This is a genomic window from Rhodococcus sp. P-2, from assembly GCF_016598535.1.
Classification (GTDB): Bacteria; Actinomycetota; Actinomycetes; order Mycobacteriales; family Mycobacteriaceae; genus Rhodococcus_F; species Rhodococcus_F baikonurensis.
In genome coordinates, this window is the sequence record NZ_CP066779.1 from 2,690,671 (window position 1) to 2,748,341 (window position 57,671).

The 57,671-nt window shown below is 62.7% G+C and carries 51 protein-coding genes and 2 tRNA genes (2 of these 53 only partly in view); 35 read left to right on the forward strand and 18 right to left on the reverse strand.

Annotated features, from left to right (window positions below; translation table 11 throughout):
- The 3 genes in view from I7X09_RS12910 to I7X09_RS12920 are tightly spaced (at most 23 nt apart) and all read left to right on the forward strand, a layout consistent with a single transcriptional unit that may run on beyond the window.
- Positions 1-469, forward strand: partial view of a TetR/AcrR family transcriptional regulator gene (locus I7X09_RS12910; RefSeq protein WP_095973475.1) — the 3' portion only. It extends 155 nt beyond the left edge of the window; 469 of the gene's 624 nt are visible here — the last part of the coding sequence; the start codon falls outside the window, past its left edge; its stop codon occupies positions 467-469.
- Positions 453-2,090 carry an acyl-CoA dehydrogenase family protein gene (locus tag I7X09_RS12915; RefSeq protein WP_200317157.1) on the forward strand — a complete coding sequence of 546 codons (1,638 nt, stop codon included), beginning with the start codon at positions 453-455 and terminating at the stop codon, positions 2,088-2,090. The genes I7X09_RS12910 and I7X09_RS12915 overlap by 17 nt, the downstream gene beginning before the upstream one ends.
- A 23-nt stretch (positions 2,091-2,113) precedes the next feature.
- A complete protein-coding gene (locus I7X09_RS12920) occupies positions 2,114-3,421 on the forward strand; it encodes an MFS transporter (RefSeq protein ID WP_200317159.1) in 1,308 nt (435 codons plus the stop codon).
- On the opposite strand, the gene I7X09_RS12925 is transcribed toward I7X09_RS12920, so the two are convergent.
- Complete coding sequence (locus tag I7X09_RS12925) at positions 3,411-4,856, reverse strand: CCA tRNA nucleotidyltransferase (RefSeq protein ID WP_095973478.1); 1,446 nt, start codon at positions 4,854-4,856, stop codon at positions 3,411-3,413. The two genes, I7X09_RS12920 and I7X09_RS12925, sit on opposite strands and share 11 nt — an antisense overlap.
- A 111-nt stretch (positions 4,857-4,967) precedes the next feature.
- Between I7X09_RS12925 and I7X09_RS12930 the strand changes: the two genes are divergently transcribed.
- From I7X09_RS12930 to I7X09_RS12950, 5 genes are read left to right on the forward strand one after another with little or no spacing between them, the layout of a single operon-like run.
- Positions 4,968-5,540 (forward strand): NUDIX hydrolase, encoded by a 573-nt coding sequence (locus I7X09_RS12930; RefSeq protein WP_166810406.1) that lies wholly within the window; start codon positions 4,968-4,970, stop codon positions 5,538-5,540.
- Complete coding sequence (locus I7X09_RS12935; protein WP_095973480.1) at positions 5,537-7,891, forward strand: DUF6049 family protein; 2,355 nt, start codon at positions 5,537-5,539, stop codon at positions 7,889-7,891. The genes I7X09_RS12930 and I7X09_RS12935 overlap by 4 nt, the downstream gene beginning before the upstream one ends.
- The gene (locus I7X09_RS12940; RefSeq protein WP_200317161.1) at positions 7,888-11,886 is read left to right on the forward strand and encodes a lipid II flippase MurJ; all 3,999 of its coding nucleotides are present in this window, start codon (positions 7,888-7,890) and stop codon (positions 11,884-11,886) included. The genes I7X09_RS12935 and I7X09_RS12940 overlap by 4 nt, the downstream gene beginning before the upstream one ends.
- Positions 11,887-11,933: 47 nt before the next feature.
- Complete coding sequence (gene sigM / locus I7X09_RS12945) at positions 11,934-12,560, forward strand: RNA polymerase sigma factor SigM (protein WP_166810403.1); 627 nt, start codon at positions 11,934-11,936, stop codon at positions 12,558-12,560.
- 53 nt (positions 12,561-12,613) lie between these two features.
- Positions 12,614-13,330, forward strand: coding sequence for a hypothetical protein (locus tag I7X09_RS12950; RefSeq protein ID WP_200317163.1), 717 nt, complete (start codon positions 12,614-12,616; stop codon positions 13,328-13,330).
- A gap of 5 nt (positions 13,331-13,335) precedes the next feature.
- Here the strand turns inward: I7X09_RS12950 and I7X09_RS12955 are convergent, their stop codons facing one another.
- Positions 13,336-13,902, reverse strand: coding sequence for a helix-turn-helix domain-containing protein (locus tag I7X09_RS12955; protein WP_200317165.1), 567 nt, complete (start codon positions 13,900-13,902; stop codon positions 13,336-13,338).
- Between the two features lie 99 nt (positions 13,903-14,001).
- On the opposite strand from I7X09_RS12955, the gene nox reads away from it, so the two are divergent.
- The 4 genes from nox to I7X09_RS12975 all read left to right on the forward strand — a co-directional run bounded on the left by nox (position 14,002) and on the right by I7X09_RS12975 (position 18,033).
- Positions 14,002-15,213 (forward strand): 4,4'-dithiodibutanoate disulfide reductase, encoded by a 1,212-nt coding sequence (nox, locus tag I7X09_RS12960; RefSeq protein ID WP_200317175.1) that lies wholly within the window; start codon positions 14,002-14,004, stop codon positions 15,211-15,213.
- Between the two features lie 131 nt (positions 15,214-15,344).
- On the forward strand, positions 15,345-16,352 hold the full coding sequence (trxB, locus tag I7X09_RS12965) for a thioredoxin-disulfide reductase (RefSeq protein WP_003942521.1): 1,008 nt from the start codon (positions 15,345-15,347) through the stop codon (positions 16,350-16,352).
- Between the two features lie 38 nt (positions 16,353-16,390).
- The gene (trxA, locus tag I7X09_RS12970; protein ID WP_003942530.1) at positions 16,391-16,714 is read left to right on the forward strand and encodes a thioredoxin; all 324 of its coding nucleotides are present in this window, start codon (positions 16,391-16,393) and stop codon (positions 16,712-16,714) included.
- A 128-nt stretch (positions 16,715-16,842) separates the two neighbouring features.
- Positions 16,843-18,033, forward strand: coding sequence for an N-acetylmuramoyl-L-alanine amidase (locus I7X09_RS12975; RefSeq protein WP_124566988.1), 1,191 nt, complete (start codon positions 16,843-16,845; stop codon positions 18,031-18,033).
- A 20-nt stretch (positions 18,034-18,053) separates the two neighbouring features.
- Here the strand turns inward: I7X09_RS12975 and I7X09_RS12980 are convergent, their stop codons facing one another.
- The 4 genes from I7X09_RS12980 to rsmG all read right to left on the reverse strand — a co-directional run bounded on the left by I7X09_RS12980 (position 18,054) and on the right by rsmG (position 21,798).
- Positions 18,054-18,737 carry a hypothetical protein gene (locus I7X09_RS12980; protein WP_007729135.1) on the reverse strand — a complete coding sequence of 228 codons (684 nt, stop codon included), beginning with the start codon at positions 18,735-18,737 and terminating at the stop codon, positions 18,054-18,056.
- A gap of 255 nt (positions 18,738-18,992) precedes the next feature.
- Positions 18,993-20,033 carry a ParB/RepB/Spo0J family partition protein gene (locus I7X09_RS12985; RefSeq protein WP_200317177.1) on the reverse strand — a complete coding sequence of 347 codons (1,041 nt, stop codon included), beginning with the start codon at positions 20,031-20,033 and terminating at the stop codon, positions 18,993-18,995.
- 1 nt (position 20,034) lies between these two features.
- Entirely contained in the window at positions 20,035-21,036 is a 1,002-nt protein-coding gene (locus I7X09_RS12990) for a ParA family protein (protein ID WP_003942510.1), read from the reverse strand.
- A gap of 81 nt (positions 21,037-21,117) precedes the next feature.
- On the reverse strand, positions 21,118-21,798 hold the full coding sequence (rsmG, locus tag I7X09_RS12995; protein ID WP_019746204.1) for a 16S rRNA (guanine(527)-N(7))-methyltransferase RsmG: 681 nt from the start codon (positions 21,796-21,798) through the stop codon (positions 21,118-21,120).
- 572 nt (positions 21,799-22,370) lie between these two features.
- Between rsmG and I7X09_RS13000 the strand changes: the two genes are divergently transcribed.
- On the forward strand, positions 22,371-22,604 hold the full coding sequence (locus I7X09_RS13000) for a hypothetical protein (protein ID WP_200317179.1): 234 nt from the start codon (positions 22,371-22,373) through the stop codon (positions 22,602-22,604).
- Positions 22,605-22,963: 359 nt separating this feature from the next.
- On the opposite strand, the gene I7X09_RS13005 is transcribed toward I7X09_RS13000, so the two are convergent.
- The 7 genes from I7X09_RS13005 to rpmH form a co-directional block, all read right to left on the reverse strand.
- Positions 22,964-23,455 carry a DUF6301 family protein gene (locus I7X09_RS13005; RefSeq protein WP_200317181.1) on the reverse strand — a complete coding sequence of 164 codons (492 nt, stop codon included), beginning with the start codon at positions 23,453-23,455 and terminating at the stop codon, positions 22,964-22,966.
- 257 nt (positions 23,456-23,712) lie between these two features.
- Positions 23,713-24,039, reverse strand: a complete 327-nt coding sequence (locus I7X09_RS13010; RefSeq protein WP_200317183.1) for a hypothetical protein — start codon at positions 24,037-24,039, stop codon at positions 23,713-23,715.
- 121 nt (positions 24,040-24,160) lie between these two features.
- Positions 24,161-24,724 (reverse strand): Jag family protein, encoded by a 564-nt coding sequence (locus I7X09_RS13015; protein WP_003942504.1) that lies wholly within the window; start codon positions 24,722-24,724, stop codon positions 24,161-24,163.
- Positions 24,725-24,744: 20 nt separating this feature from the next.
- On the reverse strand, positions 24,745-25,851 hold the full coding sequence (gene yidC, locus I7X09_RS13020; RefSeq protein ID WP_003942570.1) for a membrane protein insertase YidC: 1,107 nt from the start codon (positions 25,849-25,851) through the stop codon (positions 24,745-24,747).
- 4 nt (positions 25,852-25,855) lie between these two features.
- The gene (gene yidD / locus I7X09_RS13025; RefSeq protein ID WP_007729147.1) at positions 25,856-26,236 is read right to left on the reverse strand and encodes a membrane protein insertion efficiency factor YidD; all 381 of its coding nucleotides are present in this window, start codon (positions 26,234-26,236) and stop codon (positions 25,856-25,858) included.
- Positions 26,233-26,613, reverse strand: a complete 381-nt coding sequence (gene rnpA / locus I7X09_RS13030; protein WP_003942450.1) for a ribonuclease P protein component — start codon at positions 26,611-26,613, stop codon at positions 26,233-26,235. The genes yidD and rnpA overlap by 4 nt, the downstream gene beginning before the upstream one ends.
- 26 nt (positions 26,614-26,639) lie before the next feature.
- Positions 26,640-26,783 (reverse strand): 50S ribosomal protein L34, encoded by a 144-nt coding sequence (rpmH, locus tag I7X09_RS13035; RefSeq protein ID WP_003942540.1) that lies wholly within the window; start codon positions 26,781-26,783, stop codon positions 26,640-26,642.
- A 780-nt stretch (positions 26,784-27,563) separates the two neighbouring features.
- Here rpmH and dnaA point away from each other — a divergent pair.
- The 16 genes from dnaA (at position 27,564) to I7X09_RS13115 (ending at position 47,876) form a co-directional block, all read left to right on the forward strand.
- Positions 27,564-29,126, forward strand: a complete 1,563-nt coding sequence (dnaA, locus tag I7X09_RS13040; protein WP_095969313.1) for a chromosomal replication initiator protein DnaA — start codon at positions 27,564-27,566, stop codon at positions 29,124-29,126.
- Between the two features lie 584 nt (positions 29,127-29,710).
- On the forward strand, positions 29,711-30,895 hold the full coding sequence (dnaN, locus tag I7X09_RS13045) for a DNA polymerase III subunit beta (protein WP_007729165.1): 1,185 nt from the start codon (positions 29,711-29,713) through the stop codon (positions 30,893-30,895).
- Positions 30,896-30,939: 44 nt separating this feature from the next.
- Positions 30,940-31,848, forward strand: a complete 909-nt coding sequence (gene gnd / locus I7X09_RS13050) for a phosphogluconate dehydrogenase (NAD(+)-dependent, decarboxylating) (protein ID WP_124566984.1) — start codon at positions 30,940-30,942, stop codon at positions 31,846-31,848.
- Positions 31,849-33,078 (forward strand): DNA replication/repair protein RecF, encoded by a 1,230-nt coding sequence (gene recF, locus I7X09_RS13055; RefSeq protein WP_124566983.1) that lies wholly within the window; start codon positions 31,849-31,851, stop codon positions 33,076-33,078.
- A complete protein-coding gene (locus I7X09_RS13060) occupies positions 33,071-33,616 on the forward strand; it encodes a DUF721 family protein (RefSeq protein WP_003942471.1) in 546 nt (181 codons plus the stop codon). The genes recF and I7X09_RS13060 overlap by 8 nt, the downstream gene beginning before the upstream one ends.
- Before the next feature lie 124 nt (positions 33,617-33,740).
- On the forward strand, positions 33,741-34,652 hold the full coding sequence (locus I7X09_RS13065; protein ID WP_003942578.1) for a metal-dependent hydrolase: 912 nt from the start codon (positions 33,741-33,743) through the stop codon (positions 34,650-34,652).
- Complete coding sequence (locus I7X09_RS13070) at positions 34,652-35,773, forward strand: PDR/VanB family oxidoreductase (RefSeq protein ID WP_095969667.1); 1,122 nt, start codon at positions 34,652-34,654, stop codon at positions 35,771-35,773. The genes I7X09_RS13065 and I7X09_RS13070 overlap by 1 nt, the downstream gene beginning before the upstream one ends.
- 27 nt (positions 35,774-35,800) lie before the next feature.
- The gene (locus I7X09_RS13075; protein WP_007729179.1) at positions 35,801-36,724 is read left to right on the forward strand and encodes an alpha/beta fold hydrolase; all 924 of its coding nucleotides are present in this window, start codon (positions 35,801-35,803) and stop codon (positions 36,722-36,724) included.
- 197 nt (positions 36,725-36,921) lie between these two features.
- Positions 36,922-38,958, forward strand: coding sequence for a DNA topoisomerase (ATP-hydrolyzing) subunit B (gene gyrB, locus I7X09_RS13080; protein WP_003942515.1), 2,037 nt, complete (start codon positions 36,922-36,924; stop codon positions 38,956-38,958).
- Between the two features lie 87 nt (positions 38,959-39,045).
- Complete coding sequence (gene gyrA, locus I7X09_RS13085) at positions 39,046-41,577, forward strand: DNA gyrase subunit A (RefSeq protein WP_095969316.1); 2,532 nt, start codon at positions 39,046-39,048, stop codon at positions 41,575-41,577.
- Positions 41,577-42,953 carry a DUF3566 domain-containing protein gene (locus I7X09_RS13090; RefSeq protein WP_200317185.1) on the forward strand — a complete coding sequence of 459 codons (1,377 nt, stop codon included), beginning with the start codon at positions 41,577-41,579 and terminating at the stop codon, positions 42,951-42,953. The genes gyrA and I7X09_RS13090 overlap by 1 nt, the downstream gene beginning before the upstream one ends.
- Positions 42,954-43,028: 75 nt before the next feature.
- A tRNA-Ile gene (locus I7X09_RS13095) sits at positions 43,029-43,102 on the forward strand.
- Positions 43,103-43,278: 176 nt separating this feature from the next.
- A tRNA-Ala gene (locus I7X09_RS13100) sits at positions 43,279-43,351 on the forward strand.
- A gap of 283 nt (positions 43,352-43,634) precedes the next feature.
- Entirely contained in the window at positions 43,635-44,744 is a 1,110-nt protein-coding gene (locus I7X09_RS13105; protein WP_200317187.1) for a baeRF11 domain-containing protein, read from the forward strand.
- Positions 44,745-44,806: 62 nt separating this feature from the next.
- On the forward strand, positions 44,807-46,471 hold the full coding sequence (locus tag I7X09_RS13110; RefSeq protein ID WP_200317189.1) for an alpha/beta hydrolase: 1,665 nt from the start codon (positions 44,807-44,809) through the stop codon (positions 46,469-46,471).
- Positions 46,472-46,598: 127 nt separating this feature from the next.
- Positions 46,599-47,876 carry a lipase family protein gene (locus tag I7X09_RS13115; protein WP_095969319.1) on the forward strand — a complete coding sequence of 426 codons (1,278 nt, stop codon included), beginning with the start codon at positions 46,599-46,601 and terminating at the stop codon, positions 47,874-47,876.
- A 57-nt stretch (positions 47,877-47,933) separates the two neighbouring features.
- On the opposite strand, the gene I7X09_RS13120 is transcribed toward I7X09_RS13115, so the two are convergent.
- Entirely contained in the window at positions 47,934-48,386 is a 453-nt protein-coding gene (locus I7X09_RS13120) for a hypothetical protein (protein ID WP_206029279.1), read from the reverse strand.
- A gap of 90 nt (positions 48,387-48,476) precedes the next feature.
- On the opposite strand from I7X09_RS13120, the gene I7X09_RS13125 reads away from it, so the two are divergent.
- Both I7X09_RS13125 and I7X09_RS13130 read left to right on the forward strand, forming a co-directional pair.
- Entirely contained in the window at positions 48,477-49,004 is a 528-nt protein-coding gene (locus tag I7X09_RS13125) for a peptidylprolyl isomerase (RefSeq protein ID WP_007729190.1), read from the forward strand.
- Between the two features lie 17 nt (positions 49,005-49,021).
- Positions 49,022-49,966 (forward strand): rhomboid family intramembrane serine protease, encoded by a 945-nt coding sequence (locus I7X09_RS13130; protein WP_200317192.1) that lies wholly within the window; start codon positions 49,022-49,024, stop codon positions 49,964-49,966.
- Positions 49,967-50,016: 50 nt separating this feature from the next.
- Here the strand turns inward: I7X09_RS13130 and I7X09_RS13135 are convergent, their stop codons facing one another.
- Entirely contained in the window at positions 50,017-50,544 is a 528-nt protein-coding gene (locus I7X09_RS13135; protein WP_095969323.1) for a lipoprotein LpqH, read from the reverse strand.
- Between the two features lie 304 nt (positions 50,545-50,848).
- On the opposite strand from I7X09_RS13135, the gene I7X09_RS13140 reads away from it, so the two are divergent.
- Positions 50,849-52,192, forward strand: coding sequence for an MFS transporter (locus I7X09_RS13140; RefSeq protein ID WP_095969324.1), 1,344 nt, complete (start codon positions 50,849-50,851; stop codon positions 52,190-52,192).
- Here the strand turns inward: I7X09_RS13140 and I7X09_RS13145 are convergent.
- Complete coding sequence (locus I7X09_RS13145) at positions 52,183-54,048, reverse strand: helix-turn-helix domain-containing protein (RefSeq protein ID WP_166810388.1); 1,866 nt, start codon at positions 54,046-54,048, stop codon at positions 52,183-52,185. The genes I7X09_RS13140 and I7X09_RS13145 overlap by 10 nt on opposite strands.
- Positions 54,049-54,161: 113 nt before the next feature.
- On the opposite strand from I7X09_RS13145, the gene I7X09_RS13150 reads away from it, so the two are divergent.
- Complete coding sequence (locus I7X09_RS13150) at positions 54,162-55,529, forward strand: FAD-binding oxidoreductase (RefSeq protein ID WP_024487653.1); 1,368 nt, start codon at positions 54,162-54,164, stop codon at positions 55,527-55,529.
- A 109-nt stretch (positions 55,530-55,638) separates the two neighbouring features.
- Positions 55,639-56,487, forward strand: coding sequence for a TauD/TfdA family dioxygenase (locus I7X09_RS13155; protein ID WP_200317201.1), 849 nt, complete (start codon positions 55,639-55,641; stop codon positions 56,485-56,487).
- Between the two features lie 7 nt (positions 56,488-56,494).
- Here the strand turns inward: I7X09_RS13155 and I7X09_RS13160 are convergent, their stop codons facing one another.
- Complete coding sequence (locus I7X09_RS13160; RefSeq protein ID WP_166810385.1) at positions 56,495-56,986, reverse strand: PH domain-containing protein; 492 nt, start codon at positions 56,984-56,986, stop codon at positions 56,495-56,497.
- Positions 56,987-57,093: 107 nt separating this feature from the next.
- Complete coding sequence (gene crgA / locus I7X09_RS13165) at positions 57,094-57,357, reverse strand: cell division protein CrgA (protein ID WP_003942576.1); 264 nt, start codon at positions 57,355-57,357, stop codon at positions 57,094-57,096.
- Between the two features lie 102 nt (positions 57,358-57,459).
- On the opposite strand from crgA, the gene I7X09_RS13170 reads away from it, so the two are divergent.
- Positions 57,460-57,671 carry the 5' portion of a DUF881 domain-containing protein gene (locus I7X09_RS13170; protein ID WP_020967993.1) on the forward strand. The gene runs 502 nt beyond the window's last position, so only the first 212 of its 714 coding nucleotides appear in the window; its start codon is at positions 57,460-57,462; its stop codon lies beyond the right edge, outside the window.

Consider the following 57,671-nt stretch of genomic DNA (forward strand, 5'->3'; position numbering starts at 1 on the left):
GTATCGACATTTCGACGGCAAGGGCGAACTGTTCGCCGAAGTATTCCAATCAGTCTGCAGCCGTGAGGTATCCGCGGCTCGGGACGCCGGAGACAGCGCCCGAATCCTGGAAGGCAACCATCGCTCCGCCGTATCAGCGTCGGTTCGCACGTTCGCCGAACGCGCCATGCGTGCACCGGTTCTCGCCTATGCACTGCTGGTGGAACCGGTGGATCCACTCGTCGACGAACAGCGACTCATGTTTCGCGAATCGTTCCGCGATTGCCTGGCCACCGCAATCCGCTCGGCCGTAGACACCGGTGAGATACCTCCGCAGGACGCCACTCTGACGGCAGCGTGCATCGTCGGGGCAATCGGTGAGGCCCTGATCCTTCCGTTGCGCGGCGGCACCACGGATCCCGCTGCGATCGATGCCATCCTCGCCTTCACCCTTCGATCGTTAGGGAGTTTCGATGACACCCACGCATGAAGTCACCAATCAGGTGCCGCCCCTGATCGATTACGATGCAGCCGAATACGCGCCGATCCTCGAGGCACTGCACCGTGAGGGAGCATCGGACGCGCTCGAAGAGGTTCATCGCGTCGGGGTCCGCGCCGGAAGCGCGCAAGCCCAGGAGTGGGGCGATCTGGCCGAGGAGCACCCGCCCGTCCTGCGAACCCACGACCGCTACGGCAACCGTATCGACGAGGTCCGCTACGACCCCGCCTATCACCAACTCATGAGCACCGCAGTCGAATTGGGACTGCACGGTGCTCCGTGGGCTGACCCGGACCCACACGCACACCTCGTCCGAGCCGCGAAGATGGCCGTGTGGGGTCAAACCGACGCCGGCCACGGCTGCCCCATCTCGATGACGTACGCGGTGGTGCCCGCGCTGCGGCACAACACCGAGCTGGCAGAGCAGTACGAACCACTCCTGACCGCCCGGCACTACGATCCAGAGCTGAAAGCTCCCCTCACCAAGCCCGGATTGATCGCCGGTATGTCGATGACGGAAAAGCAGGGCGGTTCGGACGTTCGTGCCGGAACCACAAGAGCGGTACCACAATCCGACGGCAGCTACCTGCTGACGGGTCACAAGTGGTTCACCTCCGCGCCGATGTCGGACGTGTTCCTCGTCCTCGCCCAGGCACCGGGTGGCCTGTCGTGCTTCTTCCTTCCGCGGATCCTGCCGGACGGCTCGCTCAACAACATGTACCTACAGCGCCTGAAGGACAAGTTGGGGAATCATTCCAACGCGAGCAGCGAGGTCGAGTACCGCGACGCTCTCGCGTGGATGGTCGGCGAGGAAGGCCGGGGCGTGCGCACCATCATCGAGATGGTCAACATGACCAGGCTGGACTGCACGATCGGCACGGCCACCGGCATGCGCGTCGGCACTCTGCAGGCAGTTCACCATGCGAATCACCGAAGTGCGTTCGGCGCCAACCTGATCGACCAACCTTTGATGCGCAATGTTCTGGCTGATCTGGCGGTGGAATCGGAGGCGTCGACTACCGTCGCGATGTGGCTGGCCGCTCTGACCGATCGCGCAACCGCAGGCGATCCCCACGCCACCGCACTACGACGCATTTCGTTGGCCGTGAGCAAGTACTTCGTCTGCAAGCGCGGACCGATCCACGCTGCCGAGGCACTCGAATGTCTGGGCGGAAACGGATACGTGGAGGAATCCCGGATGCCGCGCCTCTATCGCGAGGCTCCGCTGCTCTCGGTGTGGGAGGGGTCGGGCAACGTCGCGGCGCTCGACACACTCCGGGCGATGGCGAAGCAACCCGAAACACTGCAGGTGTTCTTCGACGAACTGAAAGAAGCGAGCGGCGTGGACGCCCGCTTCGATCAGGCAGTGCGGGATCTCGAAGCGGCATTCGGCGATTTCGGCGACATCGAATACCGGGCGCGAAAGATCGTCGGTGACATGGCACTCGCACTGCAAGCCTCGCTGCTGCTCCGCTACGGGCACCCCGCGGTGGCCGACGCGTTCTGTGCGAGTCGACTCGGAAGCGACTGGGGGAGCGTGTTCGGAACGCTGCCGAGGGGAATCGACATCGCGCCGATCCTCGAGCGGGCGACCGTCAAGATCGGCGCCTGACCCACCCACTACAGTTTCCGCTTATGAACCGAGCCTCGAACCGCCGCGAGGCCTGGCAGCGCGTACTGCACACCCTGCGTGAATCACCCGGCCTCGGAAGGCTGGCGCTCGTCCGCTTTTCCAGCCAGTTCGGCGACGGAATGTTCCAGGCCGCGCTCGGCGGCGCAATCCTCTTCAACCCGGAACGCGAAACCGATCCGGTGGCGATAGCTGCCGGCTTTGCCGTACTGCTCCTTCCCTATTCGGTGATCGGCCCCTTTGCCGGGGCCCTGCTGGATCGTTGGGACCGCCGCCTGGTGCTCCTGTGGGCGAGCGCGCTCCGCGGGCTCTTCATTCTGACCACCGCGGTGTTGTTGGTGGCCGGCGGCGGTGACACTCTGCTGTTGACGTGTGCGCTTGCTGCCATCGGAGTCAGCCGCTTCGTCGGGGCAGGGGTATCCGCAGCCCTGCCGAAGGTCGTCCGACAATCGTGGCTGGTGGCAACCAATTCCGTTCTCACAACGGCTGGTTCGGTGGTAGCTGCTCTGGGCGCTTCGGCTGCGGTGGCGATCATCGGTGTGATCGGCGCCGTGGATCGAGCGTCGGGCGCAGCCGTGGCGATCGCAGCGCTGGGGTCGGTGATTGCTGCCCTCGCCGCGGCCAGGTTCACGGCCCGCTCGCTTGGTCCGGTGGCCGACGAGGTGGTCCGCGCCAGCGCCGTTCGTTCGGTAACAGCCGGACTGCGCACCGGTGCAACCGCTGTCTGGGAGGCGCCCGGCGTCACCACGGCAATGATCGGAATCGGCGCACACCGCATCTGCTTCGGCATAAACACCCTCATCATGGTGCTGGTCCTACGCGACACCTCGAACGGCTCCCAATTACCTGGAGGGATGGCCGGATTCGGCGTCGCCGTCGGTGCCACGGCCATCGGAATGCTGATCGCGGCCTTGATCACACCGTTCCTCATTCCGCGGATCGGCCGCTCACGGACGATCACGTACGCCCTGGTGTGCGCGGTTCTCGTCCAGCTCGTCTTCGTGACCACCCTGACGCAAGGCTCGCTGCTGATCGCCGCATTCCTGCTCGGCATCGCCGGCCAGTCCGTGAAACTCAGCGGCGACGCGGCCATGCAGATCGACATCGACGACGACCGTCGTGGCCAGGTATTCGCCTTGCAGGACACCGTGTTCAACGTCGCGTTCATCGGTGCGATCGCGGCGGCGTCGACGGTGATCGCGCCCGACGGCAAGAGCGTCGGCCTTGCCCTTGCCGGCGCGGGCGTCTACGCCGCGGGGTTGTCGGCGGTACTGATCAACCGCAAGAAACGAGAAACCAGCCCTACTGGGTAGCCCACCACTTCAGCAGTTCGGCTTCGGCCTCGTCCCGTTCGAGCGGCCCGCGATCCAGACGTAGTTCCTTGAGGAACGTCCATGCCTTGCCCACCTGCGGGCCGGCCGGGATGCCGAGCAGTTCCATGATGGCGTTGCCATCGAGATCCGGACGCACTCGAGCGAGGTCTTCCTGCTCCGCGATGCGCGCGATCCGCTCTTCGATGTCGTCGTACGTGGCCTGCAACTGCGCGGCGCGGCGCTTGTTGCGCGTGGTGCAGTCGGCCCGGACGAGCTTGTGCAGTCGGGGGAGCAACTCGCCCGCGTCGGTGACGTACCGCCGCACCGCCGAATCGGTCCACTGCCCCTTGCCGTAGCCGTGAAAACGCAAGTGCAGGAACACGAGCTGCGAAACGTCGTCGACCATCTGCTTCGAGAACTTCAAGGCCCGCATGCGCTTGCGCACCAGCTTGGCACCGACCACCTCGTGGTGGTGGAAGCTGACGCCGCCGCCCGGCTCGTTGCGCTTGGTGTCCGGCTTTCCGATGTCGTGGAGCAGTGCAGCCCAACGCAATACGAGGTCGGGATCGCCTTCTTCGAGGTCGATCGCCTGCTGGAGCACGGTGAGAGAGTGCTGGTAGACGTCCTTGTGCTGGTGATGCTCGTCGATCTCGAGCTTCATCTGCGGAACCTCGGGCAGCACGTACGCGGCCAGCCCGGAGTCGACCATCATGTTGATGCCGTCCACCGGGTACATGCCCAGCATCAGTTTGTTCAGCTCCACCTGCACGCGCTCGGCGGTGATCCGCTCGATCTGCGACGCCATCTCCTTGATGGCCTCGAAAACACGATTGTTCAACGTGAAACCAAGCTGCGAGACGAACCGGGCTGCGCGCAGCATCCGCAACGGATCGTCGTTGAACGAGTTCTCCGGCGCCGACGGCGTATCGAGCTCTCCGGCCAGCAGGGCGTCCATGCCGTTCAGCGGATCGACAAAAGTGTAGGAACCGTCCGCGCCGATCTTCATCGCCATCGCGTTGACGGTGAAATCGCGGCGCACCAGATCGTCGGCCAACGTCGTGCCGTACTCGACTATCGGATTGCGGGAGACGCGGTCGTAAGCGTCGGCCCGGAAGGTCGTGATCTCGATCTCCTGGCCGTGCTTGATGGCGCTGATGGTCCCGAACTCGATGCCGGTGTCCCACTGCTTGTCCACCCAGCCCTTGAGCAGAGCCTGAACCTTCTCCGGCCTCGCGTCCGTCGTGAAGTCCAGATCGCCACTGAAGCGGCCGAGGATCGCGTCGCGAACACTGCCACCCACCAGGAACAGCTCGTGACCGGCCGCAGCAAAACGCTCACCGAGCGGGTTCAACACGTCGGACAACGTGCCGAGCGTTGCAGTGGCGTCGGCAAGCAGTCGTAGGCGGCGATCAGCGTCGGAGGTAGGGACAGTCACGTGAAAGGAGCTTACTTAAGGTGCGCAAATAGCAGAACGCGCATACGAACGCGATAGACCGCTTTGCGCGGGTTACCGGGCAACGCAGCAAGGCCAACTAGTATCGATGAGGTGTCTGGTGCCGAACGAACAAACAGGAGTCGCCGCAACCCGCGGCGTCGACCTGCCGTCGGCAACCCCGATAAACCTTTGATGCGAACCGTCCGTGAAACTTCTGCGGGCGGCTTGGTCGTCGATGGCTGGGGAGGACCCCCGGAACGCCTCTGCGCTGCACTGATCGGCCGTACCGACCGCCGTGGACGCTTGCTCTGGTCGCTACCCAAGGGCCATATCGAGCAGGGTGAGACCGCCGAGCAGACCGCGATGCGTGAGGTCGAAGAAGAAACCGGCATTCAGGGAACTGTCCTGGCACCGCTGGGCAGCATCGACTACTGGTTCGTGACCGAAGGTCGACGCGTCCACAAGACCGTGCACCACTATCTCCTCCGCTTTCTCGGCGGTGAACTCTCCGACGAGGACATCGAGGTCACCGAAGTCGCCTGGGTGCCACTGACGGAACTGCACTCGAGACTCGCGTACGCCGACGAGCGCAAGCTGGCCGAACTCGCATCGCAGATGATCGCCGAAATGCCGCGAACGGAAATACGACAAGAACAGCACCCGAAGGAACCGGACGCCGGATGAGAATGGCTCTGCGGCGGGCCGGTGTGGCCGCTCTGGTGATGGCCGCTGTCGGTTTCGGGCCTGCAACGACTGCCGTCTCCTGGGCCGCTCCGTCCAGCCAGCCCAGTGAGCGCGCCCCGGCGCGAAACACCAACGATGCCAAATTTCTGCAGCTGACCATCGACTCCACCGCACCGACCACGGTGACGACCACCAGTGACCGCAACGTCGTGGTCAAAGGCACGGTGAAGAATGTCGGTGACCGTCCCGTCGAGGACGTCGGAGTGAGGCTGCAACGCGCTCCCGCGATCGACTCCAGTTCGGACGTGCGCGCAGCACTCGATTTCGATCAGGCTGTTTTCGACACGGTCGGCGAATTCGACACCGTTGCCACCACCCTCGACACCGGACAATCCAAACAGTTCACTCTTACCTTGCCGCTCCGAAGCACCACCGGTCTGTCTCTCGACATCACCGAACCCGGCGTGTACCCGATGCTCGTCAACGTCAACGGCACCCCCGAGTACGGCGGTGCCGCCCGGCTCGACGACGCACGCTTCCTGCTCCCCGTCCTCGGTGTGCCGGCCGCAGCCGAATCGAACGCCACATCCGGAACACCCAGTTCGTCGGCGACGGCCGTCGTTCCCCCCGACACGTCCGCCCCGATCGGCGTCACGCTCATGTGGCCGCTGGCCGACTCTCCCCGACTCGTCGGCGGAATCCCCGGCTCGGTCAACGAGCCCGTCCGCCTGATCGACGACGAACTTGCCACCGAACTTTCCGACGGCGGCCGCCTGGACGCGTTGGTAGATGCGGTGGAGAGCGCCACCAAGCCCGAGAGCGACACCGATCGCCGCGTCACCGACGCCCTCTGCTTGGCAATCGACCCGGATCTTCTGATCACCGTCGAGAACATGACTCGCGGATACCTCGTGGCCGACAACTCGTCCGATCCCACCGGGCCGTCGCACGAAGGCCGTGGCAGCGACGCCGCCAACCAATGGCTCGGCCGAGTGAAGACTCTCGCGTCCTCGATGTGCACGACGGCGGTTCCGTTCGCGCAGGCCGATCTCGCCGCGGTCACCTCGGTGGCCAATCCGGAACTGACGGCTACCGCGCTCGCACGCCCGGCAGACATCGTCGACAACATCCTCGGCGTGACTTCACTGCGAGATTTCGTCTGGCCCGATTCGGGTGTCCTCGACTCGGCCACCGCAGAGGTGCTGAGCGTGAATCCCACCACAGCGATGGTGGCTGACACCTCCGTCGACTCGGCAGCCCCGCAACTGTCGTCGCGGATAACCGGCTCACTCGACGCACTTGCCTTCGACACCTCGGCAGCCGCAGCATTGGCAGCCACCGGCTCGGAACCGCAGGTCCCGTCGTACATCCCCGACGACACCGCGCCGACCATCGACATCGAATCGCGCAGCGCCCGGCGTCAGGACGCGCTGGGAGCGATGGCCTGGGCGGCGCTGACGCCGACGTCGCTGCCGCGGAATCAGATCTTCGCGCCGCCGCAGTTGTGGACCGCAGACAGCAACGACGCCACCGCGGTGCTCTCGATGCTCGCGACCCTCATCCGCTCCGGTCTCGCCTCACCGCAGGCCCTGCCGGCGCTGCTCGGCAGACAACCGGGCGCCACGGACGCAGCCACGCTCGACTACCCGGACCGAGCTACCCAGGACGGCCCGCAGACGTCCGTCGTCGAGACCGCAACCACCCAACTTCCGCGTATCGACGGGCTCGAAGCTTCGCTCGTGGACGATCCGGCGGTGTTGCTCACCCCCCGGGGATTCACGGCGCCGCTCCGCGAAGATCTACTCCGCTCGATGACTTTGGCCGATCGCCGCAACGTCGACTCCGCCTCGGTCAATCGGGCGGAGCGCGCCGCGACCATCCGCGCCGACAACGTCACCGAAGCCGTAGACGGGATGTACCGGGCCGTAAGTGTCGTGTCGCCGGGCGGCGTCTACACCCTCGCGTCGGGGCAGAGTCCGCTCCTGCTGGTGGCGCGCAACGAGCTGCCCATCGCCATCAACGTCGACCTGCGTGTGGAAGCGCCACCCGAGATGCAGATCAGTGACATCGGTCCCAAACAGCTGCCGCCGCGAGGTAGCCGACAGTTGACTGTGCCCGCGGAAATGAACGATTCTCGCAAGCTGGAAGTCAACTTCTCGCTGACCACGACAGATGGCCGCCAATTGGGTACGCCGACCAGCGTGACCGTACGGTCGAATGCGTACGGTCGTCCCCTGGCCGCCGTGACGGCGACAGCGGGAGGGTTGCTGCTGTTCCTGGCAGGGCGACGGCTGTGGCATCGATTCAAGGGTCAGCCGGACCCAGCAGATGAAGGGTACGAACGCTCATGACCGGGAATCCACCCGAGGAGGGTCGCCGCTCGGCGATCACCCGCAAGAGTGCCACGACCCGCTCGCATCCTCGGATGCCACCGTGGGAGCGCGGTTACCCGATTCAGCCGGTCAACCCGGACGCACGTTTCGACGACGCACCCACCATGACCATCCCGGTGATCCGCGACTACCCCAGGTACCGCGAAGCCGAGATGGAGTTCGCGGACCGGCAGACCACCAAGTCGGACGAGTTCGACACCGACGCCCATGTCCAGGTCGGGGAACGCAAGGAGACGAACTCTCGACTCCTCGCGGCAACGGGTTCCATCGCGATCGCGACGCTGACGAGTCGCATCACTGGATTCGCCAAGCAATTGATGATCCTGATGGTCCTCGGTCCGGCCATCGCCAGCTCGTTCACCGTCGCCAGCCAGATCCCGAACATGATCGCGGAACTGGTTCTGGGCGCCGTGCTCACCGCCATCGTCGTCCCCGTGTTGGTTCGCGCCGAGCGGGAGGACGCCGATCACGGCGAAGCGTTCGTCCGACGCCTCTTCACGGCGTCGCTAGTTCTACTCGGCATGGCCGCGCTGCTCGCGACCCTGGCAGCACCCGTACTCACCAAATACGTCTTCCTGTCCGAAGACGGCAAGGTCAGCACCGACCTGACCACCGCGCTGTCGTATCTGCTTCTGCCGGCGATCCTGTTCTACGGGCTGTCGGCGCTGTTCACAGCGTTTCTGAACACCAGACAGATCTTCAAGCCCGGAGCCTGGGCTCCCGTACTCAACAATGTCGTCGTCCTCGTGGTGCTCGTGGTCTACCGCCTGACTCCGGGAGAGATCTCGCTTGATCCGGTCTCGATGGGCGATGCAAAGCTGCTCACCCTCGGCATCGGCATCACCATCGGCGTCATCGTGCAGGCAGCCAGCCTGATCCCCGCGCTTCGCCGCGAGAAGATCTCGCTCAAGCCGCTGTGGGGTCTCGACGATCGCCTGCGCCAGTTCGGCGGCATGGCCGTCGCCATCGTCTTGTACGTCCTGATCAGCCAGATGGGCATGATCTTCGCGACCAAGATCTCCTCCCACGCCGACGAAGCCGGCCCTGCCATCTACAGCCAGGCCTGGCTACTCCTGCAGCTCCCGTACGGCGTGCTCGGAGTGACGGTACTGACGGCGATCATGCCGCGCCTGAGCCGCAACGCAGCTGCCGACGACACCCCGGCTGTCGTGGACGATTTGTCGGTCGCGACGCGTCTGACGATGATCACGCTGGTTCCGATCATCATGTTCCTGACCTTCATGGGTCCGCAGGTCGGTGAAGCGCTCTACGGTTACGGACGCTTCGGGCCCGAACAGGCCGAACGACTCGGTACCGCCGTGAGTTGGTCGGCATTCACGTTGATTCCGTACGCGCTGGTCCTGATCCAACTTCGAGTGTTCTACGCCCGCGAACAGGCCTGGACGCCGACGTGGATCGTTCTCGGCATCACTGCAGTGAAGATCGCTTTCTCGGCGCTGGCTCCGGTCTTCGCCTCCAACAGCGATCAGGTGGTGATCCTGCTCGGTGCGGCCAACGGTCTCGGCTACATCACTGGCGCCGTCATCGGCGGATACCTCCTGCACCGCAGCCTCGGAAACCTGCAGATGGCCAACGTGGGCAAGACGGTCTGGTCCGTCGTACTCGCCTCGCTGGCCGGTTCGCTGACCATGCTCGCGGTCGACCGAGTCCTCGGATTCGATCAACTCACCGAGCGTTTCGGCGGACCTGGCTCGATGGTTCGCGTCGCCGTCGGCGGCATCCTGATGCTCGCGATCACCTTCACGATTCTCTACTTCAAGAAGGTTCCGGAGGTTCTGTCGGTAACGGTTGCGGTCTCCCGCAAGATTCGTTCACTGACAGGTCGCGCCGAACCGGACACACGTAACAACACCGACGACGACGTCACCGAGCTGATTCCTGCAATCAGAACGGAATCAAACGAGCAAGAACGACCGGGTGCGCTCCCGTACCCTGGTCATGGGCGTACAGGATCGCAACCCGCGCGTATTCGGGGACGGGCTATCGATGGAGAAGGAGCGAGGGTGAGCGACGACAACGTTTCCGGCAACAATAGTGCCGGGACTTCTGCCGTGAAAGCGTCCGAACAGAAGTCAACGGCATCGTCGGGCACACCTGCATCCACGAGTTCCTCCGCCTCTGCCGGCCAGAAGCCGCAGCAGGGTCAGAAGCCTGTGCAGCGACCGCAGCAGGGCCAAAGCCCGCAGGGTCAGAAGCCACAGCAGCCGGTGCAGAAGGCCGCTCCGCCGGTGCCTCCGGTCAGTGTGTCGAAGACACCTTCAGCACCCGTGTCGAAGACACCTTCGGCACCCGTGTCGAAGGCACCTGCTCCGGACAAGAAGGCACCCGAACCTCAGAAGACGGCTGCCGCTCAGGCACCGCCGACCGCTGCGCCTCGCACACCTGCCGCCGGATCCGCATCACGACCGGCCCAGCGACCGATGCCCCGTGGACCCAATCTCATCCCGGGCGCCTCAGTCGCCGGCGGACGCTACCGTCTGCTCGCGCCGCACGGCGGAACCCGCGGACTGCAGTTCTGGGAAGCTCTCGACGTCAAGCTCGACCGTGAAGTAGCCCTGACGTTCGTCGACGCCGATCAGCGCGGCGACGACGACAGCCAGTCCGGACCACAGGCGGTTCTCTCGCGCACGCTGCGCCTGGGACGGATCAACTCGCCCGGTCTGGCTCGCGTCCTCGACGTCGTCCGCGGAAGCTCGGGCGGCATCGTCGTCGCCGAATGGACTCCCGGTCGCTCGCTGCGGGAGATGGCCGAGACCACGCCGTCACCGATCGGTGCTGCCCGCGCCATTCGCGCCCTCGCGGCCGCTGCCGAAGCCGCTCACCGCACCGGCGGCGCGCTGTCCATCGATCACCCGGACCGCGTTCGCATCAGCATCAACGGTGACGCCGTACTGGCGTTCCCGGCGACGCTTGCCGACGCCGATTCCACCAGCGACGTTCGCGGTCTCGGCGCCATGCTGTACTCGCTCATCACGGCGCGCTGGCCGCTGGCCGAACCGTCCGCCGGTCCTGTCGGTGGTTTGCTTCCCGCCGGACGCGGCGCCGACGGCAACATCGTCGAGCCTCGAGTCGTCCGTCCGGAGGTTCCGTTCGACATCTCGGCCGTGGCAGTTCGAGCGTTGCAGTCGGAGAGCGGAATCCGCACTGCTGCCACCGTGCAGCACATCCTCGATCAGGCATCCGTCGTCAACGACAAGACAGAAATGATTCCGGCACTTCGTCTCGGCCACCGCGAACAGGGAGCGTCCGGTCATGCACTGAACGACCCCGAAGCCATCGAGGCCGAGAAGAAGAAGTCGACGCGGATGCTCGCGGCACTGACGGCGCTCGGTGTCTTCACCGTGATCGTCCTGATTCTCCTTGTGGTGTGGGTGGCGAGCTTCCTCTCGGGTGGTAGTAACGACACCCCTCTCAGCGAGCAGAGTTTCGGATTGACCACCGAAGCCACTGCGCCCGAGAACAATTCACCCGCGCCCGCACCGGCGGCGGCAACCGTGCCGGTAGCTGCCTCGGCCGTAACGGTGTTCTCACCCCAGGGCACGCCGGATCAACCGGCAACGGCCAAGAACGCCATCGACGGCAATCCGGCCACTGCGTGGTCGTCGGACTCGTACTTCCAGCCGTTCCCGTCACTGAAGAACGGTGTCGGCCTGATGGTGAGTCTTGCCGATGCCGCCAACCTGAAGAACGTTGCGATCACGTCTGATTCGCCGGGAACCGTCGTTGAAATCCGTTCTGCCCCTTCTGCGAATACTTCACTGGATCAGACCAAGGAAATCGGATCCGGTGTCCTGAAGAACGGTGTGACGGACATTCCAGTCACTTCGGATGGCTCGGGTCAGTATGTCCTGGTTTGGATTACGCAGCTCAGCACCGAATCCGGACAAAACCAGACATCCATCTCGGAGATTGCTTTCACTGCTGCAAAGTGATCGCCCTTGGCCCTTCCGAAACCTACCGACTGGGCTAATATCCGCCCGTGCACAGTTATCGGGGGGGCACCGGGGGCGGAGCCGGAAATTTCGAATCCAGAAGTCTCGAGAACAAAAATCTCGAGGCGACGGATTTCGAATTGTTGACCGCTCATGTCGCGGGCGATCGACACGCGTTCCGTGAACTACTGCTCCGGCATCAGGATCATCTGTGGCACGTTGCCCGGCGAACGAGCTACTCGGACGAGGACGCGGCAGACGCTCTCCAGGAGGGTCTGCTGTCCGCGCACCGCAAGGCGGCGAAGTTTCGCGGTGACGCGGCGGTGCGTAGCTGGCTCCACACCATCGTGGTCAATGCCTGCCTCGACCGGATCCGACGCAACAAATCGCGGGCCGCATTCTCTCTGTCTTCCGAGAATGCGGAAGAACCCCGTGATCACCGCGATTACGCGGCAGGAGTGGACATGAGCCTGACCGTCGAACAGGCACTGGCATCGCTGCCCCCTGAGCAGCGTGCTGCCGTCGTCGCCGTCGATGTCGAGGGGTATCCGGTGGCCGAGGCCGCCGAGAGGTTGGGAGTGCCCGTAGGGACCGTGAAGAGTCGCTGCGCCCGCGCGCGTAAGCGCCTCGCCACCCAGTTGGAAGACTTTCGCGAAGGCGGGAACCATTCGTGAACCGGACGCGTCCTATCTTGTAAGCGTCCACACCGACTGCCGAGGGAGGGTTCATGACAGATCCGTCTGTTCGTGTTCCGTCGCCTCCGTATTCGGAAGACCTACTAGCGGATCTTCACGCCGGGGTTCTCGATCCCGAAACCAGTGCAGCCCTGTGGCCGCGGGTGCACGCAGACCCCGACGCCCATGCATTTGTCACTACTCTCGACAGCGTCACGGCATCACTCGCGACACTGAACTCGCGCGAGGCCACTCACGAACGGATTCCGAATTCGCTTGCCGAGCGAATCAATTCGGCACTGGATAAACAGTCCAGCCAGGTCGAGCCGCCAGCAGAGACAACCGTCGTGCCGTTCCGGCGACGCCCACAAGCGTGGGTGCTCGGTGCCGCAGCAGCCGTGTTGGTGGCCTTCGTGATCGTTGTGGTCGGAACCCGAGATTCCGAGCCTGCCGAAAGCGTTGTCGCTCAACCAAGCACACCGGCGACGTCTGCTGTCGACGATCCGGATTCGGCGTCCCTTCTCTCACTCATCGGCTCCGAAAACCTTGGACCACTGGAAGATCCGCCCAAGCTTGCCGGCTGCCTCAGTGCCAATGGCATCGACGAGGGCAGGCCTGTCCTCGGCTCCGGTGAGGTTCGCATCGACGGTGCACCTGCGATAGTCCTCCTCTTCGCGGGGTCGCAGCCGCGTCAGATCACCGCACTGACTGTTGGCATCAACTGCAGCGACGAGAATCCGAATACGTTGTCAATCAAGAACATCGGTTGACGGTGTCAGCGCGGCGTTGCCGCGGGAAGCAGGAGCTCGAGGATTCTCCCGCGCAATGCATCCGTATCGTCCTCGACCGCTATCAGACTCGAAAACATCGCTGCTCCGGCCGCCAACACCAGCACAGCCTTGGCATCGAGCAGTGCAGATTCGGGATCTTCGGCATTCTGACGGAACAGTTGCGTGCTCGGCCCACTGAAACCGCGCCACAATTCGTTGCGTAAGTCGTCATGGTCGCGCAGCGCAGCCAGCAGTCCCGGCGACGCGGCGCGAACCTCGGGCCGCGAGAACAGCTGAGCACTTCCCTCCACCACCCAACGGATCCAACCGTCACGGTCGGTGCCCTCGAACGGTGTCAGGTCTGGTGTCGCGCCCAGAATGGACCCGAGAACAAGATGCGCCTTCGACGGCCATCGCCGTGACATCGAAGCTCGGCTGACCCCTGCCCGTGCCGCGATCGCCCGGAGACTGAGTTGCTCCCATCCGACCTCGAGGAGCATCGCTCGGGTGACCTCGAGGACTGTGTCGTCGATGCGTGGGTCTCGTGGGCGACCTGATCCTGTGGCGTTCATCGTGTCGAATTGTCGGACAGATTGGGAGTAGGCGCTATATCGTCGTAGTTACGAGTCCACTGGCATCGTAAAGATCAGGCCGCCGCAGGAAAGTTGAAAATGACCACAGCGCCCACACCGTCGATATTCGAACCCGCACGTCTCGGCCCCCTGACCTTGCGCAACCGCATCGTCAAGGCTGCGACGTTCGAGGGCGTCATGCCCAGGGGAGCGGTCTCGGACGATCTGATCAACTTCCACGCCGAAGTGGCTCGGGGCGGGGCCGCGATGACCACTGTCGCCTACTGCGCCGTCTCACCAGGTGGACGCGTCCACCGCGACACCCTTGTCATGGACGAGCGCGCGCTGCCGGGACTGCGCAGGCTGACCGACGCCGTCCACGCCGAAGGCGCACTTGCCGCGGCGCAGATCGGCCACGCGGGACTGGTCGCCAACACTCTTTCCAACAAGACGAAGACTCTGGCGCCGTCGACCCGGCTGAGTCCGCCCGCGATGGGCCTCGTCAAAGGCGCGACACTTGCCGAACTCGACGGTGTCGTCTCCGACTTCGAACGGACCGCTCGCGTCGCAGTGGACGCAGGATTCGACGCCATCGAGGTCCATCTCGGTCACAACTATCTACTCAGTTCTTTCATGAGCCCCAATCTGAACAAGCGCCACGATCGATACGGTGGCAGCGTCGCCAGGCGCGCCGAGTATCCGCGTCGAGTCATCGAAGCGGTGCGAAGGGCCGCTGGATCCAGCGTGGCGGTCACCGCGAAATTCAACATGTCCGACGGGGTGCCGAAAGGTCTGTGGCTCGACCAGAGTCTGCCGATCGCACAGATCCTCGAAGGCGACGGCCACCTGGACGCGATGCAATTGACCGGTGGCAGTTCACTTCTCAACGGAATGTACTTCTTCCGTGGCGAGGTACCACTGGCTGAATTCGTCGCCTCCCAACCGAAACTCGTCGGGTACGGGTTGAAGTTCTACGGTCCCAAACTCTTTCCGACGTACCCGTTCGAGGAGGGCTTCTTCCTGCCCTTCGCCCGTCAGTTCCGGCAGGCACTGAGGATGCCGCTGATCCTGCTCGGCGGCATCAACCGCGTCGACACCGTCAACCACGCACTGGATGAAGGATTCGAATTCGTCGCCATGGCGCGTGCGCTCCTCAGGGACCCGCAACTGGTCAACAAATTCCAGGCCGAGAGCGCCGACGAGGGACTGTGCATCCACTGCAACAAGTGCATGCCCACCATCTACACCGGCACGCGCTGTGTGGTTCGGGACGCGCTGGTGGTTCGGGAGGCACTGCGCCCCGCCCAGTGAGCCCCGCGCTGTGAGCTGCGGACTGTGAGCCACTTTCCAGCCGAGTGCGGGAACAACACCCCTTATCCTGGTGTTGATCGGTACGGCTCTCCAAGAAGCGGAGGGTCTGCACTCACTATTGGAAGGCTCGCATGACCACCCAGCTGGAAAACACGCCCGCGGTCCATGACGTCATCATTGTCGGTTCCGGACCGGCCGGCTACACCGCTGGTGTCTACACCGCGCGCGCTGAGCTCCAGCCCCTGCTCTTCGAGGGAACCCAGTTCGGTGGCGCCCTCATGACCACCACCGAGGTCGAGAACTTCCCCGGATTCCGCGAAGGAATCATGGGCCCCGACCTGATGGAACAGATGCGTGAGCAGGCACTTCGCTTCGACACCGACATCCGCACCGAGGACGTCGAGGAGATCGATCTCAGCGGCCCGATCAAGACGGTTGTCGCGAACGGCGAAACATACGCCGCGCACGCGATCATCCTCGCCATGGGTGCGGCTGCCCGTTACCTCGGCATTCCCGGTGAAGAACGCCTCCTCGGCCGCGGCGTCAGCGCCTGCGCCACCTGCGACGGCTTCTTCTTCCGTGACCAGGACATCGTCGTGGTCGGCGGCGGCGACTCCGCGATGGAAGAAGCAACCTTCCTCACCCGCTTCGCTCGCTCGGTCACCCTGGTGCACCGCCGCGAGGAGTTCCGCGCCTCACGGATCATGCTCGAGCGCGCCAAGGCCAACGAGAAGATCCGCTTCCTGACCAATGCAGAGCCCGTCGAGGTGCTCGGCGAGAACAGCGTCACCGGCCTCGTCGTGCGCGACACTGTCACCGGCGAGACCTCCACACTCGAGATCACCGGCATGTTCGTCGCCATCGGCCACGACCCGCGCAGTGAGCTCGTCAAGGGCCAGGTAGACCTCGACGACGCCGGATACGTCCGCGTCGCCCCCGGTTCCACCGCGACCTCCGTCGACGGCGTCTTCGCTGCCGGTGACCTGGTCGATCACACGTACCGTCAGGCGATCACCGCTGCCGGCACCGGATGCTCCGCAGCTATCGACGCCGAACGCTGGCTGGCCGACCGCGGCGACATCACCGCCAACACGCTCGACGCAGCCGGCCACACCGTCGACGTCGTCGGCGCTCCCTGATTCACAAAGCTGTCGTACCCAACCCTCGAGGAGTAACAGTGTCGAATACCGTCACCATCACCGACGATTCCTTCAAGCAGGACGTCCTGGGCAGCGACAAGCCCGTTCTGGTCGATTTCTGGGCAACCTGGTGCGGCCCGTGCAAGATGGTCGCCCCGGTCCTCGAGGAGATCGCCGGCGAGAACAGCGAGAAGCTGACCGTCGCGAAGCTCGACATCGATGCCAACCCGGCAGCCGCGCGCGATTTCCAGGTCATGTCGATCCCGACGATGATCCTGTTCAAGGACGGCAAGCCGATCAAGACGATCGTCGGCGCCAAGGGCAAGGCCGCGCTGCTCAAGGACCTCGCAGACGTTCTCTGACGGGCGAGTGAGCATCGTGGATTCTCGCAATCCACAGAATTTCTGAGATAATCGATCGATGTGCCTGATCGGGTCTACGACCAGGCACATCGATCGAATTCGTTAACCGATCCGAGAGGCTTTCACGCATGCACAGACTCCGACACGGCGATCACGGCCCGGCCGTCGCCGAGATTCGGGGCACATTGACGAAGCTGGGATACCTCCATCACGGAACTTCCGGCATTCGACGTGAAAGCGCCGACGGTGCCCACTGGGTTGCACCCGACGCCATCTTCGATCATCAACTCGACAGCGCCGTTCGTGCCTTCCAACAGCAGCGTGGGCTCCTTGTCGACGGCATTGTGGGTCCGGCAACCTATCGGTCACTTCGTGAGGCCTCGTACCGCTTGGGTGCCCGTACGTTGATTTACCAGTTGTCAGCGCCGCTCTACGGCGACGACGTCGCAGCTCTGCAGGCCAAACTGCAGGACCTCGGCTTCTACGCAGGCCGGGTCGACGGTTTCTTCGGCCCGCAGACCCACGAATCTCTCTCGTCTTTCCAGCGGGAAATCGGGATTGCGGCCGACGGTATCTGCGGACCGCAGACACTGCGCTCACTGGAACTGCTGGGAACTCGCGTCACCGGCGGATCGCCACATGCGATCAGCGAAGAGGAATTGGTCAGGCGCAAGGGCCCGCAGCTGGGTGGAAAGCGCATCGTCATCGATCCCGGCCTCGGTGGGCCGTCCACCGGCACCATCGTCAACGGCATCTCCGAAGCCGACATCCTCTGGGATCTGGCCATGCGCCTCGAGGGGCGGATGGCTGCAACCGGGATGGAAACCTTCCTCTCCCGACCGCACAACGCCGATCCGACCGAGGCCGAGCGCGCACTGACGTCCAACGCATTCGACGCCGATCTGATGATCTCGCTGCGCTGCGACAGCAACTCGAGCCCATCGGCGAACGGCGTCGCGAGCTTCCACTTCGGCAATTCGCACGGTTCGGTCTCGATGATCGGGCAGGTGTTGACCGGTTTCGTTCAGCGCGAGATCGTTGCGCGAACCCCGTTGCGGGACTGCAGAACTCACGGTCGGACGTGGGAGTTGTTGCGCCTCACCAACATGCCGACGGTGCAGATCGATCTCGGCTACCTGTCAAACGCGTCCGACGTTGCGGTACTGACGAATCCGCGGATGCGTGACACCATCGCCGAAGCCATCTTGATCTCGGTCAAGCGGCTGTATCTGCTGGGTCAAGACGATCAGCCGACCGGCACCTTCACCTTCGCCGAGCTTCTCGCAGAAGAACTTTCGGTAGCCGACCGCATTTCGTAGGTCCTGCGGTCGGCACCTGTTCACACTCTGGCGAGTTCGCTGATCTCCACCATCTCGAGAGCTGCGGCCTTCAGTAGACGGTCGAGGGCTTCTTCGACGTCGACTTTCCATTCGTGGTCTCGATTGAGCTCGAGGCGAAGGCGCGGGTAACGATGGTGCGGTGCCACAACCTCGAAACCGTAATCCTCGAGGAACTCGGCACTGATCATGCATTCTGCGGGTGAACATTCCAGAGCTGCCGTTGCACTGGCCACGTCGGAAGCAGGTCCCAGGTCGTCGCTACGGATACCGAATGCTTCGAGCGCACGAACTCCGCGTCGAACCAGATCTGTCACGACAGCGGCCAGCAGGCTTGGCCCTAGCTCTTCCTCTATGCCCGAGGGCTCGAGGCGAAGGCTTGTGAGAAGCACTGCGTCCGAACTGACCGGACTGGTGGGAAACAGTTGCGCGCGTGGGATCATGCGGGGAGGGGCGTACAGCGCGCTGCCGAGCGGCTTTCCGTCGCGGACGGCCACCTGGCCGCACGAACCCCACTCGAGCATGACCATCGACAGCCAGGCTTCCTTCTCGAATTCCTGATCGCAGAATCCTCGGGCGTCGTGAAGCGCGCCCGGGTCCATCTCCCAGAACACGCATCGACGCGCATGGGCGGAAAGCTGATCGAGGCTGTCGAGCGTGAGAGAGGTGATGACGTGAGTCGACACTGACTAACTCACTCTCCGTAGGTCCCCGAAGCGGTTTCGATGCTCGCCCGCCGCTTTTTTCTTCTCCAGGATAGGCCAGCTGTACCGAGTCGGCAGTGGCGCGAGAGTTGATCGCTCTAATGTATTGCTGTTCAACATCTTTCGTCCCGGTTCAAGATTTCGAGAAGCTCGGATCACCTATTTTCGTCACAGTGACGAAAATAGGTGGTGTGCCCGGTCATCGTCATTACGTCACCAAACGGGCGTCCGAGTTCACTACGTCGATTTCTGCGCTTCCATCATTCCGACGATGCGTTGCAGGTCGTCGACCGAGCCGAATTCGACCACAATCTTTCCCTTCCGCTTGCCCAGACTGACAGTCACCCGGGTGTCGAACGAGTCCGACAGACGCTCGGCCACATCCTGCAGACCCGGCATCACGATGGGCTTGCGCTTCTGCGGGGGAGCGATCTCATTGTCCGCCCGGTTGGCAAGAGTGACGGCTTCCTCCGTCGCCCGAACCGACATTCCTTCCGCGACGATGCGCGCCGCCATGACTTCCTGCGCGTCGGCACCCGCCTCGAGGGACAGTAGTGCGCGAGCATGGCCGGCCGAAAGTACGCCGGCCGCCACACGGCGCTGAACCGCCACCGGCAGCTTCAGCAGACGAATCATGTTGGTCACGACGGGACGCGAACGTCCGATCCGATTGGCCAATTCTTCGTGCGTTACTTCGAACTCCTCGAGCAACTGCTGATACGCCGCTGCCTCCTCGAGGGGATTCAACTGCACTCGATGGATGTTCTCGAGGAGCGCGTCGCGCAACATCGAGTCGTCATCAGTTTCGCGAATGATCGCCGGAATCTTCTCCAGTCCGGCTTCCTGGCTCGCACGCCAGCGACGCTCACCCATGACAAGTTGGTACTTGTCACCGTGACGACGGACCACGATCGGCTGCATCAAGCCGAACTCGCGGATCGAGTGAACCAACTCCGCGAGTGCTTCCTCGTCGAAAACGCTGCGAGGCTGCTTCGGGTTCGTCTCGATCAGGCTCGGTTCGATCTCGAGATAGACCGCGCCGGTCGGCTCGAGTTCTGTCTCCGGCGCCGCTTCGACGGCGGCCTTGGCAGCCGGCGCCTTGGTAGCTTTCAGCGTTTTCGGGGCGGCCTTCGTCGGTGGGGGAGGGGAGGGGTTGCGCTTGTCGACGCCGATTACGACGTCCGCTGCAGCCGATCCCAGACCCGGCGCCGTCGCCGGCCCAGTGGGAATGAGAGCAGCCAAGCCGCGGCCCAATCCACCTTTGCGTGCTTGACTCATCTCACTGCTCCTGGGTCGTCGTGGTGGCAGAGCGGGCGGCAAGTTCGCGTCCGGCGTCGAGGTAACTCATGGCGCCACGTGAACCTGGGTCGTAATCGAGAACTGTCATTCCGTATCCGGGAGCCTCGGAAACCTTCACGCTGCGCGGAATCACTGCGCGCAGGACGGCCTCACCGAAGTGTTTGCGTACTTCTTCGGCGACCTGATCGGCCAGCTTGGTACGCCCGTCGTACATCGTCAGAAGGACGGTGGAGACATGCAGATCCGGGTTCAGATGAGCCTGGACGAGTTCGATGTTGCGGAGCAGCTGACCGACCCCCTCGAGGGCGTAGTACTCGCACTGGATCGGGATCAGAACTTCCTTGGCAGCGACCATCGCGTTGACGGTCAGCAGTCCCAGCGAGGGTGGGCAGTCGATGAGGACGAAGTCGACGTCGAGCTCTGCGAGCACCTTGTCGTTGAGCGCCCCTTTGAGTCGATTCTCGCGGGCAACCATGGAGACCAATTCGATCTCGGCGCCTGCCAGATCGATCGTCGCGGGAATGCAGAGAAGCCGCTCACTGTGCGGGCTGGTCTGGATCGCCTCCGGGGCCTTCACTTCGCCTATGAGCAACTCGTAGCTCGACGGGGTGCCCGAGGTATGGACGACGCCCAGCGCCGTGCTGGCGTTGCCCTGAGGGTCCAAATCGACTACCAGGACCGTGAGTCCTTGAAGAGCGAGCGCCGACGCAAGGTTCACTGTGGTCGTCGTCTTACCGACGCCACCCTTCTGGTTCGCGATGGTGATTACGCGACGGAACGCCGGTTTCGGCAGTGTCACCGAATGTGGATGAAGCACCTGGCTCGCTCGATGCGCGGCCGCCCCGATGGGAGTCTCCTCCGAAGAGATCGCCGCGTAGGGGGCGGTGAAATTGTCGTCGTCGTTGACAATCTGATCCGCACCCGCGCTGGTGTGCTGCTTCGGTGTTTCACGTGAAACGGCGGATTCAGATCGACCCGACATTGACTGCTCCTTCGATTGGGAATCGATCACTAGGTGCTCTCATCATCTGTACATTGCTCTCGATTGCATGCGTGTAAATCATCAACGCTGGCGACGCTTCGGGAGACGTTCGGCCTTCACCACCACGGTGGGGGTGCGGAGAATCTTGGCTCCACATTCGAGTATTTCCAACTTACCTGCGCCCAATTTGGTGAGCGCCGTTCGGTCCCGCTCGATCTCCTCGGCGGCGCTCGAGCCCTTGAGTGCCAGCATCCGACCGTGCTCGTGGATGAGCGGAAGGGACCAACGTGCGAGCTTCTCCAGAGGCGCCACGGCCCGCGAGGTGACTACGTCCGCACCGCCTGCTTCCTTCACGACACCCGATTCCTCGGCTCGCCCTCGGACAACCAATACGTCCAATCCGTTGGACTCGATGAACTCCGCGAGGTACACCGAGCGTCGAAGCAACGGTTCGACGAGAGTCACCTTAAGGTCCGGGCGGGCGATCGCGAGAGGGATTCCGGGTAGGCCGGCGCCGCTTCCTACGTCCACAACCGACTCACCTTCGGCGATCAGTTCACCGATCACTGCGCAATTGAGAAGGTGGCGCTCCCACAGCCGAGGAACCTCACGGGGACCAATGAGCCCGCGCTCGACACCATCCGTCGCAAGGGATTGGTAGTACCGTTCCGCGATCTCGTATCTGTCACCGAACACTGCGCGCGCAGTCTCTTGTTCGTCCCAGTCAACCGACGCCGCACCATTCTGTTCCACGTGAAACATCCTCCCGCGTAAACCGCGAAATCAACAATCAAGACCGAAATCATTATCCGCTCTGAAGCCGACATGTGTTCGCTTCTGCACACCGACTCGCTGTGAGTCTGCCGACTCGTTCATTCTTTGGGAAGTATTCAGACCAAAATTCAAGCGGGGGAGGGGAGGGGTTCACGTTCCACGTGAAACATCGCGCTGAGAAATCTTGCAATCTGACGAGTTTCACGTGAAACATACCCGGGCGATCGAATGCGGATAGCAGCGCGATTCTTAGTATCATCACAGTGACGAAACTCCCATCGGTAGTTACATGGATGGAATTCTGACCCAAAATGGGCAATTTTCAACGAAAAAGTGGTTGCAGAAAATCGCGGGCGTCGGGCTGCCGAGCCGACTCGGTCAGTCTGACGCAGTCCATCTTTTGACGCGGATGTTCTTCGGTACCAAGTCTCGGACAGTTCCGATATCTCATCGCCGGTTGCAGCGAGCCATTCATCCGTCGGCTTGACTCGCCCGCTGCGGGGGACCGGAGACTTGGCATCACAAACCGCGAATCAATCCACAGAGCTCCGCAACACATATTGCGCATCGGAGAGTTCGCCCTCGATGTGGAGACCGGTGTCGGCGGGAAGATCAAAGTCGAGCAGGTGCCCCTGCCCTATGCGCAGGATGAATTCCTGCGCCTGGATTCGAAAGCGCTGCAGGCTCTGCGCGATTACGATCCGCGCTTGGAGCAGGAGTTGTTGGACGGCAAGGACTACGACCATCTGTTGGTGCATACCGAACCCGGAACCAACAAGATCACCGCTTACTAGTTCGATCCGGGCACCGCCAAGTCATTCCACCTCGAACAGCCCGGACCCGCTCTCGTGCCGACACCAGCAGTGGGTGTGGGCGCGACGCCGATCGCGCACACCCCGCGAGTCAACCGAGCTCAGGGCGGTCCCGTGATTACCCCGACCCGGTCCGCAGTGTATTGACCGGAGCCCTTTTTAAATGAGGTCGATTCCTGCTTGCTCGGCAAAGTAGTCGCCGCCGATCTCACCCCCGAAGCACACAACAGCATCATCGACTTTGCGTGGCGACGAAGCCCATTCGATGTGAGTGGTCCGATTCGTGTGAGGAGCGCGCAAACCTGTTCCCGCACCGGATGCGATCTCGCCGACCTCGATCGCTAGTCCTCGTTCTCGTACTCCGGTTCGGGCACATCCACCCATGCCTGATATCCCGGACTCGTCAGACGCAAGTCGATCGCATTGACACCCAGGTGCAGTGAAATGACCGCTTTCGGCAGGTCCCACCGGAGAGCTGCCTTTGGTTCGAGTTCGGCGCTCGTGGCTGTCCCCAGGAGTGCGGTAAATGCCACATCGAGGTTCGTGAACCCTTCGTCCAGCAGCGGGCGCACCACTGTCATGGGCGTAGCGTCATCTGCCACGTCCGTGACGAAGATCGAGATCCAATTCATTCTGTGTTGCCGCCCGAACATTATCGATTCGGGCCGACCGACACGGAGTCCGGTCCGAATTGAGGCGCCGGTTTGATCCAATTCAACGACCTCCCATCCAGCTCGTGCGCAGAAGGGTTCCAGGTCGTCGACGGCCCAGGTCCAGTCGAATTCTGCGGCGAGGCGGGCGATACGGGTGGCGCCTTCGATGTCGACGTGCATGTGTGGATGCTACTTACTTCTTGATCGTTGTTGACGACGGCCCGATCGGGAGGCGGAGGAGGTGAAGGCTGGCGGGTTGTCGGTCATCGGATGCCAGCGCCGAAGGTGACGACCTTGCCAGCAGGCCTGACGACGTCACGTCGGTGATCCATTGTGGCGGCAATCTGGGGCGGAGATCGAGGGCGTGGGGCAACAACCATCGATCTGGTTTCACGTGAAACGAAGGCCGGCTATTCGGTCTGGGGGAGGGGAGGGGCTCACATGTAGTACGGCATGTTGTCGATCGAATATCCGAACATGCACAGTGCACCCCCGACAAACAAGAAGGCAATCGCGAAGCTGAGCATGACCGATCTCCCGGATCGCCATGCCAGTGCAAGTGGAATGAATACGACGGCGACTACTCCCAGCGGCAACAACCAACAGAGCCAATACTTCAGACCGCCCGGCGGGAAAGACTGGACTTCCATTTTCTGCTGCAGTTCGAAGACCACGGGCCAATAACTCAGGCCACACACGAGAATCCCTATCAAGGCCCCAAGGGTCATCAATCCGAGAGGGAATCCGGAGCGCTCGTAGGACATGTCGACAACGATAGGCACCCAACCTTCACCGTGCCGAGAGATTCGGTTTCACGTGAAACACCTCTCGGACACAAAAGCGGGCCCCGGAAAATCCGGGGCCCGCATTCGATCAAGGGGAGTGTCAGTCCTTGAGGACAACCACTCGGCGAGACGGCTCAGCGCCTTCGCTCTCGCTGGAAACACCGGCGACCTTGGCGACGGCGTCGTGCACGATCTTGCGTTCGAACGGCGTCATCGGAGCAAGCTCTTCGCGTTCGCCGGTCTCGAGAACACGCTGTGCAGCTTCCGCACCGAGAGCACTGAGTGCCTCGCGCCGGCCCGCACGCCACCCGGCGATGTCGAGCATCAAGCGGCTGCGCTCTCCGGTCGACTGCTGAACAGCCAGACGAGTCAGCTCCTGGAGAGCATCCAGAACCTCACCTTTGCGTCCCACGAGCTTGGTCAGGTCGTCGCCGCCGTCGATGCTGACGATCGCCCGATCGCCCTCGACGTCAAGGTCGATGTCTCCGTCGAAATCGAGAACGTCGAGCAACTGCTCGAGGTAGTCGCCGGCGATCTCGCCCTCTTCGATCAAATCGTCATCGGAATCGTCGATGTCTACATCCACATCGGTAACCGGCGCAGTGGTCTCGGTGCTCACGTCTGCGTTCTCTCCATCCACAACGATGTCAGCTTCACTGGACATTGGTCGTTCTCTTTCCTGGATCAGCGCCGTTTATTGCGCTTGGGGGAGTTGCCGCGGTTGCTCTGTGGCCGGTTCTGTTTCGGTTTCGACGTGGAACCACCACTGGAACCCGAGGGCTTCGGCTGTGGCTTCTTGAGCGAAACTTCCGGGGCATCGCCGTCGTCGTCGGCTGAATCCGCGGTCTTCAGCGCAGCCGGGGATCCCTTCTTCTTACTGGGATCGGGACGGGCACCGGGCTTGGGCGCATTGTCATTGCGGCGGGTGATCGCTTCCTGCTTCTTGGCTTCTTCTTCGGCGTCGATCTTGCGGAAGACGAGGTGCTGCTGACCGTAGGTCCAGATGTTGTTCGACACCCAGTACAGGAGGATCGCGATCGGAAGGAACGGTCCACCGACCAGAACGCCGAGCGGGAAGACGTACAGCGCGAGCTTGTTCATGATCGCGGACTGCGGGTTCGCGGCAGCTGCTTCGCTCTGACGTGCAACCGAAGCGCGGGAGTTGAAGTGCGTCGCGATGCTGGCGATGATCATCAGCGGAGCTGCCACGAGAATGATGTTCAGGCGTGACGGAAGCTCGGGAACGTTCTCGGTGACGTAAGCCTGGAGCTGAGCAACCGGCGTCGTGATTGCCGCCGAGATGGGTGCGCCGAACAGACGAGCATCCAGGAACGACTGGACGTCGGTGGCCGAGAAGACGTAGTTCGGGGTGTTGAGGTTGTCCTCGGCGCTCATGCCCAGCTGGCCCATGCCGGTGCCGGTGCGGTTGAACGAGCGCAGGACGTGGAACAGACCGATGAAAACCGGTGCCTGAGCCAGGACCGGCAGACAGCCCATGATCGGGTTGAATCCGTGCTCCTTCTGGAGCTTCTGCATCTCGACGGCCTGGCGCTGACGGTCGCCCGAATACTTCTTCTGCAATGCCTTGATCTGTGGCTGCAGTTCCTGCATCTGTCGGGTCGTGCGGACCTGCTTCACGAACGGCTTGTACAGAACCGCACGCAAGGTGAACACCAGGAACACCACGGAAAGCGCCCAGGCTATTCCGTTGTCCGGGCCGAGAATGAACCCGAAGACCTTGTGCCAGACCCACAGAATCGCGGATACCGGATAGTAGATGAAATTGAGCACGGCTCTAAGTACTCCTCTGTTCGTCCGTCGGACTGTGACACGCTGCGCGTGCTTCCGGACAGCTATGGCGGCTACCCGCATCACGGTCACGACGGGCAGGGACAGGGTCCCACCCTCCAGAATGCCAGGGGGCACACTTCGCCAACCGCACCACAGTCAAGAAAAGGCCTTTGATCGCCCCGTGAGTGCGCAGCGCTTCGACTGCGTATTCACTGCAGGTGGGGGTGAACCGGCAGGTCGGCATCCTCAAGGGCGACACATACGTCCGGTACAACTCGATACAGAAGATGAGAACAGTGGCGGGAGCGCGACGCACAGCCTTCAACACCGTGATGACACGGGAGGCTCTGGGAGTCTCGATCTGCTCAGAGAGCGGAGTACTCATGGCTCTTCACTTACCGACACCAATAGGTTCATTTTGGTCAGGCCCCCACGCAACTGCTTGGCCAGTTCAGCTGAACTGGCGGTAGCTGCGCCCGGAAGTGCGCGGATTACCACGTCCGTCTCCGGTGAAACCTGTCCGACGAAATCTGCACAGATATGACGAAGCCGGCGTGCGACTCGATGTCGAATCACCGCCGGCCCGACAGCCTTGCTCACGATCAGCCCGAAACGGGGACCGTGATTTGTTACTACCAGCGCCTCTACTTGCTCGCGATCGAACGCGTGCACGACAAGGTCGCGTCTTCCCATACGACGTCCACGTCGCACCGCCACGGAGAAATCCGCGTGGCGACGCAACCGGAACGGCTCAGGCAACACCCCGAGCTCCTGAACTCGAAATCAGATCAGGCGGTGAGGGAATCGCGGCCCTTACGGCGACGCGCCGAAACGATTGCACGACCCGCACGGGTACGCATACGAAGACGGAAGCCGTGAACACGCGCGCGGCGGCGATTATTCGGCTGGAACGTCCGCTTGCCCTTGGCCACGGTCAACACTCCTCGAAGTTCATTGACGCCTCCCGGCGTCATTCAGTGATCGACGCCTTACGGCGTCTTTGGATCCAACAGGTACAGAACAATCAACTTCACTCGTTGCGGCTTGGAAGACCGATCCGACCTGACATATGTAGCCAGCACGAAGCGATCACCACCAGCGGGTGACCGTTCGAGGTTACTTACCACCGTTGCCAAGGTCAAACCAGCCCGATTCGGAGCCCTTCCGCGGCAACTGCGGCGACACGCCGACACTTCCATTATTCCGCAGATTCCATTCTCGGTGTGCATACGGCCGTGACCTCGAGCGAGGCAGCAAGTGTGACCTTGGCAACAGTTCCGCTACGGACCACAGGTGGCCTGCAGGCAACCCTGACAGTTCCACCTGCGCGTGCTCTCGACAAGGCCTCATCAGCACATACGGGGATGAGCGCCGGACGCGACCCCGAATCCCGAGTTTCCACATTCATCCACAGGGCTGTGAGTGTTGACGCATCCCCGACACCAAGTGGCGAACGCCTCGAGTTCCAGCAAAGTTGCAGGTAGATCAATTTCTCGATCACTTTGACGAATTTGGTTGACGAAAAAACCGACTCAGTGCAGGTTTGTCCACATCTGTGGATAATTGTGTGGAAACACAGCCCAGGTGGCATATTCGTAGCCTGTTACGGGGTTCTCACCCCGGGTGGTAATCCACCGAATCATTCGACGCCGCAGCCATACGCTCGGCAGCTGCAGCACACCCACTGTCGGCGAAACACGGGAAGGAACCACGTGAACGACGATCCCAACGCGCTCGCACGGGTCTGGGTCGACGTGGTTGCAGAACTCACGAGTGATGACCCCGGAAGTAATCTTCCGGCTTTGAGCAGCAAGCAGAAGGCATTCGTCCGTCTGGTGAGGCCTCTCACACTTGCTCAGGGTTTTGCACTCCTCTCGGTTCCATCGCCATTTGCTCAAGAAACGATCGAGCGCGATCTCCGCGAGCCGATCCTGCAGGCACTCGGCCGCCACCTCGGCGGCCAGGTCGAGGGACTCGGTGTCCGCATCGCACTCGAAGACGATGCCGACGCACCCGCCGAACCGGTCGAGGAGCGCACGGGCAGCCGTCAGTTCGAGTCGGTCAACTCCTCCGGCGCATACCGTCGTCGACGGTTCACCGAAGGCGACGGCGAACCGTCGGACTCCGAGACTGCCGAGTCCGAAGAAGTCGACGACGACCGCGAAGCACTGGCAAGCGTTCACGAATCGTGGCCGTCGTACTTCACGAAGCCGCCTGCTACTCCTTCTGCTTCGGGGTCCGGCGCGAACAGTCTCAACGCGAAGTACACCTTCGACACTTTCGTGATCGGATCGTCCAACCGATTCGCGCATGCCGCTGCGGTCGCGATCGCGGAGGCGCCGGCGCGTGCGTACAACCCGTTGTTCATCTGGGGAGCTTCAGGACTGGGCAAGACCCACCTTCTTCACGCCGCCGGCCACTACGCGCAGCGACTGTTCCCCGGCATGCGGGTCAAGTACGTCTCGACCGAAGAATTCACCAACGACTTCATCAACAGTCTTCGTGACGACCGCAAGGTCGCGTTCAAGCGTCGATACCGGGAAACGGACGTCCTGCTGGTCGACGACATCCAGTTCATCGAGGGCAAGGAAGGTATCCAGGAGGAGTTCTTCCATACCTTCAACACCTTGCACAACGCGAACAAGCAGATCGTCGTCTCCTCGGACCGTCCGCCCAAGCAGTTGGCAACCCTCGAGGAGCGTCTGCGGACGCGCTTCGAATGGGGCCTGATCACCGACGTTCAGCCGCCTGAGCTCGAGACGCGTATCGCGATTCTGAGCAAGAAGGCGAGGATGGATCGCCTCGAGGTCCCGCACGACGTCCTCGAGTTGATCGCCAGCCGTATCGAGCGCAACATTCGTGAACTCGAGGGCGCGTTGATCCGCGTCACCGCTTTTGCCTCGCTCAACCGCCAGCCGTTGGATCTGACGTTGGCCGAGGTGGTCCTGCGCGATCTGATGCCCGATTCGTCGAGCCTCGAGATCAACGCGGCGACGATCATGGCGGTGACGGCCGAATACTTCAACATGTCGATCGACGACCTGTGTGGGCCGGGTAAGGCCCGGCCACTCGCTCAGGCCCGCCAGATCTCGATGTATTTGTGCCGTGAGCTCACCGATTTGTCATTGCCGAAGATCGGTCAGACGTTCGGCCGTGACCACACGACGGTCATGTACGCAGACAAGAAGATCCGTAAGGAAATGACGGAACGCCGCAAGGTGTACGACCAGGTTCAGGAGTTGACCGCAAGGATCAAGCAGCGCTCCAAGCGCTGACCTGCACTTATTTCGATCGATGCCGCTCGAGGCAGAGGTTCCCTCGAGCGGCATCGGTGTATTCGAAGGGTTCCACGTGCGGTCCCCTCGAGGGCGGTTGTCCACCTCGAGGGACGACACGCCGGAGTCGGACACGCCGATGAGAACAAACTCTTCGTTTCTTGTGAAAAGTATTCACATCTGTGGATAACTGTGTTGATAACTCTCAAAGTCTGTGGAGTTCTCGAGGAGGAATCCAAAAACTTTCAGAGAGTGCACAGAGGGGGCCGATTGGTCCTCGAGTCTGTCCTCGAGAAGTGCACAGGCCCTCGAGGGGACCTACCAGCGTCGACAACCGTTGCTCCACAGATTGCACAGGACTTATTACTACTACTGAGAATTTCCTAGGAAAAGCTCTTTGAAAATAGTTCTGGGGACAACTCCTGTTGAGAACCTCGCCTCAGACTGCGCTCGTCCCGGCTTCGGCTTTCCACTTGCGCCCTCGAGGGCATACGGTGGGCATCGCTTGGTCTGTGTCAGACTTCAAGTGAGCTGATGCAGATCCGCAGCAGACGAACATGCCTACCGAGAGGAATAACCCGGCGATGGAGCTTGGAAGCCTGAAGTTTCGCGTTTCCCGGGAAGAGTTCGCTGATTCAGTAGCGTGGGTTGCTCGTAGCCTGCCCTCGAGGCCGCCTGTGCCGGTTCTCGGCGGAGTTCTTCTCGACGCAACCGAAGCCGGCCTCACCGTTTCCGGGTTCGACTACGAGGTATCTGCGCAGGTCCGCGTCTCGGCAGATGTCACAACTGCAGGTCAGGCACTCGTCTCGGGTCGCCTCCTTGCCGATATCACCAAGTCGCTTCCCAACAAGCCGGTCGATGTGACCCTCGAGGGCACTCGCGTGCTCATCTCGTGCGGAAGCGCCAAGTTCTCCCTGCCCACGATGCCGGTCGAGGACTACCCCCAGCTTCCGACGCTTCCGCAGCAGTCCGGGTCCATTCCCGTCGACCTGTTCTCCGAAGCCATCAGCCAGGTAGCCGTTGCAGCCGGCAAGGACGACACCCTTCCGATGCTCACGGGTATCCGTGTCGAGATCGAACAGAATTCGATCGTCCTCGCCGCTACCGACCGTTTCCGTCTCGCCGTGCGTGAACTCGAGTGGACTCCGGCAAATCCCGACGTCCAAGCTGCTGTTCTCATCCCGGCCAAGACTCTGTCGGAGTCCGCGAAAACGCTTGCCGGCAATGCAAATTCGCCGGTCGAGTTGGCTCTCGGTTCCGGCACGACCATCGGAAACGACGGACTTCTCGGCATCGTCAACGACGGACGCCGCACCACGACGCGTCTCCTCGACGCCGAGTTCCCGAAGTTCCGTCAGCTGCTGCCCGCTCAGCACACCGCGATGGCAACGGTCGAGGTCACGCCTCTCATCGAGGCCATCAAGCGTGTGGCACTCGTCGCCGAGCGTGGCGCACAGGTTCGCATGCAGTTCTCCGCTGACGGCCTGCTCCTCTCCGCTGGTGGCGACGACGCCGGCCGCGCGGAAGAGACGCTCAACGCCTCGTTCCAGGGCGAAGCACTCACCATTGCGTTCAACCCCGGTTACCTGATCGACGGGTTGAACTCGCTTCACAGCGAAAACGTTCTGTTCGGCTTCACCACTCCCAGCCGCCCGGCTGTTCTTCGCCCCGCGGCCGAGGAAGAGCCCACGGCAGACGAGTCCGGTAACTTCGCTGCGCCCTCGAGCGAGTACACGTACCTGCTGATGCCGGTTCGACTTCCGGGCTGAGTGGTACCCCGCACTTCAGTTCGCGCCTGACCAGGGAGAACAGTATGAAGATCGGACTCGTAGGTCTCGGCAAGATGGGCTTCAACATGCGTGAGCGCTTGCGCGCGCATGGCCTCGAGGTGATCGGATACGACCCTCGACCTGAAGTCACCGACGTCGGGTCTCTTGCCGAACTCGCTGCTTCCCTCGAGGGACCTCGAGTCGTGTGGGTGATGGTTCCTGCCGGCGAAATCACTCAGAGCACCATTGCCGAACTGGCGGATGCCCTCGAGGGCGGCGATCTGGTCATCGACGGTGGAAACTCTCGCTTCACCGACGACGCCGTTCATGCCGAGCTGTTGGGCGCCCGTGAGATCGGTTTCCTCGACTGCGGTGTCTCCGGTGGCATCTGGGGCCGTGAGAACGGCTACGGACTGATGGTGGGCGGATCCGAACCCGACGTGGCGAAGGCAATGCCGATCTTCGACGCCCTTCGCCCCGACGGCGACGCGGCCGACGGTTTTGTCCATGCCGGCCCGGTCGGTGCTGGTCATTACGCAAAGATGGTGCACAACGGCATCGAATACGGCCTGATGCAGGCGTATGCCGAAGGGTACGAGCTCCTCGAGGCGGAAAGCCTGATCGCGGACGTTCCCGGTGTGCTCCGAGCCTGGTCGAAGGGAACCGTCGTACGTTCGTGGTTGCTCGATCTGCTTGTCGACGCCCTCGAGGAGGATCCGGAGCTTGCGCAGATCACGGGCTATACCGAGGATTCCGGCGAGGGCCGCTGGACCGTCGAGGAAGCCATCAAGCACGCTGTCCCCGCTCCCGTCATCTCCGCTGCTCTGTTCGCGAGATTTGCTTCACGACAGGATGATTCACCGGCCATGAAGGCTGTGTCCGCCTTGCGCAATCAGTTCGGCGGTCACGCGGTCAAGAGCGCTTCGCCCAAGAATTCGGCTTCTGGAAGCTAAGTGTTCGTTCGTAGATTTTCGCTGCGGGACTTCCGATCCTGGGATTCGCTGACGCTCGACCTCACACCGGGAACAACTGTCTTCCTCGGTTCGAACGGGCACGGTAAAACCAACGTCCTCGAGTCACTCGGGTATCTGTCGACACTGTCGTCTCATCGAGTGTCCACGGACGCACCGATGATCCGCAGCGGTTCCGCGAGTGCTTTTGCCGGTGCAACGGTGGTCAACAACGGGCGCGAACTGACCATCGATGTCGAACTGATCGAGGGAAAGTCCAACCGCGCCAGGATAAATCAGTCTCCGACGCGTCGCCCACGCGAAGTGCTGGGGATTTTGCAGTCGGTGATGTTCGCGCCGGAAGATCTGTCGTTGGTACGTGGTGATCCTGGTGATCGTCGACGCTATCTCGACGAGTTGTTGACGTCGCGGATTCCCCGAATGGCTGCTGTCCGTGCGGATTACGACAAAGTTTTACGCCAGCGTTCGGCGCTGCTCAAAACTGCCGGTGCGGCTTTGCGCCGCGGTTCTCGTGGTGGTGAGTCGGACAACGTCCTCTCCACCCTCGAGGTGTGGGACGGGCATCTGGCCGCTCACGGCGCACAATTGTTGGCTGGGCGCCTCGAGTTGGTCCACGATCTGGCGCCGCACCTGGCGGAGTCGTATCGTTCCATCGCGCCCGAATCCCGGCCGGCCTCGATCCGATACAAGAGCAGCCTGGGTGCGTCGTTGGATCCCGAATTCACCGACCCTGCAAGGATTTCCGGTATCGACGACGTTGCGTACCTCGAGGAGCGATTCCATCTCGAGTTGGCGCAGATGCGTTCGAAGGAAATCGATCGCGGAGTGTGTCTGGTCGGTCCGCATCGGGACGACCTGGAGCTGATTCTCGGCGACAGTCCGGCGAAAGGCTTTGCCAGTCATGGTGAATCGTGGTCTTTCGCGCTTTCGCTGAGACTGGCAGGTTTCGCCCTGCTACGCGCCGACGGCAGCGACCCGGTATTGATGCTCGACGACGTGTTCGCGGAATTGGACCGTCGTCGGCGTCGTGCGCTCGCCACCGTTGCCGCCACCGCAGAACAGGTGCTGATCACGGCCGCTGTTCCCGAGGACGTGCCGGACGAACTCGAGGCGACCAAGTTCGGCGTCGAAGCTTCCGATACCGGAGACGGTCGGATATCCCGGATAGTGCCCGTAGGCTCGACGGATCAGGAGGTCGAGATCGATGACTGAAGACAGCAGCGCGGCTCCGGAGCCCGAGCTCAAGGGGATCGATCTGGCGCGCCGTGCCCTCGAGGAGGCGCGCGCGACAGCCAAGGCCAACGGCAAGGCCGTCGGGCAGGGGCGTTCTTCGCCCAAATACGGAAGCGGCCGCCCGCGTCGGCGCAGCGGTTGGTCCGGCCCCGGCCCGGATGCGCGGGACCCTCAGCCGTTCGGTGCTCTCACCAGCGCTATCTCCAAGTCGCGTGGGTGGTCCCCCAAGGTGTCCGAGGGCACGGTCCTCGGTCGGTGGCCGCAGGTCGTCGGTGAAGACATCTCCGCGCACGCCGAGCCGATTTCTCTGAAAGAAGGTGTTCTCAGTATCTCCGCCGAGTCGACGGCATGGGCTACTCAGTTGCGCATGATGCAGTCCCAGATCCTGGCCAAGATCGCTGCTGCCGTCGGTGACGGTGTCGTGAAGACGCTGCGCATCACCGGTCCGAGCGCGCCTAGCTGGCGCAAGGGTGAAAGGCATGTGAAAGGCCGCGGACCTCGCGATACGTACGGCTGAGGAAAACTCAACCAGGCCCTGGTTCTACCTATTACTTCGTGTTACAGTTAAAACTCGCTAGTGAGTGAACTGTGTCACAAGGCTGTCGTTCCCTACCGATCGGCAGGCATGAAGGAGTAGCTAGATGTCGCAGAAGATATCGACACCCGCTTCGTCGTTCGCCGAGCCGGATCACATCCTGTTGCAGGCTCGCAATGTCGAGTTCGACTGGTCCGATCTACCCATGCACTGGATTCCGGGCGATCCGTTCAGCACACACGTTCTCAACGTGCTCCATCTTCTTCTCCCTGCCGGTGAGGAATGGTTTGTCGAGACCTTCAAGGAAGCTCTTCCTCTCATCGAGGACGAGAAACTCCGTGAAGACGTCGTCGGATTCATCGGTCAAGAGGCGATGCACTCCAACGCGCACTCGGGCGTCCTGGTCCATCTCAAGGAAAACGGGCTCGATCCGACGCCGTACACGCAGCAGATGGAGTGGACCTTCTCGAAACTGCTCGGACCGCGTCCGATGACAGGACTGCGTGCCGAGAATCACCTGGTGGAGCGCTTGGCGATCATCGCGGCCATCGAACACATCACGGCTTTCCTCGGTGACTGGGTGCTCAACGCCAAGGGGCTCGACAAAGCCGGTATGCACCCGACCATGCTCGATCTGCTCCGCTGGCACGGCGCCGAAGAGGTCGAACACCGCTCCGTCGCGTACGACGTGATGCGCTACTTCGACAAGCGCGAGACACGCCGCATCCGAACGCAGATCGTCGTCACGCCGGTACTGGTGTGGCTGTGGATTCGTGGCACCAGGTTCCTCATGCGCAACGATCCCGAACTGGCCGCTCAGGCTCCCAGCCGTCGACGCCCTCACCTGTCCGATTTCATCGCGGCGGGTAAACGAGGCACGGTTCCCACGTCGTTCGAGCTGGCCAAACGGATGTCGACGTACTTCAGCAAGTCGTACCACCCCAGCAAAGAGGGCTCGACCGCCCAGGCGGTGCAATACCTGGCGTCGTCACCCGCAGCGCAGGCGGCCGCACGGTGATTTCACTCTCGAGGGTCAAGGACGTCATCTCCGGTCACGACGGGTTGCCGCGTTTTCCGGCGCCACCCGATCTGTCCGGCAAGAGCCGTCCCGACCGCGCCATGCGCATCACGGAATTGTTGGCGGACAAGTACCTTCGGGTGTTGACGGCCTACGACTACAACCCCGAGATCGCGGGCCACAACCCCGACACGGCCATGACCATGGTGGTCACCACGCGTGAGGTGGTGGCCACCGACGAGAACGTCGTTCGCCTCCGTTTCGAATCTGCCGACGGTTCAGCGATCCCGCAGTGGCATCCGGGTTCGCACTTGGACTTCCATCTACCTTCGGGTCTGCGGCGGCAGTACTCGCTGTGCGGCGACCCTGCCGATCGCACGGGATACAGCGTCGCGGTGCGCCGAATCCCCGACGGCGGTGGCGGTTCCATCGAGATGCACGCCCTGCAGCCCGGCGAGCACGTCACTGTTCGCGGCCCTCGTAACGGATTCCCGTTCGTCGGAGAAGGTAGCGCTCTGTTCGTTGCCGGTGGCATCGGCATCACGCCGATCATCGCAATGGTCCGTGCAGCAAGAGAATTGGGAATGGACTGGTACTTCGTGTACTCGGGCCGCTCCCGTGAATCCATGCCGTTCCTCGACGAGATCGCAACCTGGGATCCCGAGCGTGTCTTCGTGCGTCCGGACGACGAGTTCGGATTGCCCACCACCGCAGACCTTCTCGGGCGAGCACCGGTCGGCGGTGCCGTGTACTGCTGTGGCCCGACGCCCATGCTCGACGCCGTCCGCCGGGGTTTCCGCGATACACCATCCACTGCTTTGCATTTCGAGCGGTTCGGGGCTCCGCCGGTGATCGACGGCAAAGAATTCGAAGTGCAGCTGGTCAATTCGGGACAGGTGCTCACCGTGCCCGCCGACGAGTCCGCGCTCGACGTCATCAAGAAGACGTTGCCCGGTGTCGGGTACTCGTGTCAGCAGGGTTTCTGCGGAACCTGTCGCGTGAAGGTGCTCGCGGGTAAACCCGATCACCGCGAAAGGCGTCTGACCGACACCGAACAGGAAACGGAAATGCTCATCTGCGTATCCCGTTCCGACGGTGGACGTCTCGTTCTCGATCTCTAGATATTCCCGACTCCGAAGGGTTCGACAATGTCGAAGCACTCTCCTGTCCATGCCGTGACCGCGCGTCGTGTGACCAACGGTTCCGTCAGCCTGGCTGTGTTCGAGCAGGGCAAAGCGGACGGCGAGACCATCGTCCTGGTGCATGGTTGGCCCGACACCCATGAATTGTGGAACCGCATCGTGCCGTTGCTGGCGGACGATTTCCGCGTCGTCAGCTACGACAGCCGCGGGGCCGGCGAGAGCACGATCCCCTCGAGGGTGCAGGACTACCAACTGAGCGCACTGGCCGGCGATCTGTTTGCCGTCATCGACGCGGTCAGCCCCGGCAAGCCGGTGCACGTCCTGGCGCATGACTGGGGGTCAGTCGAAACCTGGGAAGCGGTCTGCGAGCCGGGTGCCGAGGAGAAGATCGCGTCGTTCTCGTCCATCTCGGGCCCGAATCTCGATCATCTCGGCAAGTGGATCCGGGCGAGCGCGTCCAAGCGTCGTTTCCTCGGTCCGGCGGCGCAGGGAATCGCGTCGGCCTACACCGTTCTGTTCCAGATTCCGGGCCTCTGCACGCTTCCGTTGCGTCTGTGGTTCTCCAAGCACTGGCCGGCATTTCTGGGCTTCTTCGACGGTCTGGACCCCCGTGTGGTCAACACCGCGCCCACCATCGCGGACGACATGGTGAACGGACTCAAGCTCTATCGCGCGAATATCCGGCCGTCTCTCGGCAAGCCGCGGGATCGGTACACGGACGTGCCTGTTCAGCTCATTTTGAACAAGTACGACAAAGCCGTTCGTCCGGTGGGATACGAAGACACCGAAAAATGGGTCTCCGACCTGCAGCGACGTGAAATTGCCGCGGGACACTGGTCGCCGTTTTCACATCCGGGCGAGGTTGCCGAACATGCGCGGGCATTTATCGCGAGCCTGAGAGAGCGTCGCTCGGAGAAGCAAAGTTCCTAGCGTTTCACCTTCAGGGGATCGTAAAAATTCGTCTGCGGCGCAGCCAGGGGTGTCATTGGCCGCTTCTAGTCGGTGCTTACCAGTAAGATGGTCAACGGTAACTAGCGGCAACATTCTCGAACCCGCTCCGACGACACCCGCAAGGGCTTGCTGACGGCTGCGCTCGAGTATTGACGGAGAAGGAGAGCTACCCACCCGTGGCTGCCCAGAAGTCAGATACAAGCACTTCCAGCAAGGACTACAACGCGTCGTCCATCACCGTCCTCGAGGGACTCGAGGCGGTACGTAAGCGTCCAGGCATGTACATCGGTTCCACCGGTGAACGCGGCCTGCACCACCTCATTTGGGAGGTCGTCGACAACTCGGTCGACGAGGCGATGGCCGGACACGCCACCAAGGTCGAGGTCACCCTCCTCGAAGACGGCGGAATCCGCGTCATCGACGACGGCCGTGGCATCCCGGTCGGCATGCACGCCTCCGGAGTACCCACCGTCGAGGTCGTGCTGACCCAACTGCACGCCGGCGGCAAGTTCGACTCCGACTCCTACGCCGTCTCCGGTGGTCTGCACGGCGTCGGTATCTCGGTGGTCAACGCGCTCTCCACCCGACTCGACGTCGACATCAAGGTCGACGGCTACCGGTGGCAGCAGACGTACACCGATTCCAAGCCGGGAGAGCTCGTACAGGGCGACCCGACGAAGGAGACCGGCACCACCGTCAGTTTCTGGGCCGATCCCGAGATCTTCGAGACCACCCGCTACAACTTCGAGACCGTTGCGCGTCGTCTGCAGGAAATGGCCTTCCTCAACAAGGGCCTGACCATCACGCTGACCGACGAGCGCGCCGAGGTCATCGACGACGAAGCTGCCGAGGTGGCCGAGGCTCCCAAGTCTGCTGCCGAAGAAGCCGAAGAAGCTGCTCAGGCAGCGCCGCGTAAGTCCAAGACTCGCATCTACCACTACCCCGGTGGACTCGAGGACTACGTCCGGCACATCAACAAGAGCAAGACCCCGATCCACAACTCGGTCGTGGGATTCACCGCCAAGGGCACCGGCCACGAGCTCGAGGTCGCGATGCAGTGGAACTCCGGCTACTCGGAGTCCGTGCACACCTTCGCCAACACGATCAACACCCACGAGGGTGGTACCCACGAAGAGGGCTTCCGCGCCGCATTGACCGCAACGGTCAACAAGTACGCGCTCGAGAAGAAGCTGCTCAAGGACAAGGATCCCAAGCTCACCGGTGACGACATCCGTGAGGGACTCGCGGCCATCATCTCGGTGAAGGTCGGTGAACCCCAGTTCGAGGGTCAGACCAAGACCAAGCTCGGCAACACCGAGGTCAAGTCCTTCGTGCAGAAGGCGTGCAACGAACACCTCGCGCACTGGTTCGAGGCGAACCCCGCCGACGCGAAAACCATTGTGAACAAGGCTGTTTCGTCGGCGCAGGCCCGCGTCGCCGCACGTAAGGCGCGTGAGCTGGTCCGTCGTAAGAGCGCGACCGACCTCGGTGGCCTGCCAGGCAAGCTCGCCGATTGCCGCTCCAACGATCCGGAGAAGTCCGAGATCTACATCGTGGAGGGCGACTCCGCAGGCGGCTCGGCCAAGTCCGGCCGAGACTCGATGTACCAGGCGATCCTCCCGCTTCGCGGCAAGATCATCAACGTCGAGAAGGCGCGTATCGATCGCGTCCTCAAGAACACCGAAGTCCAGTCGATCATCACCGCGTTCGGCACGGGCATCCACGACGAGTTCGACATCGCCAAGCTGCGCTATCACAAGATCGTGCTCATGGCCGACGCCGACGTCGACGGTCAGCACATCGCAACGCTGCTGCTCACGCTGCTGTTCCGCTTCATGCGGCCGCTCGTCGAGCACGGCAAGGTCTACCTCGCGCAGCCGCCGCTGTACAAGCTCAAGTGGCAGAAGGGTGCGCAGCCGGAATTCGCGTACTCCGACCGCGAGCGCGACGCGATGGTCAAGGCCGGCCTCGAGTCCGGCAAGAAGATCAACAAGGACGACGGCATCCAGCGCTACAAAGGCCTCGGCGAGATGAACGCCAAGGAGCTGTGGGAAACCACGATGGACCCGACGGTGCGCGTTCTGCGTCTCGTCACGCTCGACGACGCGGCTGCTGCCGACGAGCTGTTCAGCGTGCTGATGGGCGAAGACGTCGAAGCACGACGCAGCTTCATCACCCGCAATGCCCGGGACGTTCGTTTCCTCGACGTGTAGGGCCTGCAGCCCTGTGCGCGGTTGAGGAGTCCCTGGACTCCCTTTCCGCGCACAGGGGCTTGCCCCCTCTTTTAAGAAAGTGAGCTCATGACCGACACCACGTTGCCACCGGACGGTCCGCAACACGACCGGATCGAACCGGTCGACATCCAGCAGGAAATGCAGAACAGCTACATCGACTACGCCATGAGCGTCATCGTCGGTCGCGCTCTGCCGGATGTCCGCGACGGACTGAAGCCGGTGCACCGCCGCGTGCTCTACGCGATGTACGACAACGGATATCGCCCAGACCGCGGATACGTGAAGTCTGCCCGACCGGTCGCCGAGACCATGGGTAACTACCACCCCCACGGCGACTCCTCGATCTACGACACGTTGGTCCGTATGGCCCAGCCGTGGTCACTGCGTTACCCGCTCGTCGACGGTCAGGGAAACTTCGGTTCCCGCGGCAACGACGGCGCAGCCGCCATGCGTTACACCGAGTGCAGGCTCACGCCGCTCGCGATGGAAATGCTGCGCGAAATCGACCACGAGACAGTCGATTTCACCCCGAACTACGACGGCAAGACGCAGGAACCGACGGTTCTGCCCAGCCGTATCCCGAACCTTCTGATCAACGGTTCCAACGGCATCGCCGTCGGTATGGCCACCAACATTCCGCCGCACAACCTGCGTGAAGTTGCCGAGGCCATCTACTGGGCGCTCGACAACTTCGAAGCGGACGAGGAAGCCACCCTCGCGGCCGTCATGGAGCGCATCAAGGGACCCGACTTCCCGACGCACGGGCTCATCGTCGGTGGACAGGGCATCCAGGACGCCTACACCACCGGCCGTGGCTCCGTTCGTATGCGCGGCGTCGTCGAGATCGAAGAAGATGCCAAGGGCCGCACCACGATCGTCATCACTGAGCTGCCCTACCAGGTCAACCCGGACAACCTGATCACCTCCATCGCCGAGCAGGTTCGTGACGCCAAGATCGGTGGCATCTCCGACATCCACGACGAGTCCTCGGACCGCGTCGGCATGCGCATCGTCGTCACCGTCAAGCGTGACGCCGTTGCCAAGGTCGTGCTGAACAACCTTTACAAGCACACCCAGCTGCAGACCAGCTTCGGCTGCAACATGCTCTCCATCGTCGACGGAGTGCCGCGCACGCTGCGCCTCGACCAGATGATCCGTCTGTACACGGCGCATCAGCTCGAGGTCATCGTTCGTCGTACCAGGTACCTGCTTCGCAAGGCACAGGAGCGCGCCCACATCCTGCGCGGTCTGGTCAAGGCCCTCGACGCTCTGGACGAGGTCATCGCCTTGATCCGTGCGTCGCAGACCGTCGACATCGCTCGCGCCGGATTGATGGAGCTCCTCGACGTCGACGAGATCCAGGCCGACGCCATCCTCGGAATGCAGTTGCGTCGTCTGGCCGCCCTCGAGCGTCAGAAGATCGTCGACGAGTTGGCCGAGATCGAACTCGAAATCGCGGACCTCGAAGACATTCTGGCTCGCCCGGAGCGTCAGCGCGCGATCGTTCGTGACGAGCTCAAGGAAATCGTCGACAAGTACGGCGACGACCGTCGTACCCGCATCATCGCCGCCGACGGAGACGTCAACGACGAGGATCTGATCGCCCGCGAAGACGTTGTCGTCACGATCACCGAGACCGGCTACGCCAAGCGCACCAAGACCGATCTCTACCGCTCGCAGAAGCGCGGCGGCAAGGGTGTTCAGGGTGCCGGCCTCAAGCAGGACGACATCGTCTCGCACTTCTTCGTCACCTCGACGCACGACTGGCTGCTGTTCTTCACCACGAAGGGCCGCGTCTACCGCGCGAAGGCTTACGAGCTGCCCGAGGCGAGCCGTACCGCTCGCGGCCAGCACGTTGCCAACCTGCTGGCCTTCCAGCCGGACGAGCGCATCCAGTCCGTCATCCAGATCAAGACGTACGAAGACGCGCCATACCTGGTGCTCGCCACTCGCAACGGTCTGGTCAAGAAGTCCAAGCTCACCGACTTCGACTCCAATCGCAGCGGTGGCATCGTCGCCATCAACCTGCGTGGTGAGGACGAACTGGTCGGCGCTGTTCTCTGCTCCGCCGACGACGACCTGCTCCTGGTCTCGGCACAGGGCCAGTCGATCCGCTTCTCTGCCACCGACGAGGCACTGCGTCCGATGGGCCGCGCCACTTCCGGTGTCCAGGGCATGCGTTTCAACGGCGACGACGAGCTGCTTTCGCTCAACGTCGTTCGTGAAGGAACGTTCCTCCTGGTCGCCACCTCGGGCGGTTACTCCAAGCGAACCGGCATGGAGGATTACCCGGTGCAGGGTCGCGGCGGCAAGGGTGTACTCACGATTCAGTACGACAAGAAACGTGGCACTCTGGTCGGTGCGCTCATCGTCGACGACGACGACGAGCTGTACGCGATCACCTCGGGCGGCGGCGTCATCAGGACGGCTGCCAAGCAGGTTCGTAAGGCGGGACGCCAGACCAAGGGCGTGCGTCTGATGAACCTCGGCGAAGGCGACACACTGCTCGCGATTGCGCGCAACGCCGACGAGCCCGAAGAGCTCGCTGCAGAGACCACCGACAACGCAGACAATGCCGATGGAGCTAAGGAGTCCTAGTGAGCACTCCCAACCAGCCGGGCAGTGACCGGAAGAGCGAAAGCCCTTCAGGTCAGGTGCCACCGAAGCCGGAGCAGGCAACTGCTCCGGCGGGGCCGCAGACCTCGAAACCTGCAGCTCCAGCGGACGGCGGACCCAAAGCTTCCGAGGCAGCTCCGGCGCCCAAGGCACCGGAGCCGCCTCGCGGCCCGTCGGATTCGGCTCAGAAGCCGGCGGCTGCGGCTCCCGAGGCTGCGGGTGCGGCCAAGGGACAGGCTCCTTCTGCTCCTTCTGTGGCTCCGGCTGCGCCGGTAACTCCGGCGAAGGGTGATGGTCAGGCTCCGCCGCAACCGGTTGCCAATCAGGCTCGTGGCAGCCAGGCACCGCCGTGGCAGCGCGGACCCCAGCCGTCAGGCCAGCCCCAGGGTCAGCCGTCTCAGGCGCCGAAGGCTCCTGCTCAGAACCCGAGTGCTCAGAACCCGGCTGTTCAGAACCCAGTCAAGGCTCCGGCACCGCAGAACCAGGTTCCGCAAAGTCAGCCGCAGACCAACATCACGCGCCCTGCCGGCGCTGGTGCCCCTGCGGGTCGACCGGCAGCTCCGGCCGGGGGTAAGCCGCCTACGGGTCCGCAGCGTCCTGCCGCGGCCGGTCCGGCGCAGGGTGGCCCGGCGCAGAGTGGCCCGGCTAAATCTCCCGCACCGAAGGGACAGCCGCAATCGGGCCGACCCACCGGTGCGCAGCCGGCACGTCCCGTCGTGACAGGAACGGCAGCGGCTGCAGCTACCGGTGGTATCGCCGGTGCGGCAGCCGCCAAGAGCAACGCGCCGACGGTCGCAGCCAAGGCAGTTGCACCCGCGGGCGCAGATCCGAGGGCTGCAAATCCGAAAGCAAAAGCCGCAGCGATCGACGGGCCCACCCGGCACATCGATCGTAAGGATCTGCCGAAGGACATGCCTGACCTCTCCGAGGCCAAGCATCCGTTGCCTGCTGCGGTGAAGGGTGAGAAAACTCACGCCGGACCGGCTTCGGTCGTCGACGGTGCGCCGCTGCGCGCAACGGTCCAGATCCGTCGGATCGACCCGTGGTCCACGCTCAAGATCACCTCCGTGATCTCGGTGTCGCTGTTCTTCGTGTGGATGGTGGCCGTCGGACTGCTCTACGTCGTCCTCGACGGTATGGGCGTCTGGGATCGCCTGAACAACGCGTTCACCGACATCGTTGCCGACGGCGGCTCGGACGGTCTGGTGACGGCCGGCCAGGTGTTCGGCTACGCCGCGCTGATCGGTATCGCGAACATGGTGCTTTTCACGGCGCTCGTCACGATCGGATCGTTCATCTACAACCTCTGCAGCGACCTGGTTGGCGGCGTCGAGGTAACTCTCGCCGACCGCGACTGACCTGCGAAAACATTGCTCCGCCGGGCCCGTTTTGGTGTCAGCGGCCCGGTGGGGTAATCTTTGGAATCGGTTCAGGGGCCTATAGCTCAGGTGGTTAGAGCGCTTTACTGATAATGAAGAGGTCGGAGGTTCAAGTCCTCCTAGGCCCACTCCCATGTGCCGAAGAAGGGTTGCTGGAATGAAGGTTTTCCTGCTTGTCGGGGCCGGAATTCTGGTAGCTCTCGGGGTCACCAAGCTGATCAAAAGTCAGCGCGGAGACAAGGTTTGGCACGATTTGGAAACAGGATAGAACCTAGGTACTCTGACTCCGGTCAGAAAACCGAACGGGGCCTTAGCTCAGTTGGTAGAGCGCTGCCTTTGCAAGGCAGATGTCAGGAGTTCGAATCTCCTAGGCTCCACAGTAAGAAAACACCCTCCCGGGATCCGGGAGGGTGTTTTTGTATCTCCACCCGCCGTTTGTCGACCCTCTGTTTGTCGACCCACCGACGGTCTCGTGGCCCTCCCCCTTTTGAGCGAACGGCACTTTCGGCGCACTGGAGGCGATGAACATGCCGTTCGCTCGGAGTGGGGTGGCTAGAACCGCGCCCACTATGGACCGTTCGTCCCGAATTCTCCGGAAAGTCTAGTGGTCATAACCAGCCGGGCGTAGCGTGAGGAGAACCCAATTTCAGGAGGTTCGTAGTGCTTCACAACGACATTCCCAGCCACGGTGAAATTGCCGCACTCGCGGAGGTGGAAGGGCCCACCTGCATCACCATCGTGACTCCGACTGAAGATGCGCCGCAGGATCACGACAAAGCGCGCATCGCCTTCAAGGACCAGGTCCGCTCGGCACTCGCGTCGGTGGAGGATCCGGCCGAGCGCAAACTGTTCGAGGCCGAATATGCAGAGCTCGACGACGACGACGATTTCTGGCGCTTCCAGTCGCGCTCATTGGTCACGTACGCGACGCCGGAGCGTCTGGTGACCTTCCGCCTCCCCAACCGTCTGCAGGCGCTCAAAACGGTCAGCGATCGGTTTCATCTCAAGCCTCTGCTCCGTTCGGTGACCTTCCCCCAGACGGCGTTTGTTCTCGCTCTCGCCGAAGGTTCGGTGCGATTGATCGAGATCGCCGCCGATCAACCGGCTGACGAGGTTCGTGTTCAGGGAATGCCGAAGAACGCTGCGGATCACGCGGGTAAGTCCTCGATCAACAGCCGAACTGAAGCCGGTCGGCTCTCGGGTTCGGACAGCCGAAAGCTGCGCGTAAATCAGTACGCCCGCGCAGTCGATCACGAGGTTCGCGGTGTGCTCGCCGGCCGTGACGTCCCCTTGATCCTGGCTGCTGCGGAACCCATCGCGTCGGTGTACCGCTCCGTGAACTCGTACCGCCACCTGGTCGACAAAACCGTCGAGGGAAACCCGGAAGCCTTGTCGACGCAGGAAGTGGCGGACGGTTCGCGTCCTGCGCTCGACGATTTCCACGCCGAGCAGCTCGCGGCGGTGCGTGACACCTTCAACGTGCGCACCGAACAGGGACGCACTCAAACCGACGTAGCCGACGTGGCCACCGCCGCGACCTACGGCCAGGTCGACACCGTTTTCATCGACATCGATTCCGTCGTACCCGGAAGTCTCGATCCCCAGACGGGCGCTCTCACGACCGGCGAGTCGACCAACGGAAGCACCTACGGGGTCGTCGACGAGATCGCTCGTCGTGCGCTCCTGACGGGTGCTCGGGTACTCGCTGTACGCGCAGAGGACATTCCGGGCGGCGGCGCAGTTGCCGCGATTTTGCGCTTCGCCCCGTAAACAGACTGGACGCGTGTGCGCCTCGTGACCTTATTCGGGCACGGGGCGCATACGATTCCGGCATGAAACGTGTGTGGGAACGGCTGCGCCTCTATTGCAAGACGCTGCATCCGGTCGGGCTTGCCTTTGCTCTGGTCTTCTTCACCTGGTCGATGAGTCCCTCCCTGTTGCCGCGCGCGTGGTACCTGCAGGGCGTTGCGACAGGCATCTCGCTCGCGATGGGATACGGCGTCGGCGTGACGGTTGCCTGGATGATCCGCAAGTGCGGCGTCGAACCGCAGTGGTCGGATCGCACCAAGAAGATCGGCTGGCGAGTCCTGTTGGCCGCGGCCGTCATTCTTGTTCCGACGTTCTTGGTCCTCGGTTCGTGGTGGCAGCAGATCGTCCGGGATCTTGTCGAAGCTCCCCGCGCCAATCAGGCGAATTACCTTCTGGTGCTTATGATTTCGCTCGGCATCTGGTTCATCCTGCTCGAGGCCGGTCGCGGTCTTCGGTTCACCACCAACAAGCTCACCGCAGTCGCACTTCGGTTCGTTCCCCTCGAGGCGGCGAAGGTCGGCAGTTTGATCGTCATCTTCGCGCTCGGCATCTTCATCGTGAACGGTGCGCTGTACAACGGGTTGATTGCCTTCGCGAACTGGAGTTTCTCCGGTGCCGATCACGAAACACCGGACGGCGTCGAGCAACCCATGATCGCCGAGCGCAGTGGTTCGCCGATGTCGGCGGAAGCCTGGGATTCCCTGGGCCAGGAGGGGCGCACCTTCATGGGCAGCGGTCCCACCGCAGCCGAGATCTCTGCGCTGACCGGACGTGAAGCGAAACAACCCATCCGCGTGTACGCCGGACGTGAATCCTCGGACTCGATCAACGGTGTTGCAGAGCGCGTCGTCGACGAGTTGGAGCGCACAGGCGGCTTCGACCGCGGAACTCTCGCAGTCGTGACGACCACCGGTCGTGGTTGGGTGAACGAGGACGTCGCGTCGGCGTTCGAGTACGTCGAGGGCGGCGACACGGCGATCGCGTCGATGCAGTACTCGTTCCTTCCGAGTCCGTTGGCCTTCATCGCAGACCGCGAGACGCCGATGATCGCCGGGCGGGCACTCTTCAACGCGGTCTACGCCAAGTGGATCGACCTGCCCGTGGAGACGCGGCCGGAGCTGGTTGTCTTCGGTGAGAGCCTTGGCTCCTACGGTGGCCAGGCCGCATTTGCCGGCGCCCAGGACATGATGACGCGCGTCGACGGCGCACTGTGGGTCGGAACCCCCAACTTCACTGCCCAATGGCAGGAAATCACGGACAGTCGCGACTCGGGGTCGAAGGAAATTCTGCCGGTGATCGACGGTGGACGCGCCATTCGGTTTGCCGGTGATCCGGAGGATCTGGAGCTGAAGTCGGATTGGGACGACGATCGCATCGTGTACTGGCAGCACGCCAGCGACCCGATCACGTGGTGGTCCTTCGACCTGCTGCTCAACAAGCCGGATTGGCTCAAGGAACCGCTGGGCCGCGACGTGGATCCGGGAATGACGTGGGTGCCTCTCGTGACCTTCTGGCAGGTCACCCTCGACATGGTCTTCTCGGCGGACGTCCCGTCCGGGCATGGTCACAATTACGGCGAGGATGCAGCGGACATGTGGGCCAAGATCCTGCATCCCGAGGCCTGGACCTCGGCTGATACCGACAAGCTTCGTGCGCTGCTGACCACCAATCTGGAGCCCACGAAGTAGTCGTAAACGGTTGTAATACAGCCTCTTAAGGCGAAAACCTCACGAAAAAGTGTTACGTGAGGTATGTGTTACTCTGCGTTCGCTGTGTGCCAAGTCACAGCGCAGGCGAACGTGGGGAGATCGAAACGTGAAGAGCAGAGCATGGTGGGCGGCCGGGGTCTCCGTCGCAGCACTGGTCATGGGTGCTGTGACGGCCCCCGCCGCAATGGCTGAACCGGCGGATTTCTACACGCCGCCGTCCGAGCTCCCGGACGGTGCCAACGGAGATCTCATCAAGAGTGAGCCGTCACCACTGCTGCTGAGCGTGCCCGGATCGAATGGTGCATGGCCGGCAACCGCCACCAAGATCATGTACCGAAGCGAGGACGCCAAGGGTGCCCCCGTTGCCGTGACGGGCACCTATCTCGAACCGTCGAATCCGTGGACCGGGCAGGGGGCGCGTCCACTGGTTGCCGCAGCGGTGGGAACGCACGGACAGGGCGATCAGTGCGCACCGTCCAAGCTGTTCAACACCGGCATCGAGTACCAGTTCCCGACGGACGTCATGGTCGGCTACGAGTCCATCTGGGTGAACACGTTGCTGCTCAACGGCATTGCCGTCGTAGTCACCGATTACGAGGGCCTCGGGACTCCGGGCGATCACACCTACGTCAACCGTGAAGCCGAAGCACACGCGGTTCTGGACTCGGTGCGCGCCGCGCAGCAACTCCCGAACACGAGCATCCCTGCCGACGGCCCCGTCGGACTGTGGGGTTACTCGCAAGGTGGAGGAGCTGCCGCTGCCGCAACGGAATTGAAGCCGTCGTACGCTCCCGAGCTTGATCTCAAGGGCACCTACGCAGGTGCACCGCCCGCCGATCTGGCGGCGACGCTGCAGCAGGTCGACGGCACGTTCCTCACCGGAGTGATCGGCTACGCGCTCAACGGGATCCTTGCGCAGTACCCCGAGGTTCAGCCGCTGCTCGACGCCGAGATCAACGATCGTGGCCGACAGATGTTGGCCGCCACCAAGAACCAGTGCGTCGCCGAAAGTGGATTGCAGTTCGGCTTCCAGCAGTCGTCGAGCTTCACCAATTCCGGTGAATCACTGTCCGCGGTTCTGGCCCGTCTGCCCATGGCGCAGGCGATCCTCGACGAGCAGAAGATCGGCAAGCTGACGCCGGAGTCGCCCGTGCTGATTCAGCATGGCCGCTCCGATGACATCGTTCCGTTCGGCCAGGGACAGCAACTGGCGCGAGACTGGTGCGGTAAGGGCGCAACGGTGCAGTTCTCCGTCAACGAGCTGCCCCCGATCATTCCGGGCTTGGCAATCAATCACGCGACGCCGTACCTGGTGGGCACCCCCGAATCCGTCGGGTACATGATCGATCGCTTCAACAACGTCCCGGCACCGTCCAACTGCTGAACGTGAACATCGAAAAGCCCCGGAACGCAATATGTTCCGGGGCTTTTCTCATGTCGACTAAGCGGTCTTTTCGGCCGAGTTCTCCTCGAGGCGAGGGGGTGCGGAAGCGACCGGCGGATGTTCGCGTCGGCGGCTCTTGAAGAACACCGCGCCGCCGATCACCGCGACACCGGCGATGACGAACACGGTGACGCGCTTGCGGCCGCGAGGCTTCTCGGTGCGTTCCGCGGACTTGGCGGGGATGGCCTTGGCGCGCTCGACGCCCTTCTTGGCGAGGACTTTGCCCTGGCGACCCAGGAACAACCCGACCTGCCCGGCGCCGCGAGCAACCGAAGTGGCGACCACCGCAGCGATGCGGCGAGCGTTGTCGGCTGCCTCGGACTCTTTGATACGAGCCGCTGTCTCTTCGAGGTAGGCGGCAGTCTCGTCGAAGGTGTCCTCGACGCGGGCGCGCGCGTGATCGAAGGTGTCGGGCAACTGCGTGCTGAGGGACTCGGTCACTCGTGTCATGACTTCACTTTGCCACAACGGGGAGGCGGGGACAGGGAGAGTTTTGCGGGGCGACATCCGCGAGAACGTCGGCAATGGCACGATGGTGGTGTGACTTCAACTCATCAGACCGCAACCGCAACGCTGCACACGAACCGCGGCGACATCAAGATCGCTCTGTTCGGCAACCATGCGCCGAAGACCGTCGAGAACTTCGTCGGCCTCGCCGACGGCTCGAAGGAGTACACCACCGCAAACGCCGCCGGCACCAAGACCGGCCCGTTCTACGACGGTGCCATCTTCCACCGCGTCATCGACGGCTTCATGATCCAGGGTGGCGACCCCACCGGCACCGGCACCGGCGGCCCGGGCTACAAGTTCGGTGACGAGTTCCACCCGGAACTGCAGTTCGACCGCTCCTACCTGCTGGCCATGGCTAACGCAGGCCCGGGAACCAACGGCTCGCAGTTCTTCATCACCACCGGCCCGACGCCGCACCTGAACCGTCGCCACACCATCTTCGGTGAGGTTCTCGACGACGATTCCAAGAAGGTTGTCGACGCTATCTCCTCGACCGCCGTCGATCGTGGCGATCGTCCGGTCGAGCCCGTCGTGATCAACAGCATCACCATCTCCTGAACAGGTAAAACAAGCAGATGACGAACCCCGGTTGGGGCGGCGGTGCGAGTGAGGGCATCCCGCCCCAACCGCGGTGCGTCCGCCATCCAGATCGACCTACCGCACTTTCCTGCAATCGTTGTGGACGCCCGGCGTGCCCGGACTGCCTTCGCGAGGCGGCGGTGGGATACCAATGTGTCGACTGTGTAGCTGCCGGTCAACGCGATGTCCGTCCCGTTCGGGGCGTCGCCGGAAACACCGTGAGCCCCACCCGAGCGGTCCCGGTCGTGACGTACACCTTGATGGGGCTCAACGTCCTGGCTTTCCTCGCGACCTTCGCGCAGTCGCGAAGCATCATGAACAATCAGGTCGGCTCGTCGATCTTCGCGAACTGGGCACTCAATCCGGGTCTGGTCGCCAGCGGTGACTGGTTCCGGCTCATCGGCTCCGGGTTCCTGCACTTCGGCATCTTGCATCTCGCGGTCAACATGTACGCGCTCTACATCCTGGGGCGCGACACCGAAATCGTGATGGGCCGCTCCCGGTACATCGGCATCTACCTGGTTTCGCTTCTCGGCGGTTCCGCCTCGGTGATGGCCTTCCAGCCGGTGTTCTCTTCGCTCACGGCCCTGTCCTGGACTGCTGGGGCGTCGGGTGCGATCTTCGGCATCATGGGCGCACAGGCCGTCCTTCTCCTGCGTTTGCGTCGAAGCCCGATCCCGATCATCTCGGTGATCGCGATCAACGTGATCATCAGCATTTCGCTGCCCGGGATCTCGTTCTGGGGTCACGCGGGAGGCCTGGTGGCCGGTGCCGCAACGGCAGCTGCCTTCCTGTACGTCCCGCAGTGGTTGGGCGCCGGCGAGAACCGAGTGAAAGCAGTGCGGATCGGCTGGATCGCTTTTGGTGCCGTCACCGTGGTGACAATCGGAGTCATCGTGCTCCGCGTCGTCCAACTGCGCGAACAGTTGGGGATCAGCTAGCAAGAATCGTGCACCTGAGTACAGGTGCACGATTCTCCTGCTTCTATCGTTCAGCCGCCGATGACGGACTCGCAGGCGAACGTGATCTCGAAGCTCGACGTCTCCGTCGGGTTGCTCCCGTCCCGGGCGCCGATTCCCTCGCCCGTCACCACGAAGGTATTGCCGTCCTGCTTGGCACTGGCAGACCCGCCGGGCAGACCCGGTGCGAATCCGGCGGTGTACGGCAGACCGTTCGATCCACCCTCGCTCCCGGCGATTCCAGCAGTCTGAACCGTGCCGGATTCATCGATGATGGCCGAGACGGTCAATACGCCGTAGGTCGCATTTTCCGCGTCGAGCAGTGTCATCACTGTCGTGCCGCCGTCCTTTGCGCACTTCGTCTCGAATTTGGCGTCAAGTGCCTTCCCACCGACGCTGACCGAGGACGTAGCGGACGAAGCGCCGGTAGCGGTCTTTTCCGAGTCAGTCTTGTCGGAGTCGCTGCCGCAGGCGGCGGTGAAAAAAGCGACCGCCGCGATGGTGGCAGCGACTGCGGTGGAGGACCGGCGGGTCATCGTGGTCCGAACCAACTTCGTCATGTTCTGTCCTTCAAGTCATGCGGTGCGTGCGCACTTGCTCCGGCTATTTCGCCGACAACACTAGCCACTGACTCGATGCCAGTAGCTCTAAACCCGCAGCTCAGACGGTTTTGTCGCGTTCGACTGTTCAAGGACGTTCGTCGGGCTGCCGGGAATCATTTGCCGGATCGTCGGGAGTAATCGCACATGCGGGGACGGCTTCTGTAGAGATTGTCCACATAGGTTGAGCTCGGTGGTGCTTCTACTGTGGCTTGAGTCACTTCGTTGATAGCACCGCTGACCTTTTCCGAGGAGTACCCCTGCCATGACCTCCACCGATAGCACCACCACTGACGGTGGGGTTGCACCGAGCGAGATCGAATCTCGCGTGGTGAAGAAGGTAGCGCGACGGCTGATCCCCTTTCTGATCCTGCTCTATTTCGTGAACTATCTGGATCGTACGAACATCGCCTTCGCCAAGCTCACCATGAGCGCCGACCTCGGGATGACCGAGACCATGTTCGGCCTCGCCTCCGGACTCTTCTTCGTCGGCTATCTACTGTTCGAGGTGCCGAGCAACCTGGCCCTGCACCGCTTCGGCGCCCGGCTGTGGATCGCGCGCATCATGCTCACCTGGGGCATCCTCGCCGCTGCGCTGGCATTCGTGCCCAACGTGGGCAGCCTCTACTTCCTGCGCATCCTGCTGGGAATCGCCGAGGCCGGCTTCTTCCCCGGAGTTCTTCTCTACCTGACCTTCTGGTTCCCGAAGAAGTACCGCGTACGCCTGATGGGCTTGTTCCTGCTGACGCTTCCGCTCTCGTCGGCGCTCGGCGCCCCGCTCTCGGCCGCCATCATCCAGTACGGCGACGGTCTGTTCGGCCTGGCCGGATGGCGCGTGATGTACCTGATCGAGGGCCTGCCCGCCGTGATCTTGGCATTTGTCGTCTGGTTCTACCTCACCGATCGTCCCGCCGACGCCAAGTGGTTGACCCTCGAGGAGCGCACCTGGCTGATGAAGTCGATGGCCGACGAGGAGAAAGAACTCGGCGACGCCGGTCACCAGTCTGCCGGCAAGACCCTGCGTGATCCCCGCGTCATCGGGTTCGGTCTGGTCTACTTCGGAATCACCTATGGCCTCTACGCTTTGAGCTTCTTCCTGCCGAGCATCGTCGCGGGATTCAAGCAGACGTTCAATACTGATTTCTCGCTCGTCGAGACGGGTCTGATCGTGGCCGTCCCCTACGCGATCGGCGCTGTCGCGATGGTGCTGTGGAGCCGCCATTCCGACAAGACGGGTGAACGAATGTGGCACGTTGCAGCACCGACGCTCCTGGGTGCGGTATCCATTCCGATTGCGCTGTATCTGGATTCACCGTTCACCGTCATGATTGCGGTCTCGCTCACGGCCGTCGGCGTCCTGTGCGCGCTCCCCGTCTTCTGGTACCTGCCCACCACGTTCCTGACGGGCGCCAGCGCGGCTGCGGGTATCGCGATGATCAACTCGATCGGCAATGCGTCGGGCTTCGGCGCTCCGTACATCACCGGCTGGCTCACCGATGTGACCGGAAATGCCAAGGCAGGTTTGTGGGTGGTGGGCGCCGTGATGCTCTGCGCCGCAATCCTTGTAGTGGTTCTGGCCAAGCGATCGAGCAAGCCCGCTCAGATCTGACCGAGTTTCCCCGCACTGGCGCGCAGCCGGATCAGGAGCGCAAGATCGAGCGCCTGGTCCGGCTGACGCCACTGTGTGCCGATCAACCGGTCGATCGATTCGAGGCGTTGATACAGCGTGTTGGCGTGAATCGCGAGCGCTGCGGCGGTCGCGGAGTGCTTGCAATTGTGCGACAGGTACGACGCGAGGGTGTCCAATAGCGGAACGCCGCGTCGCTGCTCCTCCTCGAGGAGTGGGCCGAGGGAGCGCTGCGTGAGTGCTTCCAGTTCTTCGCGGCCGGTGCGGCTGAGCAGAATTCGGTAGATGCCGAGTGAACTTGCCGGTTCCACGTGTGAGGCCCGCCCGAGCGTCTCGAGGACGTCGACAGTGTGCTGCGCCTCGACATAGGCTCGCGCCAGACCTTCCGCTCCCACCGCGGGATCGGCGATTCCGACGGTTGGGTTCTCCGCCGGCTGCACCCACGCCGCCGCGACCTCTGCCGGTGACATTCCGGGAATCAATGCGATGACCCGTGAACCATGCTCGGCAACAACAGTTCCCGAGGGAAATGCAATTTCCTCGATACTGCGACGAGTACGGTCGACGGCGTCTGCCGGGCGGGCCACCACGACAGTGTACGAGCGGTCGGGGTTGAGCCCGGCCAGGCGGAACTGGCCGGTGACCTCGGCCGGCGTCGGCGCTGGCCTGGTGATCAGATCGACCAGAAATGCGTCGCGTGCTCGACGGGTGGCTTCCCGGGCCGCCCGTTCACCGACCAGCGCCAGCGCAATGGCCGGGGCCGACCTTTCGAGTGCCAATCTCATGGCGGCGGTGGGTTCTCGGCGCGAGAGCAGGAACAGAACCCCGAGTTGGTCACCGGCACTGCGCACTTCGGTGGCGAACAGGAACTGCTCACCGACGATGAGCGTCACTTCCTGCTCGCGTCGGTCTGCAGCGAAGATGTCGAAAACTCGACGAACACTCTCGCTCACCCGTTGCAATCCCGGTGGAATCTCGGATGTTCCGGTCACGAAGAACACCGGCGAACCCGTCGACGCCGAGGTTTCTTCCACGAGTTCACGGACTCCACCGCCGCGCAGGACAACTTGTGTGAGCGAGCGGTCCCAGGTCAGTGTCTGTTCGAGAAGTGCTGTGCGCTCGGCAAGTTCGGTGTTCGCTGCATTCACTTCTGCAACCGTCGCGCGATAGCGCTCGAGAGAACGGGCATTCTCGATCGCCACCGAGGCATGAGCTGCGAGGGCGGACAGCAACGCAACTTCCTCGTTGCCGAATCGGCGCTCCTGACGTTTGCACGCGCACAGAGCACCCAGAATCTTGCCGTTCAACGTCAGTGGCACGGCCAACAGGCCGCGCATGTTCTCGGCCCGTGCTGCGTCGTCGGCCGGCCCGATGTGTGCAAACGACGGATCGTTGCGATAGTCCGAAGACCAAGCAGGAGAGGAGTTCTCGACCACACGGCCGATCAGACCTTCGCGGAACGGAACCGTGAGGCCGAGCAACTGCGACGTATACGCCCCGCTCGTGACTTCGATGATCAAGATGTCGTCATGAATGAGAGCAAGGTACGAAAGGTCGACGCCGAGTAGTCGTTTGGCCTGATCCACGATCTCCTGCAGGAGGGCGTGGTGATCGTGCATCGTGGTGAGCAGCGACGCGATGTCGTTGAGCGCCCCCAGTTCGGTGGCGCGCTGTCGGCGCTGAGCCAGGAGACTTCGTAGTTGAAGCGCCGATCGGGCTTCTCGCTCGATCTCGGCAGCGGCCTCCGGGGCTGACCCGGCGGCCAATTGATCGCGATGCTCGATCAGTTCCTCGGTGGATGCCTCGGCCAGGAGAAGCTGTAGCCAGTTCTCGTGCATCGGCACTCCCTTGTCAGACGAACGGCGAGTATGGAGAGAACGTCCATACTCTTTCCGGTTTCTCGGAGTAAATCTACATGGGGTGGTGTAGCCGCCGTCACTATCGTGGAGGCATGACACTCCTTGAGGCGCTCGGCTCGCAGATCGATGCGGATCGACTGATCACCGACCCCGACATCATGGCGAGCTACATCCACGACGACGCCGAGTGGGCTCCCTACGAGATGCCCGTAGCGGTGGTCCGTCCGCGCACAGCCGAGCAGGTACAGACAGTTGTGCAGGCGTGCATCGCCCACGGTGCGCCCGTCGTCACGCGCGGCGCCGGCACCGGTCTGTCGGGTGGAGCCAACGCGGTTGCCGGTGGCGTCGTGATCGCCTTCGACGCGATGAACGCCATCAAGGAGATCAACACCCTCGAGCGTTTGGCCGTGGTCGAACCCGGAGTGGTCAATGATCACCTCCGCGACGCCTGCGCCGAGCACGGCCTCTGGTATCCGCCCGATCCAGCCAGCGCGCCCTGGTCGACGATCGGAGGCAACGTCGCGACCAATGCCGGCGGCCTGTGCTGCGTCAAGTACGGCGTCACCAAGGATTACGTGCTGGGCATGCAGGTGGTCACCGGAACCGGTGAGTTGGTTCGGCTCGGGCGTCGAACTGCCAAGGGAGTGGCAGGATTTGATCTCTCGGCGCTCATGGTCGGCTCCGAAGGCACTCTCGGCGTGATCACCGAGGTGACCGTCAAGCTTCGTCCTCAGCGCGATCCCGAACGCACCATCGTCGGATACTTCGACTCCATCGTCGCTGCGGGCAAGGCCGTCGAAGCCGTAGCTGCCGACGGTCTCACGCCGTCTGCCCTCGAGTTGATCGATCGACAGTGCCTGCTTGCCGTCGACGCCTGGAAGAACATGGGCCTCTCGGCCGACGCCGAGGTTGTCCTGCTCGGCCGCATCGACACACCGGGCGAGATCGGCGACGCCGAAGCCGAGCGAATGTTGGCCTGCTTCAACCGTTCCGGGGCAACCTGGAGCGCCAGATCCACCGATCAGGAGGAAGCCGACGCTTTGTTCTCTGCCCGGCGTCTGGCTTACCCCGCCCTCGAGCGGCTCGGCCCGGTGCTCACCGAGGACATCTGTGTTCCCAAGGCGGCGGTTCCGGAGATGTTGGCGCGCATCGAGGCCATCTCGGCCAGGCACGACACGCACATCGCGAACATCGCGCATGCGGGTGACGGCAACCTGCATCCGCTGCTGATCACGCCACACGACGACGAAGCGGCGCGGAGGCGTGCTCAGGCGGCTTTTGCCGAGATCATCGACAACGCCCTCGAGTTGGGCGGAACCGTCACCGGTGAACACGGCGTCGGCCTGCTGAAGATGGGCGGCCTCGCGCAAGAACTGTCGCCGGCCGTCGTCGCGATGCATCATGCAATCAAGGGCGCACTCGACCCGCACGGAATCATGAACCCCGGCAAGGTGATCTGAAGGAAGGCTAGCTCCGTAACCGAATCGGTTTCCGGGGTTACGCCGTCGAAATGACGAGTTCCTACGCTCGAGTTGAACCGTTTGGCCAACTCGACGTATGGAGTCATGAATGTTCTCTTCCGAATTGACGCTGGCAAGTGTTGTTCCGCGGCGCGTGGACACGGTCGAGGCCGTCCGGGCGGCAATCGCTCTCGACGGCGCCGCGGTCTTCGGTGGGCTGCACACCGAGGAAGATGCCATTGCATTCGCGTCGAAGTTGCTCGGTGAGAAGTGCATTCGCGTCGGCCGACAGTTCGAGGCGAGCGCCAGAAGCCAGGATGCCGAAGCCGCTGTCGTCGACACCCAACCGGTGGACGAACGCGGGCGCAAGCGCTCGTTCGGTATCTCCGGCGAGCGGATGACCGCCCACAACGACGGGTTTGCTTTCGGTGATTACGCGCCCGACTATCTATTTCTGTGGTGCAAGCGTCCGGCGTACCCGAGTGGCGGCGACTCGTTTCTCATCGATGCGGTCAAGCTGACGCAATTGCTCGCCTTCGATCCCGCAACAGCGGAACTGGCCGAATTCTGTTGGAGCACAGACATCGACCATTCGGAACCGAACTTCCCACAGAACACCTTCGCGCCGATTGCCCGGACTGTGCCGAGTGGACGCAACCAAGTTCGGTACCACCCGTACCTCGCGCCGATCGCCGGTGAATCGGAGGAAGCGCAGTGGCCGCTGGTGAAGCAGTGGAGTGAGGCCGTGATTCACGTGCGAGACAGCGGGCCGATGTTCCGTGCCGAAGCCGGCGAGATGATCTGCATCGACAATTACCGGGTGCTGCACGGCCGCGATGGGTATACCGACCCCGGCCGCGAGCTGTACTCGATCTGGGGATGGTCGAGCGACGCCGTCGCGGTGCCGCAGCAAGCGCTCGACATCGTGCAGCCGGACCTCGCGGCACTGGCCATGTAGCCCGCGCCTACTTCTCCGGCGGCACCAAACCTTGGACGGCGAGCACGTCCAAGACATCCTCCGGCGACGTGCCGAGATCCCAGCGTCCGAAGATCAACAGCTTCTCCGTGTCGGTGGGCCGGTCGACGATGTCGATCTCGAGCATCGGGACGCGTCGGCCCAGACGCGGGTAGCGGACAAGCCGCACGCGGTCGATCTGTTCGCGGGTGAACTCGTGGCGGGCGCGCAATCGCTGCACCGCGATCGACTTGATTCCCGCGTCTTCGATCACTGCCAGGCGGGGACGCTGACGCAGGGCGAGTCCGCCCATCACGAACAGCCCGATCACCGCGAGGGCGAGCAGGAAGCGTCCGGCAGGCTCGGTGGGCGCGATTATCGAGGCGATCGCGAGGGCAATTCCGCCGCCGAACATCGCGTAGACAACACCCATCGGAGTGGCCCACGAGACGACCTCCGTGGCGTTGTCACGAGGCTGTGGATGAAATTCATCCTCGAGCATGTGGATAACTTCCTAGGTTGTCCACAGGAGTTATCCACAATGGGGATGAATGACACCCATGTAATTGAATGACGGTCACGATCCGGGTCGAATCAGATACTCGCTGGTCAGCGCCATCTCATGGTCATCACAAGGCCCACAACCATGAAGCCGAAGCCGACGAGGAAGTTATAGTTTCCCAAGTCGTTCATCCACGTGATCGAATCCGCGGCCAAGTAGTACACAATCAGCCACGCCAGGCCGACAAGCATGAATCCGAGCATCACCGAGACGTACAACGTGCTCGACGGACCCATCTTCACCTTCACCGGAGTGCGGTTTGCCGGGTTGACTGTGTAGTCGTTCTTCTTACGGACCTTCGACTTGGGCATGACGTCCTCGCTCTACGGTGTGACCTGCATGTGTTACCTACACGCTAACGTAGCTGTGTCCAGTTGGTCACCGGCCGACCTGCACAATCCGGGAGGAGCCACGTGTCTTCGGGTGAATCTTCACGAACCGTCTGGCACATCGGTGTACTTGCCGTCTGCCTGGTAGCCGGTCTGATGGTCGCCACGGCGCAGAGATCCGCCGAGGAAAATCAGCTCCAGGTCACCGAAAGCACCAGGCTCTCCGATCTGGTCCGCAGCGCCCAGGCCAATGCCGAGAAAGTTTCGGCCGACCGGGACGAACTTGCCGCTCAGCT

Bases quoted from the DNA above. Each gene is read 5' to 3' on its own strand.
- rsmG (WP_019746204.1), bottom strand. From the start codon at position 21,798: ATGTTTCACGTGGAACAGAATGGTGCGGCGTCGGTTGACTGGGACGAA.
- I7X09_RS13150 (WP_024487653.1), top strand. From the start codon at position 54,162: ATGACACTCCTTGAGGCGCTCGGCTCGCAGATCGATGCGGATCGACTG.
- I7X09_RS12940 (WP_200317161.1), top strand. From the start codon at position 7,888: ATGACCGGGAATCCACCCGAGGAGGGTCGCCGCTCGGCGATCACCCGC.
- I7X09_RS12975 (WP_124566988.1), top strand. From the start codon at position 16,843: ATGCACAGACTCCGACACGGCGATCACGGCCCGGCCGTCGCCGAGATT.
- I7X09_RS13060 (WP_003942471.1), top strand. From the start codon at position 33,071: ATGACTGAAGACAGCAGCGCGGCTCCGGAGCCCGAGCTCAAGGGGATC.
- trxB (WP_003942521.1), top strand. From the start codon at position 15,345: ATGACCACCCAGCTGGAAAACACGCCCGCGGTCCATGACGTCATCATT.
- I7X09_RS13160 (WP_166810385.1), bottom strand. From the start codon at position 56,986: ATGCTCGAGGATGAATTTCATCCACAGCCTCGTGACAACGCCACGGAG.
- I7X09_RS13005 (WP_200317181.1), bottom strand. From the start codon at position 23,455: ATGCACGTCGACATCGAAGGCGCCACCCGTATCGCCCGCCTCGCCGCA.
- I7X09_RS13110 (WP_200317189.1), top strand. From the start codon at position 44,807: ATGAAACGTGTGTGGGAACGGCTGCGCCTCTATTGCAAGACGCTGCAT.
- I7X09_RS12985 (WP_200317177.1), bottom strand. From the start codon at position 20,033: ATGAGTCAAGCACGCAAAGGTGGATTGGGCCGCGGCTTGGCTGCTCTC.
- I7X09_RS13140 (WP_095969324.1), top strand. From the start codon at position 50,849: ATGACCTCCACCGATAGCACCACCACTGACGGTGGGGTTGCACCGAGC.
- crgA (WP_003942576.1), bottom strand. From the start codon at position 57,357: ATGCCCAAGTCGAAGGTCCGTAAGAAGAACGACTACACAGTCAACCCG.
- dnaN (WP_007729165.1), top strand. From the start codon at position 29,711: ATGGAGCTTGGAAGCCTGAAGTTTCGCGTTTCCCGGGAAGAGTTCGCT.
- I7X09_RS12950 (WP_200317163.1), top strand. From the start codon at position 12,614: ATGACAGATCCGTCTGTTCGTGTTCCGTCGCCTCCGTATTCGGAAGAC.
- I7X09_RS12955 (WP_200317165.1), bottom strand. From the start codon at position 13,902: ATGAACGCCACAGGATCAGGTCGCCCACGAGACCCACGCATCGACGAC.
- I7X09_RS13065 (WP_003942578.1), top strand. From the start codon at position 33,741: ATGTCGCAGAAGATATCGACACCCGCTTCGTCGTTCGCCGAGCCGGAT.
- yidD (WP_007729147.1), bottom strand. From the start codon at position 26,236: ATGAGTACTCCGCTCTCTGAGCAGATCGAGACTCCCAGAGCCTCCCGT.
- I7X09_RS13015 (WP_003942504.1), bottom strand. From the start codon at position 24,724: ATGTCCAGTGAAGCTGACATCGTTGTGGATGGAGAGAACGCAGACGTG.
- I7X09_RS13010 (WP_200317183.1), bottom strand. From the start codon at position 24,039: ATGTCCTACGAGCGCTCCGGATTCCCTCTCGGATTGATGACCCTTGGG.
- I7X09_RS13130 (WP_200317192.1), top strand. From the start codon at position 49,022: ATGACGAACCCCGGTTGGGGCGGCGGTGCGAGTGAGGGCATCCCGCCC.
- nox (WP_200317175.1), top strand. From the start codon at position 14,002: ATGACCACAGCGCCCACACCGTCGATATTCGAACCCGCACGTCTCGGC.
- gyrA (WP_095969316.1), top strand. From the start codon at position 39,046: ATGACCGACACCACGTTGCCACCGGACGGTCCGCAACACGACCGGATC.
- I7X09_RS13120 (WP_206029279.1), bottom strand. From the start codon at position 48,386: ATGACACGAGTGACCGAGTCCCTCAGCACGCAGTTGCCCGACACCTTC.
- I7X09_RS12990 (WP_003942510.1), bottom strand. From the start codon at position 21,036: ATGTCGGGTCGATCTGAATCCGCCGTTTCACGTGAAACACCGAAGCAG.
- I7X09_RS13145 (WP_166810388.1), bottom strand. From the start codon at position 54,048: ATGCACGAGAACTGGCTACAGCTTCTCCTGGCCGAGGCATCCACCGAG.
- I7X09_RS12920 (WP_200317159.1), top strand. From the start codon at position 2,114: ATGAACCGAGCCTCGAACCGCCGCGAGGCCTGGCAGCGCGTACTGCAC.
- I7X09_RS12915 (WP_200317157.1), top strand. From the start codon at position 453: ATGACACCCACGCATGAAGTCACCAATCAGGTGCCGCCCCTGATCGAT.
- I7X09_RS12935 (WP_095973480.1), top strand. From the start codon at position 5,537: ATGAGAATGGCTCTGCGGCGGGCCGGTGTGGCCGCTCTGGTGATGGCC.
- I7X09_RS13135 (WP_095969323.1), bottom strand. From the start codon at position 50,544: ATGACGAAGTTGGTTCGGACCACGATGACCCGCCGGTCCTCCACCGCA.
- I7X09_RS13155 (WP_200317201.1), top strand. From the start codon at position 55,639: ATGTTCTCTTCCGAATTGACGCTGGCAAGTGTTGTTCCGCGGCGCGTG.
- gnd (WP_124566984.1), top strand. From the start codon at position 30,940: ATGAAGATCGGACTCGTAGGTCTCGGCAAGATGGGCTTCAACATGCGT.
- I7X09_RS13075 (WP_007729179.1), top strand. From the start codon at position 35,801: ATGTCGAAGCACTCTCCTGTCCATGCCGTGACCGCGCGTCGTGTGACC.